Source organism: Oerskovia sp. USHLN155 (assembly GCF_037145535.1).
GTDB classification, from domain to species: domain Bacteria; phylum Actinomycetota; class Actinomycetes; order Actinomycetales; family Cellulomonadaceae; genus Oerskovia; species Oerskovia rustica.
This window is the reverse complement of the sequence record NZ_JBBCXG010000013.1, coordinates 1-57,671: the sequence shown is the minus strand read 5'-3', so window position 1 is coordinate 57,671 and position 57,671 is coordinate 1. Positions and strand designations below refer to the sequence as shown.

At 72.2% G+C, this 57,671-nt stretch carries 44 protein-coding genes and 2 pseudogenes (1 of these 46 running past the window's edge); 29 read left to right on the top strand and 17 right to left on the bottom strand.

What is annotated here, in order from left to right; all coding sequences use genetic code 11:
- The 5 genes from WFH32_RS17505 to WFH32_RS17485 all read left to right on the top strand — a co-directional run.
- Positions 1 to 782: the 3' end of a multicopper oxidase domain-containing protein gene (locus WFH32_RS17505; RefSeq protein ID WP_336708589.1), read on the top strand. Its footprint begins 2,038 nt before the window's first position; the window shows 782 of its 2,820 coding nt (coding positions 2,039–2,820); its start codon lies beyond the left edge, outside the window; the stop codon is at positions 780 to 782.
- Between the two features lie 123 nt (positions 783 to 905).
- Positions 906 to 1,433, top strand: a complete 528-nt coding sequence (locus WFH32_RS17500; protein ID WP_191795869.1) for a hypothetical protein — start codon at positions 906 to 908, stop codon at positions 1,431 to 1,433.
- A gap of 49 nt (positions 1,434 to 1,482) precedes the next feature.
- A complete protein-coding gene (locus WFH32_RS17495; RefSeq protein WP_336708588.1) occupies positions 1,483 to 2,622 on the top strand; it encodes a 5'-nucleotidase in 1,140 nt (379 codons plus the stop codon).
- Positions 2,623 to 2,632: 10 nt separating this feature from the next.
- Complete coding sequence (locus tag WFH32_RS17490; protein WP_336708587.1) at positions 2,633 to 3,523, top strand: DUF1353 domain-containing protein; 891 nt, start codon at positions 2,633 to 2,635, stop codon at positions 3,521 to 3,523.
- 30 nt (positions 3,524 to 3,553) lie between these two features.
- Positions 3,554 to 5,014: a glycerophosphodiester phosphodiesterase family protein gene (locus tag WFH32_RS17485; RefSeq protein WP_336708586.1), complete on the top strand. Its 1,461-nt coding sequence runs from the start codon at positions 3,554 to 3,556 to the stop codon at positions 5,012 to 5,014.
- A gap of 108 nt (positions 5,015 to 5,122) precedes the next feature.
- Here the strand turns inward: WFH32_RS17485 and aceB are convergent, their stop codons facing one another.
- Complete coding sequence (gene aceB, locus WFH32_RS17480) at positions 5,123 to 6,889, bottom strand: malate synthase A (RefSeq protein WP_336708585.1); 1,767 nt, start codon at positions 6,887 to 6,889, stop codon at positions 5,123 to 5,125.
- A gap of 108 nt (positions 6,890 to 6,997) precedes the next feature.
- Positions 6,998 to 8,422 carry an isocitrate lyase gene (gene aceA / locus WFH32_RS17475; protein ID WP_336708583.1) on the bottom strand — a complete coding sequence of 475 codons (1,425 nt, stop codon included), beginning with the start codon at positions 8,420 to 8,422 and terminating at the stop codon, positions 6,998 to 7,000.
- 177 nt (positions 8,423 to 8,599) lie between these two features.
- Here aceA and WFH32_RS17470 point away from each other — a divergent pair, with 177 nt between their 5' ends.
- Positions 8,600 to 10,120 carry a helix-turn-helix domain-containing protein gene (locus WFH32_RS17470; RefSeq protein ID WP_336708581.1) on the top strand — a complete coding sequence of 507 codons (1,521 nt, stop codon included), beginning with the start codon at positions 8,600 to 8,602 and terminating at the stop codon, positions 10,118 to 10,120.
- Between the two features lie 3 nt (positions 10,121 to 10,123).
- On the opposite strand, the gene WFH32_RS17465 is transcribed toward WFH32_RS17470, so the two are convergent.
- Together WFH32_RS17465 and WFH32_RS17460 are read right to left on the bottom strand one after the other, a co-directional pair.
- The gene (locus tag WFH32_RS17465) at positions 10,124 to 11,710 is read right to left on the bottom strand and encodes a methionine--tRNA ligase (RefSeq protein ID WP_336708580.1); all 1,587 of its coding nucleotides are present in this window, start codon (positions 11,708 to 11,710) and stop codon (positions 10,124 to 10,126) included.
- A 221-nt stretch (positions 11,711 to 11,931) separates the two neighbouring features.
- Positions 11,932 to 12,540, bottom strand: a complete 609-nt coding sequence (locus WFH32_RS17460) for a TetR/AcrR family transcriptional regulator (RefSeq protein ID WP_191798179.1) — start codon at positions 12,538 to 12,540, stop codon at positions 11,932 to 11,934.
- Positions 12,541 to 12,604: 64 nt separating this feature from the next.
- Between WFH32_RS17460 and WFH32_RS17455 the strand changes: the two are divergent.
- Positions 12,605 to 12,973, top strand: a pseudogene (locus tag WFH32_RS17455) (saccharopine dehydrogenase NADP-binding domain-containing protein); the annotation flags it as partial.
- 752 nt (positions 12,974 to 13,725) lie between these two features.
- Here the strand turns inward: WFH32_RS17455 and WFH32_RS17450 are convergent.
- Positions 13,726 to 14,445, bottom strand: coding sequence for a TetR/AcrR family transcriptional regulator (locus WFH32_RS17450; RefSeq protein WP_336708579.1), 720 nt, complete (start codon positions 14,443 to 14,445; stop codon positions 13,726 to 13,728).
- 103 nt (positions 14,446 to 14,548) lie between these two features.
- Here WFH32_RS17450 and WFH32_RS17445 point away from each other — a divergent pair, with 103 nt between their 5' ends.
- Complete coding sequence (locus WFH32_RS17445) at positions 14,549 to 16,018, top strand: MFS transporter (protein WP_336708577.1); 1,470 nt, start codon at positions 14,549 to 14,551, stop codon at positions 16,016 to 16,018.
- Positions 16,019 to 16,100: 82 nt separating this feature from the next.
- Here the strand turns inward: WFH32_RS17445 and WFH32_RS17440 are convergent, their stop codons facing one another.
- The 3 genes from WFH32_RS17440 to nhaA all read right to left on the bottom strand — a co-directional run bounded on the left by WFH32_RS17440 (position 16,101) and on the right by nhaA (position 20,648).
- Positions 16,101 to 17,969: an alpha/beta hydrolase gene (locus tag WFH32_RS17440; protein WP_336708575.1), complete on the bottom strand. Its 1,869-nt coding sequence runs from the start codon at positions 17,967 to 17,969 to the stop codon at positions 16,101 to 16,103.
- A 64-nt stretch (positions 17,970 to 18,033) separates the two neighbouring features.
- Positions 18,034 to 19,206, bottom strand: coding sequence for a hypothetical protein (locus WFH32_RS17435; protein ID WP_336708573.1), 1,173 nt, complete (start codon positions 19,204 to 19,206; stop codon positions 18,034 to 18,036).
- Positions 19,207 to 19,277: 71 nt separating this feature from the next.
- Positions 19,278 to 20,648 carry a Na+/H+ antiporter NhaA gene (gene nhaA, locus WFH32_RS17430; protein ID WP_318244273.1) on the bottom strand — a complete coding sequence of 457 codons (1,371 nt, stop codon included), beginning with the start codon at positions 20,646 to 20,648 and terminating at the stop codon, positions 19,278 to 19,280.
- Between the two features lie 198 nt (positions 20,649 to 20,846).
- Between nhaA and WFH32_RS17425 the strand changes: the two genes are divergently transcribed.
- Positions 20,847 to 21,620, top strand: a complete 774-nt coding sequence (locus WFH32_RS17425; RefSeq protein ID WP_336708572.1) for a YqeB family protein — start codon at positions 20,847 to 20,849, stop codon at positions 21,618 to 21,620.
- 8 nt (positions 21,621 to 21,628) lie between these two features.
- On the opposite strand, the gene WFH32_RS17420 is transcribed toward WFH32_RS17425, so the two are convergent.
- Both WFH32_RS17420 and WFH32_RS17415 read right to left on the bottom strand, forming a co-directional pair.
- Positions 21,629 to 22,189, bottom strand: a complete 561-nt coding sequence (locus tag WFH32_RS17420) for a DUF1697 domain-containing protein (protein ID WP_336708571.1) — start codon at positions 22,187 to 22,189, stop codon at positions 21,629 to 21,631.
- 3 nt (positions 22,190 to 22,192) lie between these two features.
- Positions 22,193 to 23,251 (bottom strand): formylglycine-generating enzyme family protein, encoded by a 1,059-nt coding sequence (locus tag WFH32_RS17415; RefSeq protein ID WP_225228472.1) that lies wholly within the window; start codon positions 23,249 to 23,251, stop codon positions 22,193 to 22,195.
- 438 nt (positions 23,252 to 23,689) lie between these two features.
- Between WFH32_RS17415 and WFH32_RS17410 the strand changes: the two genes are divergently transcribed.
- The 3 genes from WFH32_RS17410 to WFH32_RS17400 all read left to right on the top strand — a co-directional run bounded on the left by WFH32_RS17410 (position 23,690) and on the right by WFH32_RS17400 (position 27,887).
- Positions 23,690 to 24,325: a PadR family transcriptional regulator gene (locus WFH32_RS17410; RefSeq protein WP_336708569.1), complete on the top strand. Its 636-nt coding sequence runs from the start codon at positions 23,690 to 23,692 to the stop codon at positions 24,323 to 24,325.
- 83 nt (positions 24,326 to 24,408) lie between these two features.
- On the top strand, positions 24,409 to 26,124 hold the full coding sequence (locus tag WFH32_RS17405; RefSeq protein ID WP_336708567.1) for a DHA2 family efflux MFS transporter permease subunit: 1,716 nt from the start codon (positions 24,409 to 24,411) through the stop codon (positions 26,122 to 26,124).
- Between the two features lie 503 nt (positions 26,125 to 26,627).
- Positions 26,628 to 27,887: a PhoH family protein gene (locus WFH32_RS17400; protein ID WP_442946356.1), complete on the top strand. Its 1,260-nt coding sequence runs from the start codon at positions 26,628 to 26,630 to the stop codon at positions 27,885 to 27,887.
- Positions 27,888 to 27,958: 71 nt separating this feature from the next.
- On the opposite strand, the gene WFH32_RS17395 is transcribed toward WFH32_RS17400, so the two are convergent.
- Positions 27,959 to 29,347: an FUSC family protein gene (locus WFH32_RS17395; protein WP_336708565.1), complete on the bottom strand. Its 1,389-nt coding sequence runs from the start codon at positions 29,345 to 29,347 to the stop codon at positions 27,959 to 27,961.
- Between the two features lie 73 nt (positions 29,348 to 29,420).
- Here WFH32_RS17395 and WFH32_RS17390 point away from each other — a divergent pair, with 73 nt between their 5' ends.
- Positions 29,421 to 29,909, top strand: a complete 489-nt coding sequence (locus WFH32_RS17390) for a MarR family winged helix-turn-helix transcriptional regulator (protein WP_191794433.1) — start codon at positions 29,421 to 29,423, stop codon at positions 29,907 to 29,909.
- 199 nt (positions 29,910 to 30,108) lie between these two features.
- Here the strand turns inward: WFH32_RS17390 and WFH32_RS17385 are convergent, their stop codons facing one another.
- Both WFH32_RS17385 and WFH32_RS17380 read right to left on the bottom strand, forming a co-directional pair.
- A complete protein-coding gene (locus tag WFH32_RS17385; protein ID WP_336708563.1) occupies positions 30,109 to 31,518 on the bottom strand; it encodes a class II fumarate hydratase in 1,410 nt (469 codons plus the stop codon).
- A gap of 103 nt (positions 31,519 to 31,621) precedes the next feature.
- A complete protein-coding gene (locus WFH32_RS17380; protein ID WP_138827280.1) occupies positions 31,622 to 32,254 on the bottom strand; it encodes a carbonic anhydrase in 633 nt (210 codons plus the stop codon).
- A gap of 254 nt (positions 32,255 to 32,508) precedes the next feature.
- Between WFH32_RS17380 and WFH32_RS17375 the strand changes: the two genes are divergently transcribed.
- The 4 genes from WFH32_RS17375 (at position 32,509) to WFH32_RS17360 (ending at position 37,061) form a co-directional block, all read left to right on the top strand.
- The gene (locus WFH32_RS17375; protein ID WP_318243945.1) at positions 32,509 to 33,804 is read left to right on the top strand and encodes an extracellular solute-binding protein; all 1,296 of its coding nucleotides are present in this window, start codon (positions 32,509 to 32,511) and stop codon (positions 33,802 to 33,804) included.
- Positions 33,805 to 33,869: 65 nt separating this feature from the next.
- A complete protein-coding gene (locus tag WFH32_RS17370; RefSeq protein ID WP_225226531.1) occupies positions 33,870 to 34,799 on the top strand; it encodes a carbohydrate ABC transporter permease in 930 nt (309 codons plus the stop codon).
- The gene (locus WFH32_RS17365; RefSeq protein WP_442946354.1) at positions 34,799 to 35,650 is read left to right on the top strand and encodes a carbohydrate ABC transporter permease; all 852 of its coding nucleotides are present in this window, start codon (positions 34,799 to 34,801) and stop codon (positions 35,648 to 35,650) included. Before WFH32_RS17370 ends, WFH32_RS17365 begins: the two co-directional genes overlap by 1 nt.
- A 142-nt stretch (positions 35,651 to 35,792) precedes the next feature.
- Entirely contained in the window at positions 35,793 to 37,061 is a 1,269-nt protein-coding gene (locus WFH32_RS17360) for an ABC transporter ATP-binding protein (protein ID WP_191794429.1), read from the top strand.
- Positions 37,062 to 37,072: 11 nt separating this feature from the next.
- On the opposite strand, the gene WFH32_RS17355 is transcribed toward WFH32_RS17360, so the two are convergent.
- Positions 37,073 to 37,342, bottom strand: coding sequence for an exodeoxyribonuclease VII small subunit (locus tag WFH32_RS17355; RefSeq protein WP_191794428.1), 270 nt, complete (start codon positions 37,340 to 37,342; stop codon positions 37,073 to 37,075).
- A gap of 89 nt (positions 37,343 to 37,431) precedes the next feature.
- On the bottom strand, positions 37,432 to 38,706 hold the full coding sequence (xseA, locus tag WFH32_RS17350) for an exodeoxyribonuclease VII large subunit (protein WP_191794427.1): 1,275 nt from the start codon (positions 38,704 to 38,706) through the stop codon (positions 37,432 to 37,434).
- A gap of 286 nt (positions 38,707 to 38,992) precedes the next feature.
- On the opposite strand from xseA, the gene WFH32_RS17345 reads away from it, so the two are divergent.
- The gene (locus WFH32_RS17345; RefSeq protein WP_191794426.1) at positions 38,993 to 40,012 is read left to right on the top strand and encodes a 4-hydroxy-3-methylbut-2-enyl diphosphate reductase; all 1,020 of its coding nucleotides are present in this window, start codon (positions 38,993 to 38,995) and stop codon (positions 40,010 to 40,012) included.
- A gap of 246 nt (positions 40,013 to 40,258) precedes the next feature.
- Here the strand turns inward: WFH32_RS17345 and rmuC are convergent, their stop codons facing one another.
- Positions 40,259 to 41,863, bottom strand: coding sequence for a DNA recombination protein RmuC (rmuC, locus tag WFH32_RS17340; protein WP_336708560.1), 1,605 nt, complete (start codon positions 41,861 to 41,863; stop codon positions 40,259 to 40,261).
- 164 nt (positions 41,864 to 42,027) lie between these two features.
- On the opposite strand from rmuC, the gene WFH32_RS17335 reads away from it, so the two are divergent.
- From WFH32_RS17335 to WFH32_RS17310, 6 genes are all read left to right on the top strand, one after another.
- Positions 42,028 to 42,912: an ABC transporter ATP-binding protein gene (locus WFH32_RS17335; RefSeq protein WP_191794425.1), complete on the top strand. Its 885-nt coding sequence runs from the start codon at positions 42,028 to 42,030 to the stop codon at positions 42,910 to 42,912.
- Entirely contained in the window at positions 42,894 to 44,480 is a 1,587-nt protein-coding gene (locus WFH32_RS17330) for a hypothetical protein (RefSeq protein ID WP_191794424.1), read from the top strand. The genes WFH32_RS17335 and WFH32_RS17330 overlap by 19 nt, the downstream gene beginning before the upstream one ends.
- A gap of 162 nt (positions 44,481 to 44,642) precedes the next feature.
- Positions 44,643 to 45,728: a redox-regulated ATPase YchF gene (gene ychF, locus WFH32_RS17325; RefSeq protein ID WP_191794423.1), complete on the top strand. Its 1,086-nt coding sequence runs from the start codon at positions 44,643 to 44,645 to the stop codon at positions 45,726 to 45,728.
- A 344-nt stretch (positions 45,729 to 46,072) separates the two neighbouring features.
- Entirely contained in the window at positions 46,073 to 47,920 is a 1,848-nt protein-coding gene (locus tag WFH32_RS17320; protein ID WP_336708558.1) for an ABC transporter family substrate-binding protein, read from the top strand.
- A 237-nt stretch (positions 47,921 to 48,157) separates the two neighbouring features.
- Positions 48,158 to 49,684, top strand: a complete 1,527-nt coding sequence (locus tag WFH32_RS17315; RefSeq protein WP_191794421.1) for an ABC transporter permease subunit — start codon at positions 48,158 to 48,160, stop codon at positions 49,682 to 49,684.
- Positions 49,681 to 50,769 (top strand): ABC transporter permease, encoded by a 1,089-nt coding sequence (locus tag WFH32_RS17310; protein ID WP_191794420.1) that lies wholly within the window; start codon positions 49,681 to 49,683, stop codon positions 50,767 to 50,769. Before WFH32_RS17315 ends, WFH32_RS17310 begins: the two co-directional genes overlap by 4 nt.
- A gap of 67 nt (positions 50,770 to 50,836) precedes the next feature.
- On the opposite strand, the gene WFH32_RS17305 is transcribed toward WFH32_RS17310, so the two are convergent.
- Positions 50,837 to 51,427, bottom strand: a complete 591-nt coding sequence (locus WFH32_RS17305; RefSeq protein ID WP_191794419.1) for a PH domain-containing protein — start codon at positions 51,425 to 51,427, stop codon at positions 50,837 to 50,839.
- Between the two features lie 86 nt (positions 51,428 to 51,513).
- Here WFH32_RS17305 and WFH32_RS17300 point away from each other — a divergent pair, with 86 nt between their 5' ends.
- From WFH32_RS17300 to WFH32_RS17280, 5 genes and pseudogenes are all read left to right on the top strand, one after another.
- The gene (locus WFH32_RS17300; RefSeq protein ID WP_191794418.1) at positions 51,514 to 53,319 is read left to right on the top strand and encodes an ABC transporter ATP-binding protein; all 1,806 of its coding nucleotides are present in this window, start codon (positions 51,514 to 51,516) and stop codon (positions 53,317 to 53,319) included.
- Between the two features lie 243 nt (positions 53,320 to 53,562).
- Positions 53,563 to 55,473: a translational GTPase TypA gene (typA, locus tag WFH32_RS17295; protein ID WP_138823809.1), complete on the top strand. Its 1,911-nt coding sequence runs from the start codon at positions 53,563 to 53,565 to the stop codon at positions 55,471 to 55,473.
- A gap of 99 nt (positions 55,474 to 55,572) precedes the next feature.
- Positions 55,573 to 56,667, top strand: coding sequence for a PIG-L family deacetylase (locus tag WFH32_RS17290; protein ID WP_336708555.1), 1,095 nt, complete (start codon positions 55,573 to 55,575; stop codon positions 56,665 to 56,667).
- Positions 56,664 to 57,125 carry a DUF6113 family protein gene (locus tag WFH32_RS17285; protein WP_336708554.1) on the top strand — a complete coding sequence of 154 codons (462 nt, stop codon included), beginning with the start codon at positions 56,664 to 56,666 and terminating at the stop codon, positions 57,123 to 57,125. The genes WFH32_RS17290 and WFH32_RS17285 overlap by 4 nt, the downstream gene beginning before the upstream one ends.
- Positions 57,126 to 57,410: 285 nt before the next feature.
- Positions 57,411 to 57,671: pseudogene (locus WFH32_RS17280) on the top strand (hypothetical protein); the annotation flags it as partial.

Here is a 57,671-nt window from a genome sequence, read left to right as displayed (position 1 = left end):
CGGTCTCCGAGGTCGTGACCGAGGTCGCGCCGGGCGTGATGCAGCGGCTCTGGACGTTCGGCGGCACGGCCCCCGGCCCGACGCTGCGGGGCAAGGTCGGGGACCGCTTCGAGATCACGCTGGTCAACGACGGCACGATCGGGCACTCGATCGACTTCCACGCGGGAGCCCTCGCCCCTGACGAGCCCATGCGCACGATCGCCCCGGGCGAGGAGCTGACCTACACGTTCACCGCGACCATGTCGGGTGTGTGGATGTACCACTGCTCGACCATGCCCATGTCGGCGCACATCGCGAACGGCATGTTCGGCGCGGTCGTGATCGACCCCCCCGATCTCGCGCCGGTCGACCGCGAGTACCTGCTGGTCCAGTCGGAGTACTACCTCGGTCCCCAGGGCGGCGAGGTCGACGTGGACCGGCTCGCGACGGGGGAACCCGACGTCGTCGCGTTCAACGGCTACGCCAACCAGTACGACGCGGCGCCGCTCCCGGCCCGCGTGGGCGAGCGCGTGCGCGTGTGGGTGCTGCCTGCGGGCCCCAACCAGGGGACGTCCTTCCACGTCGTGGGTGGCCAGTTCGACACGGTCTACAGCGAGGGTGCCTACCGGCTGCGGCCCGGCAACGCCGAGGCGGGCGGCTCGCAGGTCCTGGGCCTCGCGGTCGCGCAGGGCGGGTTCGTCGAGATGGCGTTCCCCGAGGCGGGCAGGTACCCGTTCGTGAGCCACGTGATGATCGACGCCGAGCGCGGCGCGCACGGGCTCTTCGCGGTCACGAGCCCGTAGCGGGCCGGCGCCGGAGCCAGAGCCGGTCCCGCGACCGCGGGCACGCCCGACGTAGGGTGTCCTCGGTCCCCTCGCAACCATCACCGGAGGCAGCATGCACGTCGACACCACGAGCCTGCCCGCATGAGCGAGGTCCGCATCGGCCGGTGCGAGCAGTGCGGCGGCGACGTGCAGTGGCTGCCGTGCTACGACGGGCGCCGTCGGGCCTTTGCGCTCGACGAGGTCAGCAGCGTGCACGCGGGGGACGAGGTGCGCTGGTTCCTGACGTCGAACCGCGGAGCCGTGCCGGGCACGCAGCTCGCGTACAAGGCGACCATGCCGTTCCGGGTCCGGCACGTGTGCCAGCGCCAGCCCCAGGGGTACGGCGCGGGAGGCGAGGACGGCATCGACAAGGCCAAGGCGCTGCGCTCGGCGCCGCAGGTCCGCGAGTTCCAGGTGCGTCCGCCCTACCGGTTCGGGTACCGCTGGGAGTCGGAGTGGGGGCACATCGTGCACCCGGACCGGGGTCTGTGCGGCGCCAAGGTGATCGGCGAGATGACGCCCCGCGAGGCCGCGCGCCTGCCGACCATGCCCATGTGCAAGGAGTGCGTCATGAGGTACCGTCGCCGCCACCCGCAGGACCAGGTCCGCCCCCCGGTCGAGCCGTCCTGAGGCGCCGAGCCGTTCTCGACGAACACGCCAGTCCCGACGAAGGAGCCCCGTGCCGCCCTACGACCTCGATCACCGGCTCGTCGTCGGTGTCTCCTCGAGCGCCCTGTTCGACCTGTCCGACTCGCAGCGCGTCTTCGACGAGCAGGGGATCGACGCGTACCGCGCGTACCAGGACGAGCACCTGGACCGGACGCTGCGCCCCGGGGTCGCGTTCGAGTTCGTCCAGCGTCTCCTGAGCCTCAACGACCTGTCGCCCAGCGCGCAGGACCCGCTCGTCGAGGTCTTCGTCCTGTCGAAGAACGACCCGACGACGGGCCTGCGCGTCATGAGCTCGGTCGCGGCGCACGGGTTGCCGATCAGCCGGTCGATCTTCACGCAGGGCCTCGCGCCGTACGCGTACATCCCGGCGCTCAACATCTCGCTCTTCCTCTCGGGGGACGCGCGCGACGTCCGGACGGCGACCCTGCTGGGACACCCGGCCGGGCAGGTCCTGGGGAGCGCCGCCGTCGGGCACCTCGCCGCAGCCGGCCCGACGGCGGAGCGCGCGCCCGGCGTTCCCCTCGCCGCAGCCGGGGCGCAGCCGGCGCCCGAGGACGCGGCCGACGCCGAGCTGCGCGTGGCCTTCGACTTCGACGGCGTGCTCGCCGACGACAGCGCCGAGCGCATCTTCCAGTCGGACGGGCTCGAGCAGTTCCACCGGTACGAGAGCGCGCGCAAGGTCACCGAGCACCACGCGGGGCCGATCCTGCCGTTCCTGCGGGCGCTGAGCACGATCCAGCGCCGCGAGGAGGAGCGGGCGGTCGAGGACCCGACGTACCGGCCCCGGGTACGCGTCTCGATCGTCACGGCGCGCAGCGCGCCCTCGCACGAGCGGGCGGTGAACACGCTGCGCTCGTGGGGCGTCACGGTCAACGACGCGTTCTTCATGGGCGGCGCCGACAAGGGGCGCGTGCTGCGCGTGCTGCGCCCGCACATCTTCTTCGACGACCAGCGCGGGCACCTCGACCCGGTCGCGCGCGAGGTCGCGAGCGTCCTGGTGCCGTACGGCGTGACGAACGAGGCGACGGTGGTCCCGGACGGACCGGCCGGACCGGCCGGGCTCGCCGAGCCGGACGAGCCTGCCGAACGGGCCGCAGCCGCCGCGCCGGACCCGACCGCGGACGCGTCCGTACCCGCCCGGGTCGGCTGAGGCGGTCGTCGTGCCGTTCGTCGCGCCGCTGCCGGGCGACCCGGACCGGTGGGGACCGGCCGCGACGGTCGACCTGCGCCAGCTGCCCGTCGCGGGGCGGTGGAAGGTCTGGTTCGAGGTCCTGACCCCGTTCGGGTACACCTCGCGTCCCGCCGACGAGCAGGACCCGTCCGGGCCGGTGTGGCACCGGGCGTCGGTCGAGCAGACCGTCCCGACGGGCCTCGTGACCGACCTCGCGTCGGTCCCCATGCCGCTGTGGGGAGTGGTCGCGAGCTACGGGCGCCAGACGCTCCCCGCGATCCTGCACGACGCGACGTCGAAGCTCGCGGACTCCGGTCGTCCGGCGAGCAGCAGGCGGGCCGCGCGACGTGACGCCGACCACCTCTTCCACGACACGCTGCGCGAGACCGGGACGGGTCCCGTCCGACGCGGGCTGATGTGGGCTGCGGTCCGGATCTTCGGGAGCCTGCCGGTCGCGGTCGCGTTCCTGCTCGCGGTGGTCGCCGGGGTCGTCACGCTCGGCCTGTGGGTCGCCGGCGCAGGTACGGACGGGGAGGGCGGCCCGTGGCTCGCGGGAGCCGTCGTCGTGGCTGCCGCCGCGCTCGGCGTGCTGCTGGCCCTGGCGGTCTGGGCCGGGTTCGAGTCGCGTCCGGCCGCCGACGGCAGCGAGCGCGTCCGCTGGGTGCCCGCCGCGTCGGGCAGCGTGCTCGGCGCGGTCGGCGCCGGTCTTCTCACACTGCCCCTCCTGCTCCCGCTGATCGTGCTCACGTTCGTGACCGAGCTTGTGGTCGGGCTGGGGGAGGGCGACCGCCCGGGTATCCGCGCGCAGGACGTCGCGATGGACGGTGACGTGCCGGAGGCCCTCCCGACCACCCGCATCACGTACCCGGCGGCCGGGTGACGTCCCGCCCTGCGCGCCCCTGGGGCCTCCGTGCCCACCGGCACCGCGCACCACGCCCGTAGGCTGCGCTCGTGCCCTCCGCCGCCCGACCCGCCTCGCGCGTTCCTCGCGGGAGTCCTGTTCCTCAACCTGCGCCTGGTGCTGACGCTCGCGATCCTGCTGACATCCGACGTGTCGGTCGCGGGGGCCATGGCTGCGAGCTGGCGCGCGACCCGGCGGTCGTGGCCGCGTCTCCTCGGTGTGTTCGCGGTCGTGGGCGTCGTGGTGCTCGTGGTCGCCGCGGGGATCGTGACGCTCGCGCTCGTCCCCACGCGGGTCGCGGACCTGCACGCTCCCGGCCTCGCGCCCCTCGTCGCGGGGGCGACGCTCACGGTCGTGGAGATGGTCGGGTTCGTGCTCGCGGGGTTCGTCACGGCGGTCCTGACGCAGGTCGTGGTCGCGGTCGCGGCGGAGCGCGGGGCGTCGCTGCCCGACGGCGCCGCTCGGGCCGGGACCGTTGTGCCCGCGACCGAGGTGGTCGTCCCGTCCGCCGGGGCAGGGCCAGGAGGGCCTGCGGGCGACTCCGCAGGGTCGGTGCACGGGTCGGCGAGCGTTCCGCCGGTCCTGCGCCGCGGCCTGGCGGGCCGACCGCGCGCGGTGCGTGCCGTCGTCGGGCTGGCTGCCGTGCTGGTGCTCCTCGCCGTCACGGCGGCCAACACCCGAGCCATGACCACGCTGGCGCGAGAGGAGCCCGGCGCGGTGATCGCGCACCGGGGCGACCCGGGCGGCGGCGTCGAGAACTCGATCGCCTCGCTCGAGTCGGCCGCGGCGCTCGGCGCGGACTACGTCGAGCTCGACGTGCTCCAGGCCGCGGACGGTGGGCTCGTCGTCTTCCACGACCTGACGCTGCGCCGGCTCGCGGGCTCCGACCGTGCCGTGCACACCATGACGCTCGACGAGCTGACCGCGACCACGATCCGCCAGGGCGGGTTCGAGGCGACGATCCCGTCGCTCGAGGAGTTCGTCGAGCGCGCCCGCGAGCTCGACGTGCCGCTCCTGGTCGAGCTCAAGGCGCACGGTCACGAGACGACGACGTTCGTCGCGGACGTCGTCGCGCTCCTGCGCGCGCAGGGCGTCGCCGACGAGTACCTGGTCCAGTCGATCTACCCCGAGCAGGCCGACGAGGTGCGGGCGCTCGGACCGGAGATCGCGGTCGGCCACGTCGTCCCGTTCCTGCGCGGGGCGCTGGGCGACCTGCCGGTCGACTTCGTGGCGATCGAGCAGTCGTCCGACTCCGCCCGCGTGCGCGCCGAGGCTCGGGCGGCCGGGATCGACGTCTACGTCTGGACCGTCAACGACCCTGCGGCGATGCGCGCCCAGCTGCGGGGCGGCGTCGACGGCATCATCACGAGCAGCCCGCGCCGCGCCGTGGCCGAGCGTGCCACGGTGCGCGACGACCTGGCCCTGTCCACGCGGCTCGAGGACGAGCTGCGCGACGCGCTCGCGTGGTGACGAGCACGAGGTTCCGGGCACACGAGGACGGGGTTGAGGTCGTCATCCCCTCGATGACGACCTCAACCCCGTTCTCGACCTCCGCCGGCAGCGGCCGGCGCTCAGGTGTCAGCCCTCGCGCGGCCCGTCCACGGGCGACCCGACCAGGAACTGCGAGTACGCCCCGATGGTCAGGAAGGTCGGGAAGTCCTCGGCGAGGGCGACGGCCCGGAACACGTGCGCGGCGTCGTCGACCCGGTTGCCCTCGCCGCGCGGCAGGTCGTCGACGACCTCGGCGAGCAGCGCCTCGACGCGGGCCCGGGTGATCGGCACGCCGTTGTCGGTGCGTGTCCCGGACGCGATCCACTGCCACACCTGCGAGCGGGAGATCTCGGCCGTCGCGGCGTCCTCCATGAGGTGGTCGATCGCTGCGGCTCCCACGCCCCGCAGCCACGACTCGATGTAGCGCACGCCCACCGAGACGTTGGACCGCAGCCCGGCCGCGGTCACGGTGGCGCCGGCTCGGCGCACCGACCCGATGTCGAGCAGCTCGTGCTGCCCCACGCTCACGTCGTCGCGCAGTCGCGCGACCTGGTGCGGCCGGTCTCCCAGCACGGCGTCGAACTCGGCGCGCGCCGCGGGGATGAGGTCGGGGTGCGCGACCCAGGTGCCGTCGAACCCGTCGCCGGCCTCGCGCCGCTTGTCCGCGCGGACCCGCTCGAACGCCTTCTCGGTCACGTCGGGTCGGCGGCGGTCGGGGATGAACGCGCTCATGCCGCCGATCGCGTGCGCCCCGCGCTTGTGGCACGTCGCGACGAGGAGCTCGGTGTAGGCCCGCATGAACGGGGCGGTCATGGGCACCTGCGAACGGTCGGGCAGGACGTACTGGTCGCCGCGCGTGCGGAACGACTTGATGACGGAGAACAGGTAGTCCCAGCGGCCCGCGTTGAGCCCGGCGCAGTGGTCGCGCAGCTCGTGCAGGATCTCCTCCATCTCGAACGCGGCGGGCAGGGTCTCGACGAGCACGGTCGCGCGGATCGTGCCCTGCTCGATGCCCAGGTACTCCTGCGCGAACACGAACACGTCGTTCCAGACGCGCGCCTCGCGGTAGCCCTCGAGCTTGGGCAGGTAGAAGTACGGTCCGCGGCCGCGCTCGACGAGCTCGCGCGCGTTGTGGAAGAAGTACAGCCCGAAGTCCACGAGCGACGCCGACGCCGAGACCGCCACACCCGCGCGGTCGACGTAGCGCAGGTGCTTCTCGATGAGGTGCCAGCCGCGGGGCCGGAACACGATGGTCGGCAGGTCGGTCAGCTCGGTCGAGCGCAGCGCGTACTCCTTGCCCTCGGGGGAGGTGAACGCGAGCGTGCCGCGGATCGCGTCGTGCAGCGCGAGCTGGCCCTCGACCACGTTGCGCCACGTGGGCGACGACGCGTCCTCCTGGTCGGCGAGCCACACCTTGGCGCCGGAGTTGAGGGCGTTGATCGCCATCTTGGGGTCGGTGGGGCCGGTGATCTCGACGCGGCGGTCCTCGAGCCCGGGGGCACCGTGCGAGCCGGCGACCTGCCACGACGGGTCGTCACGCACGGGCCGGGTCGCGGCGCGGAAGTCGGGGTCGATCCCGTCGGCCACGTCCTGGCGGCGCTGCTGGCGGTCCATGAGCAGCCCGTGGCGGGCGGCCAGGAAGCGGTCGTGCAGCGCGGTGAGGAAGTCGAGGGCGCCGGGGGTCAGGATCTCGCGGTAGCGCTCGCCGAGAGGCCCGGTGACGTCCAGGGTGCCCGACGGCGTCGCGCGTCGTGCGTCGTCGTCGCGCCCTCCGCGGGGGCCGGGGGTGGGACTGCCGGACGAGGTGCGTGACGTCGTCGGGCCGGAGGAGTGGGTCGTGAGGGTGATGGGCATGGGGTGCTCCGATGGTCTGTGCCGCGAGACGGAGGGTGTCGTCGAGGGAGAGGGCCGGAACCCTCTACCTCGACGCGGGACCTCCACCTCGGCGAGGCGGGGCGGGGCTTAGTGGAACTGGGCGGTCTCGGTGGAACCGGCGAGCGCGAGGGTGGCGCTGTCGGGGTTGAGAGCCGCGGCGACGCGGTCGAAGTAGCCGGTGCCGACCTCCCGCTGGTGGCGGGTGGCCGTGTAGCCGTCGGACTCGGAGGCGAACTCGGCTTCCTGGAGCTCGACGTAGGCGCTCATCGCGCGGTCGTTGTAGCCGCGGGCGAGCTCGAACATGGAGTGGGACACGGCGTGGAAGCCGGCCAGGGTGATGAACTGGAACGCGTAGCCCATCGCGGCGAGCTCCTTCTGGAAGCTCGCGATCTGGGCGTCGTCGAGGTGCTTCTTCCAGTTGAACGACGGCGAGCAGTTGTACGCGAGCTTCTTGTCGGGGTACTGCGCGTGGACGACCTCGGCGAACCGGCGGGCCAGCTCGAGGTCGGGCTCGCCCGTCTCGACCCAGATGAGGTCGGCGTACGGGGCGTACGCGAGGCCGCGCGAGATGACCGTGTCGATGCCGGGACGTGTCCGGTAGAAGCCCTCGGCGGTGCGCTCGCCCGTGAGGAACTCCTGGTCGCGCGGGTCGACGTCGGACGTGATGAGGTCCGCGGCGAGCGCGTCGGTGCGGGCGATGATGACGGTCGGGACGCCCGCGACGTCCGCGGCGAGGCGGGCCGCGTTGAGCGTGCGGATGTGCTGCGCGGTCGGGACGAGGACCTTGCCGCCCAGGTGGCCGCATTTCTTCTCGGACGCGAGCTGGTCCTCCCAGTGCACGCCCGCGGCGCCCGCCTCGATCATCGAGTGCATGAGCTCGTAGGCGTTGAGGGGCCCGCCGAAGCCCGCCTCGGCGTCGGCGACGACGGGCGCGATCCAGTCGCGCTCAGGCGTGCTGAGAGGTGATTCGGCGGTCTCGATCTGGTCGGCGCGCAACAGGGCGTTGTTGATGCGGCGCACGACGGCCGGCACCGAGTTCGCGGGGTACAGCGACTGGTCCGGGTAGGTCTGGCCGGACAGGTTGGCGTCGGCCGCGACCTGCCAGCCGGACAGGTAGATGGCCTTGAGGCCCGCGCGGACCTGCTGCACGGCCTGGTTGCCGGTCATGGCGCCGAGCGCGGCGACCCATTCCTCGGTGTGGATGAGGTCCCACAGCTTCTCGGCGCCGCGGCGGGCCAGGGTCCGCTCCTCGCGCACCGAGCCGCGCAGGGCGACGACGTCCTCAGCCGTGTAGTCGCGCTGCACGTCGGACCAGCGGGGGTCGGTCGCCCAGGACAGGGCGAGGTCGGCGGCGGTCTGTCGCTGGTCGCCGGGTCGTGAAGGCGTGTGCCCGGGGGTGTGGCCGGACGGTGCGACGGGGGCCGTGACGTCCTCGGTCCGGGAGGTCGCGGACGCGCGGGGCGTGGCGTACTCGTTCTCGGAGCGGCGGCTGATGATGGGCGGGGTGGTCACGGGGTGCCTCCAGAGCTTCGTTGCGTGCGGTGGTACTCGTTCCGGCGTGCCGCCCGGATGAGCGGTGGCCGTGGAACGACCTTCCTTCGCCGCGCAAGGGGTCCGCAAGGACTTCTTCGGCAGAAGAAATGCACTTCTTCTGTTGTGCGCAAGGAGTGGCGTGTGTCACCCTCAGTCATGGCATCTGACGCGCAGTCAGCACAGAAGTTCCTCGGACGGCAGGGCGGGGCGCCTCCAGGCGGCACGCTGCCCGTCGAGGACGAGGCCGACGCCCTCACGATCGGCCGTCGTGTCCGGCACCTGCGGACCGAGCGGGGCATGACGCTCGACGAGCTCGGGGCCGCGATCGGCCGGGCGCCCTCGCAGGTCTCGGTGATCGAGAACGGGCGCCGCGAGCCCAAGTTCTCCCAGCTCCAGGCCATCGCCCGCGCGCTCGGGGCCAGCGTCGAGGACCTGCTCTCGGCCGAGCCGCCCACGCGCCGCGCGGCCCTCGAGATCGAGCTCGAGCGTGCCCAGCGCGGCCCGCTGTTCGCCTCGCTCGGGCTCGGCGCGGTGCGGGTCGGCAAGTCGCTCCCGAGCGACGCTCTCGAGGCCATCGTGGGCCTCCAGCGAGAGCTCGAGCGCCTGCACACCGAGCGGGCCGCGACCCCCGAGGAGGCCCGCCGTGCGAACACCGAGCTCCGCGCGACCATGCGCGCCCAGGACAACCACTTCCCCGAGCTCGAGACGACCGCGCGTGAGCTGCTCGACGGCGTCGGGCACGCTCGCGGTCCCATGTCGCAGCGCGTGGCCGCGGACCTCGCGACGCACCTGGGCTTCTCGCTGCACTACGTGCACGACCTGCCGCACTCGACCCGCTCGGTGATCGACCTGCGGCACCACCGCGTGTACCTGCCGAGCACGGGAACGCGCGCGTCGAGCGACCCGCGCTCGGCCCTGCTCCAGGCGCTCGCGTCACACGTGCTGGGCCACCACGAACCGCGCGACTACGGCGAGTTCCTGCGCCAGCGCGTCGAGGCCAACTACCTGTCGGCCGCGCTCCTGCTCCCCGAGCGCGATGCCGTCAAGCTCCTCAAGGAGGCCAAGGACGCGCGCGAGATCTCGGTCGAGGACCTGCGTGACGCCTTCTCGGTGTCCTACGAGACCGCGGCTCACCGGTTCACGAACCTCGCCACGACGCACCTGGGCATCGGGGTGCACTTCATGAAGATCCACGAGTCGGGGATCATCCACAAGGCGTACGAGAACGACGGCGTACGCTTCCCCGCGGACCCCCTCGGGGCTGTCGAGGGGCAGTACGTGTGCCGCAACTGGACCGCGCGCACGGTCTTCGCGGTCGAGGACCGGCTGAGCCCGTTCAGCCAGTACACCGACACCCCGACCGGCACCTACTGGTGCACCTCGAGGGTCCAGGACTCCGACGACGGCCAGTTCTCGGTGAGCGTCGGCGTGCCGTTCGGGCACGTCAAGTGGTTCCGCGGGCGCGAGACGACCGAGCGCACGGTCTCGCGCTGCCCCGACGAGTCGTGCTGCCGTCGCCCGCCCGCGGCCCTGACCGAGCGCTGGGCGGACCGGTCGTGGCCGAGCGCCCGCCCGCACGCGAGCATGCTCGCCGCGATGCCGGCCGGGGCGTTCCCGGGCGTCGACCAGACCGAGGTGTTCCGGTTCCTGGAGTCGCACGCCCCGGCGCTGCGCTAGCGGTCAGCCCAGGCGTGGGAAGACCGGTGTCGGGGTGCCCACACGGTCGGGCCCGGCCGTCTGGGCGTCCTGCGGGGAGCCGAGCTGCTCGCGCAGGCGCGCGGCGCCGTCGGGCACGAACGGCGAGAGCTCGACCGCGACGACCCGGCACGCCTCGACGAGCCGTGCGAGGACGAGGTCGAGCAGCACGGCGGCGCCCTCCTCTCCGGCGCGCTCGCGGGCCGCGAGCTCCCACGGCTTCTCCGCGTCGACGTACCGGTTGGCCGCGTCGACGATGCGCCGGACGGCACCGGTCGCGGCGCGCAGGTCGGCGTCCGCGAGGGCCGCGTCCACGGCCCTCCCCACCTGCCCGACGGCGGCGCTCAGCTCGTCGGGGCCCGTCGCCCGGTCGTGGGGGAGCGCGGGCACGCGGCCGTCGCGGAACCGGTGCACGAGCGTGAGCGTGCGGTTGACCAGGTTCCCCACGCCGTGTGCGAGCTCGTCGTCGTGCCGGGCGACGAGGCGCTCGGTCGTGAACTCGGCGTCTCCCAGGAGCGGGACCTCGCGCGCGAACCACCACCGCAGGGCGTCGGTGCCGTACGCGTCCACGAGTCCGACGGGGTGCACCGCGGTGCCCGCCGACTTGGCGAGCTTGGCGCCCCCGGCCGTGACGTAGTCGTGCACGTGGATCGTGGTGGGCAGCGGCTCGCCCGCCGAGAGCAGGAGCGCGAGCCAGTAGACCGCGTGGAAGCGCGTGATGCCCTTGCCGATCACGTGCACGCGCTCGTCGCCGCCTGCCCACCAGGTGCGGTAGTCGTCCGCGGAGCCCGGGGCGGCGGGGTCTGCCCCGTAGCCCAGCGCCGTGACGTAGTTGGTCAGCGCGTCCCACCACACGTAGACGACCTGGGACGGGTCCCCGGGGACCGGGACGCCCCAGCCGTCCGAGCGGGACGCGGGGCGCGAGACGCTGAAGTCCTCGAGCCCGGCGTCGAGGAACGCGAGCACCTCGTTGCGCTTGGCGGCCGGGTTGATGCGCACGCTTCCTGAGACGATCGCGTCGCGGACCGCGTCGGCGTGGCGGGACAGCCGGAAGAACCAGTTCTCCTCGACCACCCGCTCGGGCAGCGGCAGGTGCTCGGGACAGCGCCCCGACGCGTCGAGCTCGTCGGGGGAGTAGAACTGCTCGCAGCCCGTGCAGTACAGGCCCTCGTAGGAGCGGCGGTAGAAGTCCCCGGCGTCGGCGCACCGTCGCCACAGCGCCTCGACGCCGGGGCGGTGCCGGGGGTCCGTCGACGTCGACAGGAAGTCGTCCGTGGACAGGGTCAGTGCCGGGCGCAGCGCACGGAAGTCCTCGACGTGCTCGGCGACGAACTCCCCGACCTCGCGGCCCGCTGCTCGGGCCGCCGTCACGTTCTTGAGCGCGTGGTCGTCGGTGCCCGTGAGGAAGCGGGTCGGGCGTTCGCGCAGGCGCGCGTGGCGGGCCAGGACGTCGGCCTGGACGAGCTCGAGCGCGTGGCCCAGGTGCGGGTCGCCGTTGACGTAGGGGATGGCGGTCGTGACGTAGAAGGTGGGCAGGGCGGGCGTGCCGGCGGGGGTGGTCTGCGCGGTCATGGTGGGAGTCCTCTCGGGGACGGCGGGCACCCTCGACGGGTGCTGTGGCGCCTCGACCGCACCGGGCCCGGACACACGAAAGGCCTCGCTACGGCGAGGCCTTGGGTGGTGGAGCGTGTCAGCGCATCACGAAGGGCCCCGGGTGGGGCGCATCATGACGGTCGACGAGCTGCTCATGCGTCGACCCTAGCAGCGGGGTGCCGTGCTCCCGCAACGTGGCGTCATGGCAGGAGCTGGCGCTGGAGCGCGTCGGTGGCCCAGTCCTGCCACGCGGGGGGCGTCCAGCCGCCGTCGAGCACGAGCGTCCCGTACGTGTCGGGGCCGAGCAGGGTGTACGTCACGTCGGCTGCGGTCGGGGTGCTCGTCCGCAGGCGCGCCTTGTCGGCGAGCGCGGCGGTGAGGGTCGCCGCGACCGTGCGGCGCTGCGACTGGTTCGCCGCCCACAGGACCCCGAGCTCGGGCACGGCGGGCGAGGCGTCGCGCAGGACCCTCAGGAGCGGGGCGACGCGGTCGAGCACGGCGCGTGCTCCGGCGACGTGCAGCGCGAGGTGGACGGTGGCGTCGGGCTCGGCGAGGACGGCGCGCGCCCAGGGGCGTTCGAGCGTGGCGACGTCGTCGTGGTCGCCCGCGACGCTCACGTCGAGGAGCTCCTTGAAGAGCGCGTGCTTGGTGCCGAACGTGTAGTAGATCGTCTGGGTCGCGACCCCCGCGGCGCGCGCGACGTCCTCGACCGAGGTGCGCGTCCAGCCGTTCTCGACGAACAGCCCGCTCGCCGCGTCGAGGATGCGGGTGCGGGTCGCGCGGGCCTTCTCGGCGCGGGTGGGGGACATGAGGCTCCTGCTGACGACCGTCGACGATTGACTGTAGTGAGACTACAGTGATATTCACTAGAGCATGACTCTAGTGAATTCTCCGGCTGTCCTCGTCGTGGGTGGCTACGGGGCGGTCGGCTCCGTCGTGTGCGAACGGCTCGCCGAGGCCGTGCCAGGACGCGTGGTCCCCGCCGGTCGCAACCTCGACGCAGCGCAGGCGCTCGCCCGGCGGATCGGCTCGGCGCGTGCCGAGCGGGTAGACCTCGCCGACCCCGCGACCCTCGACGCGGCCCTCGACGGCGTGGGCCTCGTGGTCCTGGCCGTCGAGCCCGGCGACGACCGCGTCGCCAGGGCCTGCCTCGGGCGCGGCGTCTCGCTCGTGGACGTCTCGGCGTCGCGGTCCCAGCTCGAGGCGACCGAGGCCCTCGACGAGGCCGCCCGGGACGCCGGCGCCGCAGCCGTGCTGAGCGTGGGCGTCGCGCCCGGGCTCACGAACCTGCTCGCGCGTCGAGCCCACGACCTCGTGGGCGGCGCCCAGGAGATCGACCTCGTCGTGCTGCTCGGAGGCGGCGAGGCGCACGGCGCGGACGCGATCCGCTGGACGGTCGACGGGCTGGTCGGCCCGCGCACGGGTGAACCGGACGCGCCGGGGGCCCCGGGTGGTCCGAGCCGGGAGGGCACGTCGCGCGGTGGCGCACGGGCGCCCGACGGCGGCGCGCGCCAGGTCCTGCTGCCCGGCTTCGGGAGGCGCACCGTCCACCCGTTCGACTTCTCCGACCAGCACGCCCTGCGCCGCACGCTCGACGTGCCGCGCGTGACGACGCGGTTCGCGCTCGACTCCCGGGCGCTCACCGCGGTGCTGTTCGGGGCGCGCCGCGCGCGGCTCCTGCGAGCGCTCCGCAGCGAGCGCGGACGCCGGCTGCTCGCGGCGGTGTTCGGGGCCGTGCACGTCGGGGGAGACCGGTTCGCCCTCGCCGCGACGGCCCGCGACGGGGAGCGCGAGGCGCAGGTGTCGCTCGTCGCGCACGGCCAGGGGCGGGTCACGGGACTGGTCGCGGCCGAGGTGGCGCTCGCGGTCCTCGCCGGGCAGGTGCCGCCGGGCGTCCGGCACGTCGAGCAGGTCGACTCGCTGGCCGATCTTCCGGAGAGGCTCGCGGCAGCCGGGGGAGAGGTGGGCCTCGAGCTGTTCGTCGACGGTGTCGCTCAGTCGCCCGCGGTGGTCCCGCTGTCGCGGGAGGTCCACAGCGCGAGCCAGTCCTCCCACGAGGGGCCGGGGGTCAGGTCGGCGGAGTCGGGGGCGGCGGCGTCCGCCGTCGAGGGCGCTGGCGCGGCGGCCTGCGCGAGCCCAGCGAGCACCACGCCGAGATAGCGCAGGTGGAGGGCGTCGGCCTGCTCGCGGGGCAGGGGGAGGGGTGGGCGCAGGTGGGTGATGAGCAGCATCAGGTCCGCCGGGGTCAGGGCGTCGGGCACGAGGCCGGCCGCGCGGTCCGTCGCGAGCACCTGCTCGAGCGCCTCGTGCAGCGCGGCGGACGCGGCGTCGACCTCAGGCGTCGCGGGCGGGTGCTCGCCCGAGGAGATGATGAGGGGGCCGAACGACTCGAGGATGTGCCGCCGCAGGAAGGTCTCGACGGCGCCGGACGTTGCGCTCTCCCCGGCGTCGATGCCCTCGGCGCACTCGCGCGCGATCTGCGCGAGCTCGTCGATCGCCGCGACGTGCAGGGCGCGGACCAGGGCGCTCTTGGTGCTGTAGCGGCGGTAGATGCTGCCGACGCCCACTCCTGCCCGCTCGGCCACCTGGGCGACCGTCGCCTCGGGACCGTGGAGGGAGAAGACCTCGCGCGCCGCGACCAGCACGTTGCGGTCGTTGGCGAGGGCTTCGCGCTTGCGACCGGCGAGCGGCGGCGAGGTCGGGTCCTGGGGCATGTCTTCACGGTAGCCGTCGTGGATGCTACTTTGGAACGGAACGAAGATTCCGTTCCGATCCATTGCCCGCCGGTTCGCCGGCCACCGACCGAGAGCCGTGCCCGTGACCCGTCCTGCCCCCACGTCCACCGACACCCTTCACAGCACGGCGCCGTCGGCCCCGCACGACGAGAGCGACTCGGGAACGCCGGCCCGGCCGGCTCTCATGATCCTGGCCCTGTCGACCGCGGTCCTGGCCTTCTCGCTCATGCAGACGCTCCTGGTGCCGGCCCTCCCGACGCTCGGGGAGGCCCTCGGGTCGGGCCCCCAGGGGACGGGGTGGATCCTCACGGCCTTCCTCGTCGCGGGCGCCGTGCTCGCCCCGGTCGTCGGCTCGCTCGGCGACCGCTACGGGCACCGTCGGGTCCTGGTCGTCACGCTCGTCGTCTTCGCCGCGGCGACCGTGGCCGCGGCTCTCGCACCCAGCCTGGGCGTCCTGCTCGCAGCACGCGTGGTCCAGGGCGTGAGCACCGCGACCTTCCCGCTGGCCCTCGCGATCTCGCGTCGGTCGCTCGACGGTCGGCACCTGGTCACAGCCCTCGGGTGGCTGTCCGGGATGGTCGGGGTCGGGGCGGGCGTGGCGCTCGTCCTGGGCGGCCTGATCGTCGAGTCGCTCTCGTGGCACTGGCTGTTCTGGTCGACCGCGGCCCTGGTCCTCGTCGCGCTCGGCATGGTCCTCGCCTGGGTCCCGGCGGTGCGTGTCCGGCCCGAGGGACGTGCGACACGCACCGACTGGGCGGGGACGCTCCTGCTCGCGGGAGGTCTCGCCGGGCTGCTGCTCGCCGTCTCCCAGGGCCGGTCGTGGGGGTGGGCGTCGCCGCTGACCTGGGGCGTCGGGCTCGCCGCGGTCTGCGCCCTGGTCGTGCTCGTCCTGGTCGAGCTGCGGTCGGCCGCGCCCCTGGTCGACGTGCGCACCTTCCGCAACCGGTCGCTCGTGATCACGAGCGTCCTGACCCTCGCCCTCGGGTTCGTGCCCTACGTGTTCTACGTGAGCCTGCCGCTGATCCTCCAGGCGCGGCCCGACGCCGGGTCGGGGCTCACGGTCACGCAGACCGGTCTGGTGCTGCTCCCCAGCGCGGTCCTGGTGTTCGTGGGCGGACGTGTCGCCCCGGCGCTGAGCATCCGCTTCGGTGCCAAGTCGCTGGCGATCACGGCCGTGCTGGTCATGGTCGTCGCGGGGGTGGGGCTCGCGGTCTGGCCTGGCCAGATGTGGGCCGTCCTGGTGTTCTTCACGATCCTCGGGCTTGGCAACGGGATCGGGTTCGCGGTGTGCGCACAGCTCGTCACGATGCTCTCGCCGGCCGACGAGGTCGCGGCGGCCACAGGGCTCAACGCGGTGCTGCGCACGGTCGGGTCGGCCGTCGCGGCACCGGTCACGACCGCGCTCCTGGCAGGCGCCGTGGCCCAGGGCGGGACGGTCTCCTCGACGACACCGTTCTCGGCGGCCTTCGGGCTCGCTGCCGCCGCGGGTCTCGTCGCGCTGGTCGTCGCCACGGCGCTGCCGTCGGCGCGAGGGGCCGCCGCTCGCCCCTGACCGGCGTGCTCACCCACGACAGCCGACGGCGGCCCGCACCCCGAGAAGGTGCGCGCCGCCGTCGGGCAGGAGAGCGGCTGCCTCAGCCCGTCGAGCTCGACGCCGCCGGCTGCTTGGTCAGCATCTGCTCCTTGAGCCGCGCGGTGTCCGCGTCCGTCCAGCCGGCGGGGGCGTTGAGCGCCGACCAGCCGTCGGCGTACTCGAGGTAGTACACGTGCCCGTGACCTGCGGGGATGTCGGAGGCGGCCGCGACGAAGAGGTCGCCCGTGAGCTGCCAGAACGTGACGAAGGGTCGCCACTGCACGGCGTCGAGCACGTCGGGGCCGCGCGGCTCGCGCATCCAGTCGGGTTCGGACCACAGGGTCGTGGGGGACCACCAGGTGACGCCGTCGGACGCGTGCTGGACGTAGACGACGCGCGGGGTCTCCCACGTGCCGGGCACGGACCAGACGTTCGCGGCGCTCGAGACCTCGGTGCCCCAGCGGATCTGGCGTCCTTCCTCGTAGACGGGCGAGTACTCGGGCGATCCCGGGTCGCGGTTCGTGGTGAAGTACGTCCAGTTGGGCGTGAAGTTGGGCGTGCCCACGAACATGGCGCCCTCGGTGCGGGTCGTCATGTCCTGCAGGCCGCTGAAGGCACCCTGCGCGCCGAACGAGCCGAGCGAGATCCCGAAGGCCATGAGCTTCGGCCGGGAGTCCTCGGGCTGCTGCGCCCAGGCCTCGTACACGGCCTCGTAGAGGGCCTTGCCCGCGTTCGGCGGGGTGCTGCGGTCACCCACGAAGCTGATCCAGCTCGGCAGGTACGAGTACTGCATCGAGGCGATCGCGGTGTCGCCGCCGTGCATGAGCTCGAGCGAGTTGCTCATGCCGGGGTCGACCCAGCCGGTGCCCGTGGTGGTGGCCACGACCAGGACCGACCGGTCCCACGCGTTCGTCCGGTCGAGCTCGTCGACGACGCGCTGCGCGGTCGCGTCGAGGTCGCCCGCAGGGTCGAGGCCCGCGTAGACGCGGATCGGGACCTGGACGTCCGCCGGGTCGACCACGTCGCCGCCTGCTGCGAACTCGGCGAGCTCGGCCTGGGTCGGGCCGAGCGTCACGAAGCGTCGCCCCTCGGCGCCGAGCGACTCCCACGACGAGCCGGACTCCGGGGAGCCGGACCGCTCGGGTGAGGTCGGTGGGGAGAGCTTCGGGTCGATCTGCTCGTTGGCGCTCGCGTAGACGTTGTTGAGCAGGTGCAGCACGCCGGCCCAGATCACGCCGTTGAAGAGCAGCACGACCACGACCGCGACGATGACCCCGCTCAGGAAGCGGGCGATCGGCTTGGGCATGATGTTGTCGACGACCAGGCTCACCCACTGCGCGACGCGACGCAGAGCTCGGCCCAGCTGCAGGACGCCGATCGCGATGAGAAGGGCCACGAACACGGTCGCGACGTCGTTGGCGGGCGCCTGCTCGGGCATGCCGAACAGGGCGCGCAGCTCGTGCTGCCAGCGCGCGCCCAGGACGAGGAACAGGGGGACGAGCACGAGGGTCGCGGCGCCGAGCACCCACCACGCGATGCGGCTCACGCGCGGGCTCCAGCGGATCCGCAGCCCGACCTTGAGGGCGAACCACTCGACGAACGCCCCGATCCCGTAGCCGCCGACCATGCTCATGCCCGTGATGAGCGCCTGGTAGTACCAGGCGCGGGGGATGAGCGAGGGGGTCAGGGAGTAGCAGAAGAAGAGCAGGGCCAGGACGAGCCCGGTCGTGGAGAAGCGCCGTGCGTAGTGCTGGAGCCACGCCCATGCCCGACGGCGCAGCGGGGGTCGGGCGGGCCGCTCACCTCTCGGGGACGCGTCAGGTCGGGCCGACGTTCCCGGGGTGGCTCCGGGCCCGGCGACGTCCTCCGCAGCCGTCGCGATCCTGGTGCTCGGGGCGGTCTCCGACTGGCGCGGGGCGTCTGGCGTCACGGGTGCGATCGTACGGGGCTGGCAGGATCGCGCCACCGAGAGCGTCGCGGGCGGGTCGTGGGGCTCAGGGCAGGTAGCCACCGATGAGCGCGTCGACCCACGCCTGCTTGTCCCCGCCCGAGCAGTCGCTCGTGTAGTTCACCCAGGAGGCGCCGAAGCGGATCGCGACACAGTCCGCGACCTTCTCGCTCGCGTTGGAGCCGAAGGCACCCGCGAGGAGACCGTCGATCTGCGACCACGACATGCCGTGCGCCGCCATGAGCCGGCCCTGGTAGATGTGCGCCATCTCGTGCCGGATGACGTCCTTGGTCTTCGACGGCTGGCCGGCGAGCCGTGACGCGTTGACGAGGATCGTCGAGGTGTTCCCCTTCCATACACCGCCGAGGTGGCCGGAGAGGCCAGGGTCGTCCCACGAGAGCGAGACGCCGCCGTTGCCCGGAAGGCTGCGCAGGGTCGCTTCGCCGATCTCCTGGATCGACTGCGAGGGGGCTGCGGGCGCCGGCGAGGAGGTGGCCCCCTGCGGGGCCGCGGTCACCGTGTCCCTCGCCGCCTTCGCCGCTGCCGCCCTGTCGGCGGCGGCCTGTTCGGCGGCAGCCTGCTCGGCCGCAGCTTGTTCTGCCGCGGCCTGCGCGGCGGCTTGCTCTGCGGCCGCCTGCTCGGCCGCGGCCTGCTCTGCTGCCGCCTGTTCGGCGGCAGCCTGCTCCGCCGCTGCCTTCTCGGCCGCGGCCACCCGGGACCGTTCGTACTCGAAGCTCGAGATCGCCAGGCGCACCTGGGCGTCGAGGCCCTCTGCGTGCTCGACGGCGTCGCGGAGACGTGTGAGCCCTCGGGCGAGGAGGGGGCTGGGCGTGCGTGCCGTGCTCGCGGCCTGCACGTCGACCTCGTCGACCGCGCGGCGGAGGGCGTCACGAAGGCCTTCGTCGACCTTCCCGGCGGCCCGTTCGACGGTGCGGGTCGCGCGTTCGACGAACCTGATCGCCTTCTCCTGGGCGTTCGCGCGCTCTGTGTCGCCGGTCGCGGCGGCCGAGGCGCCGGTCGCGGTCGCCGCCGGGTCGCGGGGGATCGCGGCGGTCCCGCTCGCGAGCGCCATGACGAGCGCCACTCCGAGGAGCCGCGCCCCGAGCGTCCGACGTCGTCGGGCCCGCTCGGCGCCCGGTGACGCCCCGCACCGGCACCGGTTCTCGTCGCACCCGGCAACGCACGTGCGGTCGGCGGTCGGGGTCAGAGAGTCGCGCATGCTCTCTCAATGCAGTTGCCTCGGGCGTCAGCAGGTCTCCGTCGGACGGTCGCTGACGGAGACCTGCCGGGTCAGCGCTCGTCGTCCGCGGCGTCGCCGATGTACGTCGAGATGTCGTCGGGCAGCCCGTCCTCGTTCATGTCGTCGGAGCGCTTGCGCCGGGCGTCCCAGCGCAGCGCGGCGGCGGCGAGCAGCGCCGAGGCGACCGAGGCGAGGAGCACCGCAGCCTTGGCCGACTCGGTGTGCCCGGAGTCGGGGAAGGACAGCTCGGCGATGAGCAGGGAGACCGTGAAGCCGATGCCGGCGAGCAGGCCCACGGGCAGCAGGTCGCGGACACCGATGCCGGGAGCGAGGCGCAGCGGCGTGAGCTTCGTGACGAGCGCCGTGACGCCGAGCACGCCGATCCCCTTGCCGACCACGAGGCCGACGATGATGCCGATGGCGACCGGCTGACCGATCATCTCCCCGACCCCGCCGCCGTCGACCAGCGAGACGCCCGCGGCGAAGAACGCGAAGATCGGCAGAGCGATCCCCGCGGAGATCGGCTTGACGCGGTGCTCGTACTGGTGGGTCCGGGAGGTCTTCTCGCCGTGGATCGCGAGCGCGGGGACCATGAAGCCGAGCAGGACGCCCGCGACGGTCGCGTGGATTCCGGACGCGTGGACCAGCGCCCACACGACGAGGGCGAGCGGCAGCAGGAGCCACCAGTGCGTGCGGCGGCGGCGCACGAGGAACGCGAACAGTGCGACGCCCACGAGGGCGAGGCCCAGCGGCGCCCAGTGCAGGGTCTCGGTGTAGAAGACGGCGATGACGATGATCGCGAGCAGGTCGTCGACCACGGCGAGCGTGAGCAGGAAGGTGCGGATCGCCGTCGGGAGACCGCGGCCGAACACCGCGAGGACCGCGAGCGCGAACGCGATGTCGGTCGCGGTCGGGATCGCCCAGCCGTGCACGGCGTCCGCGCCGCCGCCCCACAGGGCGACCGTGACGTAGAGGATCGCGGGCACGACCATGCCGCCCACGGCCGCGAGCATGGGCACGCCCGCCTCGCGAGGGTTGCGCAGCGACCCGGCGACGAACTCCTGCTTGAGCTCGACGCCCACGACGAAGAAGAAGATCGCGAGCAGGCCGTCGGCGGCCCACGTCGACAGCGACAGGTCCAGGTGCAGCGACGCGGGGCCGACCGTGAAGGCGGCGAGGTCGAAGTACGCCGCGCGCCAGGGCGAGTTGGCCCACAGCAGCGCGAGGATCGCGGCCCCGATGAGGAGCGCGCCGCCCGTGGTCTCCCGGGTGACCCAGCGCTTCCAGCGCCGCCCGGCGCTCGGCCGCTCGGCCGTCGCGAGGGGCAGAGCACCCGACGGCGTCGCTCCCGTGGAGGGCGCCGGCTCGCCCGTGCGGGGAGACTCGTCGGGGGTGGGGGTGTGCTGCTCGTGCGTGCTCACAGGTCTCCTGTGGTTGAGGGGTCGTCGACGTCACGCCGACCAGACTTCCCGGCACACCAGCCTCCCATCCTACCGGGCGGCCGGCCCGGCCGGTGGAGCCGTGGCGCGCGTCAGCACTCCGGAAGGAGGACCTCGCCGGACCGGAAGTCCGCCGAAAGGGGGATGTCTCGGGCATGCGAACCACGGGAGGCTGACCGTGTGCACGAGAAGATCCATGAATCCTTGACCACGGACGCCGTCTCCCACGACCCCACGGAGACGGTCGTCGGGGCCGTCTCTGGTGAGACCCGCTTCCTCCGGGTCGTCCTGCCGATCCTCGGCGCGGCGGCAGGCGTCGGGCTGCGCTGGCTCGCCGCCTGGATGGCGAGCCTGCCCTGGATCCCGTGGCAGGGGCTGGCTCGTTCCGTCGACGCCCTGGCCGACGTGTGGGGCACGTGGGCCCTCGTGGGGCTCGGTGCCCTCGGTGCCGTCGTCGGGGCGTGCTTCGCGCAGCACCTCGTGGAGAACATGGGCCGGATCGCGGTCACGGGCACGGGAGCGGGGTTCAAGGACAAGGACACGCTCGAGACGGTCGGGCGCGCCGAGGTGACCGACGTGTTCGTCGAGGGCACCGAGATCGTGCTCCTGCGCGGCGGCCGGGAGCTCCACCGGTGGCCCGCGGACCTGCCGACCCGGGAGGTCGCGGCGGCGTTCACGGGTCACGGCTGGCCGTGGCGCGACGGCGGGGACCCCTTCCGTGCTGCGTACCGCCGCTGGGCCGTCGGCGACGACACGCTGCCCGCCGGCGCCGACGCGCTGCTCCGTGCACGGTCGGGTCTCCTCGAGGCGGGCAAGGAGGCGCACGTCCGGGACGTGCGGGACGACCTCGCGGCTCTCGGGGTCGTCGTGCGCGACGAGGGCACGGTCCAGCACTGGCGCCTGGTGACCGACGGCGCCGGGGCCGGGGCGATCGGCGTCGAGCGCCGCGCCTGATTCCCGCGTCAGCCCACGTCGTCCACGAGCGCGGCCAGCCTGGTCACGGTGTTCCAGTTCCTCGCCGTGCCCCACACGCCGAGCGCCCTGAGCAGGACGGCCGGCGTGAGCTTCGAGGGACCGACCCCGCCCTGGAACCACGTGTAGCTCACGGGCCCCGACCACGCCATGTGCGTGATGCCGTAGCGAGCGGGGTCGAAGGCCTCGACCCGGTCGGGAGCGGGCGGGTGCGGGTGGAACGTCAGGAGCAGGTGGGACGGGTCCTCGCGTGCGGCCTCGTCGAACGGGTTCGCCGCGATCGCGGCCGCCAGGTCCGCACCGGTCAGCGTGAGCACGTCGACGTCGAGACCCAGGCGGTCGGCGAGGCCGGTCCGCACGAGGTGCGTGACGTCGTCGGGTCCCGTCGCTCCCGACGTGCCCGGGGCCACCACCAGGTTCCCGCTCGCGAGGAGCGTGCGTGCCCCCGCGAACCCGGCGTCCTGCGCGATCGCGCGCAGGTCCGCCGACGGGACCTTGCGACCGCCACCCACGTTGACGCCCCGCAGCAGCACCGCGAACCCCGACGTCACGCCTCAGCCCAGCAGGTTGCGCGCGGAGGCGGGCATCGTCGGAGAGGTCGACGCGACGGGCACCGGGGGACGCACCACGCAGCGGAAGCCGATGTGGCTCGTCGCCGTGTCGACCGCCTGCGGCGAGCGGGCCGCAGGCCGGTAGCGCAGGCAGTACTCCGGCGCGCACAGGTGCGAGCCGCCCTTGAGGGCCTTGCGGGGGATCGTCGACCCGGGCTCGGCGCTCGCGGCGGCGCGCGGGTCGACGTCGGTCGCCCCGGACCCGACGGCCGCGCCGTGCGCGCTCCGGGCCTGCCCGGCGCTCGGCGAGCAGCACGCGGGCATCTCCACCGTGAGCGCGGACCGGGCCGCCTCGACCTCGGCCGCGGACCGGGCGTCGGCCGCATGGTTCGGGGTGTAGAACGACGTGGTCCACTCCCACACGTTGCCGATCATGTCGACCAGCCCGAAGCCGTTCGCCGGGAACGTCCCGACGGGGCTCGTCCCGACCCACCCTGCCGCTCCCGTGTTGCGGTAGGGGAACGAACCCTGCCAGTGGTTGGCGAGGAGCTCGCCGTCGGGCCGGTACTCGTCGCCCCAGGCGAAGCGTGCGCCGTCGAGCCCTCCCCGGGCCGCGTACTCCCACTCGACCTCGGTGGGCAGCGACCGGCCCGCCCATGCGGCGTACGCCTGCGCATCCTCGAACGAGACCTGCACGACCGGGTGGTCCTCGCGACCCTCGATCGAGCTCCCCGGACCGTGGGGGGCGCTCCACCGGGCGCCCGGCTGCCAGCGCCACCACTGCCGCCAGTCCGAGAGGTCGACCGGACCCGTGGTCGGGGTGAACACGAGCGCGCCCGGCACGAGGTCCTCGGTCGCGACGCCGGGGTAGTCGGCGGGGTCGAGCGGGCGCTCGGCCACCGTCAGGTAGCCCGTCGCGGCGACGAACGCGGCGAACTGCGCGTTGGTCACGGGGTGCTGCTCGATCTCGAAGGGCGCCACCGCGGCCTCGTGGACGGGCCCCTCGTCGGGGTAGAACTCGCTCGAGCCGCGGTGGAACGATCCAGCGGGCAGCGCGACCAGGGGCGAGAGAGCTGCGCTGTCGCCCCCGCGGCCGCGAGGCGTCTCACGTGCTGGTCCTTCTGCCGAGAGGGCTGCCGGTGACGTGCCCGCGGTCGTGTCCATGCGTCTCCTCGTGTCGAGCTCGTTCTCGATGCTGCCCGGTGCCGTCGGTGGGCGGGCCCCCGGTGCTCGCGGGGCGATCGGTCGCACGGCCCGACGGGCACGCTGACCTGCGGCGACGCTCGGCCGGCCGGGACCGGACCTGCTTCCCCCCGACCCTAGCGCCGGGGACCACCCTCCGTCTGCCCCGCGGTGCGGCCAGGTCGGGTCGTCGGACGGGCTCCGGGCGTGGTGCGTGACGCCGCTCACGACCAGCCGGCACCCCTCGACCTGATCGTTGCCCGAGGCGTATATTCCAGCCGGAGTATTCCACCAGGAACGACCACGAGGAGGCGACACATGGCACGCAAGGAGCTCTCTGCCGCAGCGCTGCTCCTCCTCGGGCTGCTCCACGAGCGACCCATGCACCCGTACCAGGTCCACCAGACCCTCAAGCAGCGCGGGGACGACCGGCTCGCGAGCATCACGCCGGGTTCGGTCTATCACTCCATGGACCGCCTCGCGTCGGACGGCCTCGTCGAGGCCGTCGGTACCGACCGTGACGGGAACCGCCCCCAGCGGACCACCTACCGGCTGACCGACACCGGACGCGAGGCCTTCGCGGCGCGCACGGCCCTGCTGCTCGGCGAACCCCGGCAGGAGCACCCCGGCTTCCCGCTCGCGCTGTCGCAGGCCCACGCGATCGACCGCTCGGGCGCGGTCGCCGCGCTGCGGGCACGGCGTGCCGCGATGGCCGAGGAGCTCACCGCCTGGTCCCGCAGGTACGACGTCGTGCGGAGCCACGGCCTGCCCCGTCGCCTCCTGCTCGACGTCGAGTACGACCTCCACCGGATCGAGTCCGAGCTCGCGTGGCTCGACGGCCTGCTCGCCGAACTCGACTCCGGCGCCCTGGACTGGGACGAGCCCGTCCCGCAGTCCTTCCGCGACTTCGTCGCCGCCCGTTCGCGGGCGCAGGCCACGGACCACGTGCCCTGACCTGCCGCCGGGATCGCGCCCGGCAGCGGCTGCTCGCGCAGCCTCCTGAACACCACTGCCCTTCTTCGACCTCAGAGGACCCCATGACCCCGACCCCTCCTTCAGGGAGCCTGCCCGCGACCGGTACCACTGCCTCCGCAGAGCCGTCGGACCCTGCCACGCGGTCCGCCACGGCCACCGCGCCCGCTGGGCCGCCTGCCGGCTCGCCGGCCGGCCCCCCGCTCGTCGACCTCGGCGGGCGCAGCCCGTGGAGCATCCTCCCGGCCCTGTGCCTGGGCTTCTTCATGATCATGGTCGACACCACGATCGTGAACATCGCCGTCCCCACGCTGGTCGACACGTTCGACACGACCCTGACCGCGGTCGGCTGGGTCAACAGCGCCTACCTGCTCACGTACGCGGTGCTGCTCCTGCTCGCCGGTCGCCTGGGCGACCGCTTCGGCCCCAAGCCCGTGTTCGTGCTCGGCCTGGTGGTCTTCACGCTGGCCTCGCTGTGGTGCGGGCTCTCCGGCTCGGTCGAGATGCTCATCGTGGCGCGCGCGGTCCAGGGTGTGGGCGCCGCGCTCATGACCCCGCAGACCATGTCGATGATCACGCGCGTCTTCCCGCCGCGTCAGCGCGGTGCCGCGATGGGGCTATGGGGAGCCGTCGCGGGCGTCGCGACCATCGCGGGCCCGCTGCTCGGCGGCGTGTTCGTCGAGACGTGGGGCTGGGAGTGGATCTTCTTCGTCAACATCCCCGTGGGCGTCGTGGCCCTCGTCCTGGCGCTGCGGAGCCTGCCGTCGCTGCCGACCAACAAGCGCAGCTTCGACATGGTCGGCGTCGCGCTCTCGATCGTGGGTCTGTTCCTGTTCGTGTTCGGCCTGCAGGAGGGCGAGACCTACCACTGGGGCACGGTCGTGGGACCGCTGAACATCTGGACGATCATCGGCCTGGGCGTGCTGGTCCTGGCGGCCTTCGTGCTGTGGCAGCGCCACCTCGGTGAGCGCGCGCTCCTGCCGCTCACGCTGTTCCACTCGCGCAACTTCTCGCTCGCGAACGTGTCGGGCATGGCCGTGTCGTTCGGCATGATCGGGATCTTTTTCCCGCTGACGATCTTCCTCCAGTCGATCCTGGGGCTCTCGCCCCTGGAGGCCGCGCTCATCAACCTGCCCGGTTCTCTCGTGTCGGGGGTCGTGGCGCCGTTCGCAGGCCGGCTCTCCGACCGGGTCCCGGGCAAGTGGGTCGTCGCGACCGGCTTCGCGCTGCTCACGGCCTCGGTCGTGTGGCTGAGCGCCGCGGCCACGCCCGACGCGAGCGCCTGGTCCATCGTCGCGCCCATGACGCTGTTCGGGATCGGGACGGGCGCGCTCTTCTCGCCGCTCGCGAACCTCGCGACGTCGGGGCTCGACCACCGCACGGCCGGCGCGGGCGCGGGCGCGTTCAACACGTTCCGCCAGGTGGGCGGCGTGATCGGCTCGGCCGCGATCGTCGCGACGCTCACGAGCCGGCTCTCGGCGACCCTGCCGGCCGCCGCGCGCGACGCGTCGGCGGGGCTGCCCGCGGAGTTCCGTCAGCAGTTCGTCGACGGCTTCGCCGCGGCGGGCGGCGCGTTCACCGGGGGAGCGCAGCACATGGAGCTCCCCGCAGGCATCCCGCCCGAGGCGGCCGCTCAGGTCCGCGAGGCCGCGACCACGGCCCTGCACCAGGGGTTCTCGCTCGCGGTCGGTCAGACGCTGCTCGTCACGGCAGGCGTCCTGCTGATCGGGCTCGTCGCGGCGCTCGCCATGCGCGCGACGCACGTCGCGCACGCGGACTGAGGCCCAGGTCCGAGCGCACCTCTGAGCCGACCCACCACGGACCCGGCCCGACGACGGCACGCGAGCGCCGCCGTCGGGCCGGCCGGGTGGGTCTCACGTCCCGCCCACCCCGTCCCAGGGGGTGGGCGGGACGTCCTCGTGTGAACGGCAGGTGACATCTCGGACGCGCGGCGTGTTGCCTCGACACCGGAGAACCACACGGGCGTAGTTTCGAACGTGACGGACGACACACGTCGTCCTCCGGGAGGCCATCCGATGGAGTTCTTGCTCCGCGCAGGAGGGCCGGCACCGGCCCTCGTCGGCCGGTCGCCTGCCCCACCAGCACGAACGGCGCCGTGCGCCGGAGGGAGCCTGCTGTGGTCCGAACCGCTTCTGCTTCTGGAGCTGCACCCGACGTCAGGGACGCGTCCCGTGACACGACGAGCCCCGACACCCCCGCGGCCTCTGCGGGGCGTCGCACCTTCGTCATCGACACGTCCGTGCTCCTGTCCGACCCGCGAGCGATGCTGCGCTTCGCCGAGCACGACGTCGTCCTCCCCGTCGTCGTCATCACCGAGCTCGAGGCCAAGCGCCACCACGCCGAGCTCGGGTACTTCGCCCGCAGCGCGCTGCGCATGCTCGACGACCTGCGGGTCAAGCACGGTCGCCTCGACGCCCCGCTGCCCGTGGGGGCCGTCGGCGGGACGCTGCGCGTCGAGCTCAACCACACGGACCCGGGCGTGCTCCCCGCCGGCTTCCGCCTGGGCGACAACGACACGCGCATCCTGTCGGTCGCGGCCAACCTCGCGGACGAGGGCTGCGACGTGACCGTGGTGTCCAAGGACCTGCCCATGCGCGTCAAGGCCTCCGCGGTGGGGCTGCGCGCGGAGGAGTACCGGGCCGAGCTCGCGATCGACTCGGGCTGGACCGGCATGGGCGAGATCGACATGAGCGACGAGCAGATGGCCGACCTGTGGGAGCACGAGTCGGTCGAGCTCTCGGCGCTCGACGCCGCCACGGTCGCGGCCGCCGAGCCGCTCCTGGTCCACTCGGGGCTCGTGATCCACTCGCCGCGCGGCTCGGCGCTCGGCCGGGTCACGGCCGACAAGCACGTGCAGCTCGTCCGGGGGGACCAGGACGTGTTCGGCGTGCACGGGCGCTCGGCCGAGCAGCGCATCGCGATCGACCTGCTGCTCGACGAGGAGATCGGGATCGTGTCGCTCGGCGGCCGTGCCGGGACGGGCAAGTCGGCGCTCGCGCTCTGCGCGGGCCTCGAGGCGGTGCTGGAGAAGAGGCAGCACCGCAAGATCATGGTCTTCCGCCCCCTGTACGCCGTGGGCGGGCAGGAGCTCGGCTACCTGCCGGGGTCCGAGGCCGAGAAGATGAACCCGTGGGCGCAGGCGGTCTTCGACACCCTGGGGGCGCTCGTGTCCAAGGAGGTCATGGACGAGGTCGTGGACCGCGACGTCCTGGAGGTCCTGCCCCTGACCCACATCCGCGGTCGCTCGCTCCACGACGCGTTCGTCATCGTCGACGAGGCCCAGTCCCTCGAGCGCAACGTCCTGCTCACGGTGCTCTCACGGATCGGGCAGTCCTCCCGGGTCGTCCTCACGCACGACGTCGCGCAGCGCGACAACCTGCGCGTCGGGCGGCACGACGGCGTCGCGGCCGTGATCGAGGCGCTCAAGGGGCACCCGCTGTTCGCGCACGTGACCCTGACGCGGTCCGAGCGCTCGCCCGTCGCGGCGCTCGTGACCGAGATGCTGGAGAGCATCGAGGTCTGAGTCCTGGCGCACCGGCCCGTGTCGTGGCTCCGGTCCGCGGGGACCGGGCCACGACTGCGCCTCCCTGCCGCTCAGGCCACGGCCCGCCGGGTGCTCCGTGGGGTCGGGCGGTGTCGCGCGTGGACCAGCACCACGGCGAGCACGCCGACGACCGCGCCCACCGCCGTGTCGAGGGCGCGGTCGAGCGCGATGCCCTCGACCGACCCGCCGAGCGACGTCATGAGCAGGGCCATGGGCGTGATGGTCAGCATCGCGAGGCCGTAGTGGCGCATGACGACGATCTCCGTGACGACCTGCAGCACGACGACGAGGGCCGCGGTCGCCCAGAAGCCGAGGTGCAGGTCGAGCAGCGGCCACGCGATCAGGGCGCCCGCGACGGTGCCGAGCGCCCGCTGGAGCGCGCGGACCACGGCGTGCTGCGTCGTCGTGCCCTGGAGCGTCGCCGTGGCGCCCATCGCCGCCCAGGCCGGGTGCCCGAACCCTGCGACGTGCGCGGCCGCCGCCGCGGCGGCGGCCGCGAGGGTGACCCGCACCGAGCGCAGCCGCCAGCCCGCTCCCGCGAGGGACTCGCGTGCGGTCGCGCGCAGGGTCAGGCGAGGTGGCAGGTCGGCAGGCGTCCCGGCGGCCCCCGAGAGCTCGTCGGCAAGGCTCAGGGCGGTCGCGCGCGTGCGGCGGTGCGACGCGTCGTCGGCGAGGACGGTCCGCGCGAGGGCCACGGCGTCGCGCGCCCGCCCGACGGCGCCACGGTCGTCGGGAGCGAGGGCTGCGGCCTCGGCGGCGAGGGTCGCGCGCCGCACGGCGAGCCGCGCCGGACCGCTCGGCCGGAACAGGAACCCCGCGACGCACACGGCCCAGGCGACCGCGACGCCCAGGAGCCCGGCGAGCCCCCGGGGTGCGAGGTCGGCGAACGTGGGCGCCCCCGCGAGCCCGGCGCCGGCGGCGAAGACGACGATCGTCGCGCCAGGAGGGCCCGTGCGCAGGAGGTGGCACCACGCGGTCATGCCGCCCGCCAGGAGCGCGACGACCGCGAGCGCGACCCAGGGCGGGGCGCCGGCCGCGGTGACCGCCGTCGTGAGCAGGATCGAGGCGACCATGATCGCGCCGACCACCGCGAGCAGCGCCGCCCGGCGCCGGTACGGGTCGAAGCGCCCGTAGAGCGAGGTCAGGGCCCCGAGGGCCGCGAAGCCCGCGAGGTCCTGGTGGCCGGTCGTCGCCGCGATCACGAGCGTGATCGCGACGCTCGCCCCGCACAGCAGGGCCGCGACGAGCGTGGCGTCGACCGAGGTGAGCCGCAGGGCGGCGCGCAGGTGCGCGGGGTCGAGGACCTCGCGCGCGGCGACGCGGACGGGTGAGCGGCGGCCGGCCGGTGCGGGCGGGGTCGCGGGCGCTCGCCGGGGCGCTGTCGCGGCGGTGGGCGTGGGTGTGGACGGGGGAGCGAGGGGCGTGGAGGAGGGTGGCATCCCGTCCAGGATACGCCTCGTTCGTAGATGTTTCACATGTGAACTATCGAGGCGCAGGCCATAGGCTGGTCCCGTGGACTACGTGGAGCGCCTGCGGGCGCAGTGGGGCGAACGGCTGCCCGACGTCGACTTCTCGCCCGTCGACTCGATCGGCAGGATCACCAGGATCGCGGCGCTCCTGGCCGAGTCGAGCGACGCGGCCCTCGCGCAACGCTCGCTGACCCGGCCCGAGTTCGAGGTCCTCGCCGCGCTCCGCCGCGCGGGGCGCCCCCTGCGAGCGCGCGAGGTCACGACCATCACGCGCGCGCCCGGCGCCTCGATCACCAAGCGGCTCGACCACCTCCAGCGCGAGGGGCTGGTCGAGCGGACCGTCGTCGAGCGCGACCGGCGCGGGGTGCTGCTCTCGCTCACCGAGGAGGGCGAACGGCTCGTCGACGAGCTCTTCCCCGCCCAGCTCGACCGTGAACGTGCCGCGCTCGACGGGCTCACAGACGACCAGCGGGAACGGCTCGGCGAGCTGCTCGCGATCGTGCTGCGACGCGTGGACCCGGTCGAGTACTGACGTCGTCCCGGGTCGTGCGCACCCAGGACGTCCCTCCGGTCACGACCGACCGCGGGACCCTCGTCACGACCGACCGCGGCACGACGGACCGGACGACGGGAGGGGGGGGGGGGGGGGGGGGGCCCCCCCCCCCCGCCCACGCCGTTCGTCGAGGTTCGCGCCGAGACCCGCCCTCCCGGGCAGGAGCCTCGGCGAGCGGTCACGCCTGCGGCGGGCGCGTCATCGACAGGACGTCGAGCGCCGTGTCGAGCTGCTCCTCGGTGACCTCGCCGCGCTCGACGAAGCCCAGGTCGATCACGGCCTCGCGGACCGTGAGGCCCTGCTTGACCGAGTGCTTGGCGACCTTGGCCGCCGCCTCGTAGCCGATCACGCGGTTGAGCGGCGTGACGATCGAGGGCGAGGACTCCGCGAGGGCGCGCGCACGCTCGACGTTGGCCGTGATGCCCACGACCGTCTTGTCCGCGAGGACGACCGACGCGTTCGAGAGCAGACGGATCGACTCGAGCACACCGAGCGCGATGACGGGGATCTGCACGTTGAGCTCGAACGAGCCGCTCGCACCGGCCCAGGCCACGGTCGCGTCGTTGCCGATCACGCGCGCGGCGATCATGAGGACGGCCTCGGGCACGACGGGGTTGACCTTGCCCGGCATGATCGACGAACCGGGCTGCAGGTCGGGGATGAAGATCTCGCCCAGACCCGTGTTGGGGCCCGAGCCCATCCAGCGCAGGTCGTTGCAGATCTTCGTGATCGAGACCGCGATGGTGCGCAGCGCACCCGAGAGCTCGACCAGCCCGTCGCGCGAGCTCTGCGCCTCGAAGTGGTCGCGCGCCTCGGTCAGCGGCAGTCCCGTGTCCTCGACGAGCAGCGCGATGACGCGCTGCGGGAAGCCTGCCGGTGTGTTGATGCCCGTGCCGACGGCCGTGCCGCCCAGGGGGACCTCGGCCGCGCGGGGCAGCGCGGACTGCAGGCGCTCGATCCCGTAGCGCACGGCCGCGGCGTACCCGCCGAACTCCTGGCCGAGCGTGACCGGGGTCGCGTCCATGAGGTGCGTGCGGCCCGACTTGACGACCGTCGCGAACTCGGCCGACTTGGCCTCGAGCGCCTCCGCGAGGTGCGTGAGGGCGGGGACCAGGTCGTGCACGACGCCCGCGGTCGCGGCCAGGTGCACCGACGTCGGAAAGACGTCGTTCGACGACTGCGACGCGTTGACGTGGTCGTTGGGGTGGACCTCGCGGCCCAGCGAGCGCGTCGCGAGCGTCGCGAGGACCTCGTTGGTGTTCATGTTCGACGACGTGCCGGAGCCCGTCTGGAAGATGTCGATCGGGAAGTGGGCGTCGTGGACGCCCGAGGCGACCTCGTCGGCGGCGGCCACGATGGCGGCCGCGACGTCCTCGTCGAGCACCCCCAGCTCGGCGTTGGCGCGCGCGGCGGCCTTCTTGACGCGAGCGAGGGCCTCGATGTGGCTGCGCTCGAGAGGAGTGCCCGACAGCGGGAAGTTCTCCACGGCGCGCTGCGTCTGCGCGCGGTAGAGGGCGGCCGCGGGGACGCGGACCTCACCCATGGTGTCGTGCTCGATGCGGTAGTCGGAAGCTTCGGCAGAAGTCATGGGCCTAATGGTGCCGCACCGGGACGGGTGTTCTCGAACCGGTCCGGGCACGACCCGCGCGCGGTGCGCCGGGCAGGTCCCGCCCGCAGGCGGGACCCGGGCCTCACACGTCCGGGGTGTCGTCGACGTCGCCCACGACCTCGACGAGCCGGGCGCGGCCGTCCGCGAGCGTGTACTCGACGCCGACGATCGCCAGGCGTCCCTCGGCGACCGCGTCGGCGAGCGCCGCGGAGTAGCCGTGCAGCATGTCCACGGTGTGACGCACGTGCTCGCGGCGCAGCGTGTCGGGGTCGACGGCGGACACGCCACCCTTGCTGCTCGTGATGTTGACGATCGAGGGGATGACCCGGTCGACGACCGCGCGGACGAACCCGTCGGCCTGCTCGCCCGTCGCGAGCGTGTGGGCGGCCGCGGCGATCGCACCGCAGCTGTCGTGGCCGAGCACGACCACGAGCGGCGTCCCGAGGATGTTGACCCCGTACTCGATCGACCCGATCACCGTGGTGTCCAGGACGTGACCCGCGGTCCGCACGACGAACACGTCACCGAGCCCCTGGTCGAAGATGATCTCGGCCGCGACGCGCGAGTCCGCGCAGCCGAAGATCACGGTGTGGGGGTGCTGGGCCACGCTCACCTCGGCGCGGCGCGCGGCGCCCTGCGAGGGGTGCTCCATCTCGTCGCGCACGAAGCGCCCGTTGCCGTCGCGGAGCTGGGCCCAGGCCTCGGCGGGGGTCATGGAGGTGGTCTCGGGGGTGCTGCTCGTCGTCGTCACAACCTCCATGTTCGCTCACCGCGGGCCGTGCCGTGCGCGGCGTTCACGATCTGACCAGACCCCTGGACACCGCGACGTCCGCACCGGGGCGAGCGGCGCCGTCGGGCCTGGTGGAAATGTCCCTCGCGTGGCGAGTCGTCCCCGGACCGGGTACCTCTAGGAGGAGGAACCAACCGAGAACGGGCACAGCGATGCGCCCGTTGGACGAAGGGGAGACCGTGCACCGAAGCACCCGGGCACTCGCCGCGGCACTGGCCGTCGCGACGATCGTGCCGCTCGCCGCGTGCAGCACCGGGGAGGGCTCAGGCCCACCCGTGCTCACCTGGTACATCAACCCGGACAACGGGGGACAGGCCGCGATCGCGGCGTCCTGCAGCGACGCCTCGGGCGGCGCGTACAGCATCGAGACCTCGCTGCTGCCGCGAGACGCCGCGGCCCAGCGCGAACAGCTCGCGCGCCGCCTCGCGGCCAAGGACTCGTCGATCGACCTCATGAGCCTCGACCCGCCGTTCATCCCCGAGCTCGCCGAGGCGGGCTTCCTCGCCCCCGTGCCCGACGACGTCGCGACCGCGACGACCCAGGACGTCGTGCAGGGCGCGATCGACGGCTCGACGTGGAAGGACGAGCTGGTCGCGATCCCGTTCTGGGCCAACACCCAGCTCCTCTGGTACCGCAAGTCCGTCGCCCAGGCCGCGGGGCTCGACCTGACGCAGCCCGTGACGTGGGACCAGATCATGACCGCGGCGCAGGACCAGGACAAGTACCTCGCGGTGCAGGGCGCCAAGGCCGAGTCGCTGACCGTGTGGATCAACGCGCTCGTCGAGTCCGCGGGCGGTCAGATCCTCGAGAACCCCGAGGCGCCGGCCGACGAGCTCACGCTCGGCCTCGAGACCGACGCGGGCCGCGCCGCCGCACGGATCGTCGGCGAGATCGGGAGCTCGGGCCTCGGCGGGCCCGGTCTGCCGAGCGAGGACGAGGCCGCGTCGCTGACCCTCTTCCAGGGGGACAAGGGCTCGTTCATGGTCAACTGGCCGTTCGTCTGGTCCTCGACGCTGAGCGGCGTCGACGCGGGGTCGCTCGACCAGACGCTGCTCGACGACATCGGCTGGACGACGTACCCCCAGGTGGTCGAGGGGCAGGACACGCGCCCGCCCTACGGTGGCATCAGCCTCGGCGTCGGGGCGTTCAGCAGGCACACCGACCTGTCCTACGAGGCCGCGCAGTGCATCGTGAGCGCCGAGAACCAGGCCGCGTACTTCGTGTCCGACGGCAACCCCGCGGCGAACACCGCGGCCTACGACGACCCCGCCGTGCAGAAGGCCTACCCCATGTACGACGTGATCCGGCAGTCGCTCGAGCAGGCCGCGCCCCGGCCGCAGACGCCGTTCTACAACGAGGTCTCCACCGGTCTCCAGCAGACCTGGTACCCGCCCGCGAGCGTGACCGAGGACGGCACGCCCGTGACGTCGACCGACTTCATCACCGCCGTCCTGCGAGGGGAGCGACTGCTGTGAGCACCGACACCCGGGGCGCGCACCCGGCCCAGCCGTCCAGGCCCGAGCCGGACCCCGCGCCCGACCTGACTCCCGACAAGAAGGCCAAGGCCGCGCGCAGCGACCGGGCCCGGGCCGAGGCCCGTCTCGGCTGGTACCTCGCCGGGCCCGCGTTCGTCGTCATGCTGGCCGTGACCCTCTACCCGATCCTCCAGGCCGTCTACGACTCGCTGTTCAACTACAAGCTCACGGCCCCCGACGACCGCTCGTTCGTGGGCCTCGGCAACTACGTCGTGATCCTCACCGACCCCGTCTGGTGGCGAGACTTCGCGGTGACGTTCTTCATCATGGTCGTGTCCGTGGTCGTCGAGCTCGTCCTGGGCTTCGCGCTCGCGCTCGTCATGCACCGCGCGATCAAGCGCCTGCGCGGTCTCCTGCGCACCGCGATCCTCGTGCCGTACGGCATCATCACCGTGGTCTCGGCCTTCGCGTGGTTCTACGCGTTCGACATCACGTCCGGCTACGTCAACAGCTGGTTCGACTGGGTGCCCGGGATCGGGCCGGACCTCAACTGGTTCGCCCACCAGGGCACGAGCCTGTTCGTCATCATCGCGTCCGAGGTGTGGAAGACGACGCCGTTCATCTCGCTCCTGCTGCTCGCGGGCCTCGCTCAGGTCCCGGGCGAGCTCGAGGAGGCCGCGAAGGTCGACGGCGCCACCGCCTGGCAGCGCTTCTCGCGCGTGATCGTGCCCAACATGAAGGCCGCGATCATGGTCGCCGTCCTGTTCCGCGCGCTCGACGCGTTCCGCATCTTCGACAACGTCTTCATCATGACCAACGGCGCGAACAACACGGAGGTGCTGTCCTTGCTGGCCTACCGGACCTCGATCGGGCAGCTCCAGATCGGCATGGGCTCGGCCATCTCGGTCCTGCTGTTCCTGTGCGTGATCGGGATCTGCTTCGTCGCGATCAAGCTGTTCAAGGTGGATCTGGCCGGCGCGAGAGGGGAGCGATGATGGGTAGCGTCCTGAGCACCCGGGCCCGCGTGTGGTGGGCCGTCATCACGGTCGTCGTCCTCGTGGGCGCGCTGTTCCCGGTCGTCTCGATCCTCATGACGAGCTTCAAGGGACCGAGCGACCTCAACTCCGGCACGTTCCTGCCACCGCAGTGGAGCACCGACAACTACGAGCAGATCCTGTCCTCGGGCGGCTCGGCGCAGGAGCTGTTCCTGTCGGCGCTGCGCAACTCGGTCGGCATCTCGCTCATCGCGACCGTGATCGCGGTCGTCCTCGCGACGCTCGCCGCGTACGCGATCGCGCGCCTGAACTTCCCGGGCAAGCGTCTGATCCTCACGACCGCGCTGGGAGTCTCGATCTTCCCCGTGGTCTCGATCGTCACGCCGCTGTTCAACCTGTGGCGCAACATCGGCCTCTACGACACGTGGCTCGGCCTGATCATCCCGTACCTGTCGCTCACGCTCCCGATCTCCATCTGGACCCTCGCGGCGTTCTTCCGCCAGATCCCGTGGGAGCTCGAGCAGGCCGCGCAGGTCGACGGCGCCACGCCGTGGCAGGCGTTCCGCAAGGTCATCGTGCCGCTCGCCGCACCCGGCGTCTTCACGACGGCGCTCATCGCGTTCTTCATCGCGTGGAACGACTTCGTGTACGGCATCTCGCTCACGTCCACGAGCGCCGCCCGGCCCGTGCCGGCCGCCCTCGCGTTCTTCACGGGCGCGTCCTACTTCGAGGAGCCGACGGGCGCGATCTCCGCCGCGGCCGTGGTCGTGACCATCCCCGTGGTGATCCTCGTGGTGCTGTTCCAGCGGCAGATCGTCTCGGGCCTGACGCAGGGGGCGGTCAAGGGATGAGCGCCACGACCTGCCCGACGGCGCCGCCCACCCCGCGTGAGCGCGTCGCCCGTGCGTACGGGCCCGGGTCCGCTCCCGGGCCTGTGCCACGGCCCCGCACCCGTACCCTTCGCCGCCCGTCCCCCGACCGAGGAGAGAGCTGATGGCCTCCATCACCCTCAAGAACATCGTCAAGAAGTACGGCGACGGGTTCCCCGCCGTCCGAGGAGTCAGCATCGACATCTCCGACGGCGAGTTCGTGATCCTCGTCGGCCCCTCGGGCTGCGGGAAGTCGACGCTGCTGCGCATGATCGTCGGCCTCGAGGACATCACCTCGGGCGACCTCCTGATCGACGGCGACCGCGTCAACGAGAAGGCACCGCGCGACCGCGACCTCGCGATGGTCTTCCAGAACTACGCGCTCTACCCGCACCTGACCGTCGCGGAGAACATCGCGTTCCCGCTGCGCCTGACCAAGGGGAAGTTCAGCGACGCCGAGATCCGCGAGAAGGTCGAGCACGCCGCCGACCTCCTCGACCTGCGCGAGCACCTCGACCGCAAGCCCGCCAACCTGTCCGGCGGGCAGCGCCAGCGCGTCGCGATGGGCCGCGCGATCGTGCGCGACGCCAAGGCGTTCCTGTTCGACGAGCCGCTGTCCAACCTCGACGCCAAGCTGCGCGGCCAGATGCGCACCGAGATCGCGCGGCTCCAGCGACGCCTCGCGACCACGACCGTCTACGTGACCCACGACCAGACCGAGGCCATGACGCTCGGCGACCGCGTCGCCGTCCTGCGCAAGGGCGAGCTCCAGCAGATCGCGAGCCCGCGCGCGCTCTACGAGCAGCCCGTCAACCTGTTCGTCGCGGGGTTCATCGGGTCACCGCCCATGAACTTCCTGCCCGGCGAGGTCTCCGGGAGCAGCATGGAGCTGCCGTTCGGCACGTTCGAGCTGCCCGAGCGGATCGTCTCGGCGATCGGGGAGCGTGAGCTCGTGATCGTGGGCCTGCGCCCCGAGCACTTCGAGGACGCGCGCCTCGTCGACCCGTCCAAGAAGGACCGGGGGCGGACCTTCGACGCGCAGATCGACGTGACCGAGTGGCTCGGCGCCGAGCTCTACGCCTACGTGCCGTTCGAGATGCACGCCTCGGTCGCGGCCCAGCTCGAGGAGCTCGACCGCGAGCTCGACGGCGAGGGACTGCGCACCCAGTTCGTGGTCGCGCTCAACTCGGCGTCCCGCGTGCGCGACGGCGACTCGACCGAGCTCTGGTTCGATCCCGACAAGATGATGGTCTTCGACCCCGAGACGGGCGAGAACCTCACGCACGACCAGGACGAGGTGGACCGGCTCGACAAGGAGAACGAGGAGGACCGGCGCGCCTCGCTCGAGCGGGCCCAGGCGCAGTCCGAGGGGCAGGCGCGCAAGAGCGCCTGACCCGGTGCCGGTCAGTCGTCCTCGGTGCCGGCATCCTGAGCGTCGACCGGGGCGGACGGTGCGCCGTCCGCCGCGCGAGCGGACGCGAGGCGCTCGCGCGCTCCGTCGAGCCATTGCTGGCAGCGGGCTGCGAGGGCCTCGCCGCGCTCCCACAGGGCGAGCGAGGCCTCGAGCGGTTCGCCGCCGGCCTCGAGGCGGGACACGACCTGAACCAGCTCGTCGCGCGCCTGCTCGTACGTGAGCGTCGCGACGTCGGCGGGGGGCGGGGTGGTGCTGCTCATGGTGGAGGGCCTTCCTGGTGCTGAGGGTCTGTGGTCGTCGGTGCGTGGAGGGCTGGGCGGGCTGGGCTCGGGCCGGCCGGGGGGCTCGGTCAGCGCACGGTCGCGTCGATCGCGCCGCTCGCGAGCCGCACGTGCAGGGCGTCGCCCGGGCTCACGTCGTCGGGGGAGCGGACGATCCCGCCGTCGGGCCCGTGCACCACGGCGTAGCCGCGCTCGAGCGTCGACGCGGGGGACAGGGCGCGCACCTGGGCCGCGAGGCGGTCCACCTCGCCGTGAGCGCGCAGCAGGATCGCGTCGAGCGAGCGCCTGGCCCGGTCCCGGGCCGCGAGCACCTGCTGCTCGCGCGTGGAGATCATGGTCTCGGGGGCGGCGAGCACGGGTCGCGAGCGCGCGCTGTCGAGCCGGGACTGCTCGCGCTGCAGCTGGTGCGTGATCGCGGCCCGGATCCGAGACCGCGCCTGCAGGACGCGTGCCCGCTCCTCGCCCACGTCGGGCACGATGCGCTTGGCGGCGTCCGTCGGGGTCGAGGCGCGGTAGTCCGCGACCAGGTCGAGGAGCGGGGTGTCGGTCTCGTGGCCGATCGCGCTGACCAAGGGCGTGCGGCACGCGGCCGCGGCGCGGACGAGCGCCTCGTTGCTGAACGGCAGGAGGTCCTCTACCGCGCCACCGCCGCGCGCGACCACGATCACGTCGACGTCGGGGCGCGCGTCGAGCTCGGCGATCGCGGCGCTCACCTGCGAGACCGCGCTCGCGCCCTGCACCGCGACCTCGCGGATCTCGAAGCGCACCTGGGGCCAGCGCGCGCGGGCGTTGACCACGACGTCGTGCTCGGCCTTGGACTCGCGCCCGCACACGAGCCCCACGACCGCGGGCAGGAACGGGAGGGGGACCTTGCGGTCGGCGTCGAAGAGGCCCTCGGCCGCCAGGATGCGCTTGAGGTGCTCGATCCGGGCCAGGAGCTCACCGATCCCGACCGTGCGGACCTCGCTCGCCTGGAGCTGGAACGACCCGCGCTTGGGCCAGAACACGGGCTTGGCGTGGACGACGACGTGCGCCCCCTCGGTCAGGGGAGTGCTCGCGGACTCGAAGACCTTGGCGAGCGCGGCGACCGGGAGCGACATGTCGGCGTCCGTGTCGCGGAGCGTGAGGAAGGCCATCGAGGCGCCGGGACGACGGTTGAGCTGCACGACCTGCCCCTCGACCCAGACGGGGGACATCCGGTCGATGTACGCCGTGATCTTGCTCGACAGGAGCCGGACGGGCCACGGGTGCTCGGCGCTCGTGTCGAGGGCCCGGACGGGGAGGGCGGTCGGCTGTGCGGGGGAGGCCGGGGGGCTGGTGGGGTCGGCGGGTCGGTCGGTCACGGGGTCAAGCCTGCCTCATGGGTGTGACAGCCGCCGAGGGCGACGTGCAAGACCCCCGAGGGTGACGCCCGCGCCCGCCGAGGGCGACGCGCGCGTCACCCTCGAGCGCTCACTCGGTCGCCGTCGGCAGTCCGCCCGGTCGCCGTCGGCAGCCGGCACGGTCACGCTCGGCGCGGCGGCCCGGTCCGTGAGGATCCTGTGGAGTTGCTGCCAGGACATGGCCCGGACCGCGCCCGGACCCACCCGCCGGGCCCGCCACCGAAAGCCCGTCGCCTAGACTCGTGACGTGACTTCCCCGACTGGTAAGCGTGTCCTCCTCGCCGCCCCCCGCGGCTACTGCGCGGGCGTCGACCGTGCCGTGATCGCGGTCGAGAAGGCGCTCGAGCACTACGGCGCCCCCGTGTACGTCCGCAAGGAGATCGTGCACAACAAGTACGTCGTCGAGTCGCTGAGCGACAAGGGCGCGGTCTTCGTCGAGGAGACCGACGAGGTGCCCGAGGGTGCGCGCGTCGTGTTCTCGGCCCACGGCGTCTCGCCTGCGGTCCACGAGGCGGCTGCCCAGCGCAACCTCCAGACGATCGACGCGACCTGCCCCCTGGTCACCAAGGTGCACAAGGAGGCCGTGCGTTTCGCGGCGGACGACTACGACATCCTGCTGATCGGCCACGAGGGCCACGAGGAGGTCGAGGGCACCGCGGGCGAGGCGCCGGACCACGTCCAGATCGTCAACTCGCCCGACGACGCCGCGAACGTCACGGTCCGCGACCCGGAGAAGGTGGTCTGGATCTCGCAGACGACCCTGTCGGTCGACGAGACCATGGAGACGGTCGACCGTCTGCGTGAGCGTTTCCCGACGCTGCAGAACCCGCCGTCGGACGACATCTGCTACGCGACGCAGAACCGTCAGGTCGCGGTGAAGAAGCTTGCGCCCGAGTGCGAGCTCGTGATCGTGGTCGGTTCGGCGAACTCGTCGAACTCGGTCCGTCTCGTCGAGGTGGCACTGGGGGCCGGCGCGGACGCGTCGTACCGGATCGACCGCGCGCAGGAGATGGACGAGTCGTGGCTCGACGGTGTCACGACGGTCGGTGTGACCTCGGGCGCCTCGGTACCGGAGATCCTCGTCAACGACGTGCTCGCGTACCTGGCCGAGCGTGGCTACGGCGAGGTCCAGGAGGTCCGCACGGCGACCGAGGACCTCATGTTCTCGCTCCCCAAGGAGCTGCGCGCCGACCTCAAGGCCGCGGGCAACGCGCCGGCACGCCCGCGCCGTGAGAACCGCACGTCGCTCTCGGTCGAGCCCGTCTGAGCCGTTCGCACGTCGAGGCCCGTACCGGATGTTCCGGGACGGGCCTCGTCCGTCCCCGGGGCGTCGCAGCGACGGACCTGCCGCCCCGTGTGGGGTCGGGCCCGTCACCGTCGGTGGCCCAGCCCGTCACCGTCGGCGACGGGGCACGTCACCGTCGGCGGCTTGGCGCGCCATCGTGCAGGTATCGGCCCGACGGCGCCGCTCACCGGGCGCGTGCGTCACCCCACGGCGACGCTCACCCGGGCGTCAGGAAGCGTCTGCTCCCCGGTCGCGCTCGTGCCGCCCGGGGGCGTTGATGGTCCCGAGCATCCCGGCGTCGAGCGGGTCCTGCTCGGCGGCCTCCGCCGGATCGGTGCCCGCGCGCGATCCCGTGGCGATCTCGTCGATCGCGACGAAGTTCTCGTGGACGGACGCGAGGAGCTCGGGGGCGCTCACGGCGCTGAGCTGGGGGTTGGCCACGGCGGGGCTCTCGAGGTCCTCGTCGACGACGTTGAGGTCGGCGAAGCGGCGCGCGCTCACGAGGACCCGTGTCTCGAGCGAGGCGACGGTGCGGTTGTAGGACTCGGCGGCGCCCTGGATGGATCGGCCGAGCTTGGCGAGGTGGCTGCCCATGACGGCGAGGCGGCCGTGGAGCTCCTTGCCGAGCGTGAGCACCTGCTGGGCGTTCGCGGCGAGCGCGTCCTGCCGCCAGGCGTACGCGACGGTCCGCAGCAGGGCGATCATCGTCATGGGCGCCGCGATGATGACGTTCTTCGCGACCGCGTACTCCAGGATCGACGGGTCCTGCTCGATCGCGGCGGACAGGAACGACTCGGCCGGGACGAACATGACGACGAACTCGGGGGCCGGGCTGAACTGGTCCCAGTACCGCTTTCCCGCGAGGTCGTCGATGTGCTTGCGGAAGTGGCGGGCGTGCGCGGCGAGGCGTTCGGCGCGCACGCGGGGGTCGGTCGTCTGCTGGGCGTCGAGGTAGCCGAGGAAGGCGACCTTGGCGTCGACGACGACGTTCTTGCCGCCCGCGAGCCGGATGACCATGTCGGGGCGCAGCGCGCCGTCGTCGGTCGTGACCTGGTCCTGCTCCATGAAGTCGACGTGGGGGATCATGCCTGCGGCCTCGACGACGCGGCGCAGCTGGAGCTCGCCCCATGCCCCGCGGACCTGCGAGGAGCGCAGGGCGGTGACGAGCTGGGACGTCTCGGCGCGCAGCGCCTCGGAGTCGTGGCGCATGCCGCGGACCTGCTCGGCGAGCGTGCCGTGGGCCTCGCGGCGAGCCTGCTCGGCGGCGGAGACCTCGGCCTTGACCTGGTCGAGGGCCTTGCTGAGCGGTTCGACGAGCTGCTGCACGGCCTGCTCGCGCTTGGCGAGCTCGGCCTCCCCGACCTGCTGGCTGCGCTTGAAGCGCTCCTCGGCCTGCGTGAGGAACTGCTCGGAGCTGGTCGCGAGCGCCTTGCGGGCGAGGGCCTCGAACTGGGCCTCGAGCCGGGCCTGGTCGCCACGGATCTCGGCCAGGCGCTTCTCGGAGCCGGCGCGCAGGTCCTCGATCGACCGTTCGTGGTTGGCGCGCTCGATGTCGAGGCGCTCGTCCGCGGCGCGCTCGGTGCTCGCGAGCTGGCGTCCGAACGCCTCGCGCTCGGTGCGGAGCTGGCGCTCGAACCCTTCGCGCTCGGCCGCGAGCCGCTCGGCGAGGCCCGCTCCGCGTGCGGCCTCCTGCTGGGCCTGGGTCAGCAGCCCGGTGAGCCGACCGATCTCGGCGCGCCCGGAGTCGGGGGAGGTGCGGCGTGCGAGCCAACCCAGGAGGGCCCCCACGAGGAGTCCGACGACGAGCATGAGCCACGGCAGGGCGTTGTCCATGCCCGCACTCTGCCAGGTGCCACCCACAGGGTGCGGGGAGCTGCGCCGTCGGGCGCGTCGCCGGGCCTGCGCGACCCGCGTGCACGGGTGAATCCGGCTCCCACCTGGAAAGACATGACATATCTCCTGGGGGGACACCGCCCGGCTCCACTAGGTTTGTCCGTATGGCCCACGAACCTGAGCCCCGCGACCAGCTCCCACCCCTTGCCGACGCAGCGCCCGCGTACCCCGCAGCGCCTGCCGCGCCCGTCCTCGCTCCCGCGACGCCCACGCCCCCGACCCACGCGGCGGGCACCGCCCCCGCGCTGTCGGTGCGCGGGCTGTGGAAGAAGTTCGGCGAGAAGATCGCCGTGGCGGGTATCGACCTCGACGTCCCGGCGGGCTCGTTCTACGGGCTCGTCGGCCCCAACGGCGCGGGCAAGACGACCGCGCTGTCGATGGCCACGGGTCTGCTGCGCCCGGACTTCGGCTCGGTCCACGTGCACGGCCTGGACCTGTGGGCGAACCCGCTCGAGGGCAAGCGCCTGCTCGGCATCCTCCCGGACGGCGTGCGCCTGTTCGACCGGCTCACGGGCGCCCAGCTCATCACGTACGCGGGCCTGCTGCGCGGCATGGACCGCGAGACGGTCGCCGAGCGCACCGCGGACCTGCTCGAGGCCCTGGGCCTGGCGGCCGACGCGAACACGTTCGTGGTCGACTACTCGGCGGGCATGACCAAGAAGATCGCGCTGGCCTCGGCGCTGATCCACGCCCCGAACCTGCTCGTCCTCGACGAGCCGTTCGAGGCCGTCGACCCGGTCTCCGCGGCCAACATCCGCGAGATCCTCAACGGCTACGTCGCGAGCGGCGGCACCGTGATCGTGTCCTCGCACGTCATGGACCTGGTCCAGCGCATGTGCGACCACGTCGCGGTCATCGCGGGCGGGCACGTGCTCGCGGCCGGGACCGTGGACGAGGTCCGCGCGGGCCAGAGCCTGGAGGACCGCTTCGTCGACCTGGTCGGCGGGCGTCAGACCACGGAGGGGCTGTCGTGGTTGCGCACCTCGTAAGGCTCAAGCTCACCCTCCTGCGCAACACGCTCAAGAAGAGCGTGTGGCAGACGGTGGGGCTCGTCCTCGGCATCCTCTACGGGCTGGGCGTCATCTCGATGGCCCTGATCGGCCTGACGGTCCTGGGCACCACGGCCCCCGAGATGGCGGGCCAGATCATCACGATCGTCGGGTCGGTCGTCGTGCTCGCGTGGTGGATCGTGCCGCTCTTCGCGTTCGGCGTGGACGCGACGCTCGACCCGCAGCGCTTCGTGACGTTCGCGGTGCCGCAGCGCCAGCTCCTCGCGGGGCTCGCGGTCGCGGGTCTCGTGGGCATCCCGGGGATCGTGACGCTCGTCGCCTCGGCCGGCACGGCGCTCGCGTGGTGGCGTTCGCCGCTCGCGGCCCTGGCCGCGCTCGTGGGCGCGCTGCTCGCGGTCGCGCTGTGCGTCGTCGGGTCCCGTGCGACGACGACCGCGCTCGCGCCGCTGCTCGACTCGCGGCGCTACCGCGAGGTCCTGTCGATCGCGGCGTTCGTGCCGCTCATGCTCGCAGGGCCGATCATCGGCTGGGCGACGTCGGCGATCGCGCGCGGGCAGGAGGTGCTGCCGGTCATCGCGGACGTCCTGGGGTGGACGCCGTTCGGGGCGCCGTGGGCGGTTGCGTCCGCGGTGTCCGACGGCGCCTGGGGCCTCGCGCTCGCGCGGCTCGCCATCGCGGTGGTCGTCCTGGTCGCGGCGTGGGTCGTGTGGGACCGCGCGCTCGCCAAGGCGCTGGTCGCGCCGCACGGCGGCGCCTCGGCCGGCAAGTCCAAGGGGCTCGGCTGGTTCGACCGGTTCCCGGCGACCCCCGTGGGCGCCGTGGCGGCGCGCTGCCTGACGTACTGGTTCCGCGACCCGCGCTACTCCGGGTCGATCGCCGTGGTCCCGCTGCTCCCCGTCCTGCTGTGGTTCGTCGGGTCGAGCATGGGGATCGACGGCGGGGACGGGTTCAAGGAGCTCATGCTCGTGCTGGGCCCTGTCACGGCCTTCACGTTCGGGTTCGCGATCTCGGCGGACGTCGCGTACGACCACACCGCGTTCTGGACGCAGGTGTCGTCGGGCGTGAGCGGGTTCGCGGACCGCGCGGGCCGTGTGCTCGCGGCCGCGGTCATCGGGGTGCCGGTCGTGCTCGTGTTCGCGGTGGCCTCGGTCGCGTTCACGGGCCGGTGGGACCTCCTGGTCGCCACGATCGGCCTGAGCCTGGGCGTGCTGGGTGCGGGGCTGGGGGTGTCGAGCGTGGTCTCGGCGCGCCTGCTCTACCCGGTGCCGAAGCCGGGGGACAGCCCGTTCAAGTCGCCGCAGGGCGCTGCGATGGCGACGCTCGTGGCGCAGATGATCACCATGCTGGTCCTCGCGGCCCTGTGCCTGCCGGCGGCGGGGCTCGCGCTCACGAACGTCCTGACGGGGGCGGCGGTCTGGGGCTGGCTCACGCTCGTCGTGGGCGTCGGTCTCGGGGTCGTGTTCCTCGTGATGGGCATGCGCTGGGGCGGCCGCCTGGTCGACCAGCGGGGCCCGGAGCTCCTCCAGCAGGTCATGAGCTACAAGTAGGCGTCTCCCGCAGCGGCCCGACGGCGCCGCTCGCCCACGGTGCGCCCGTGCAGCAGTGCACGTGGCCGCCCGGGGCGGGCGGCGCCGTCGGGCCGTCTGCCTGCCGACCGCCTGCTCCGGTGCGAGCGGCGCGCGCGGTCGCTCGGCGTAGACTCAGGCCCCGTGGCTCTAACAATCGGCATCGTCGGCCTGCCCAACGTCGGCAAGTCCACCCTCTTCAACGCCCTGACGCGCAACCAGGTCCTCGCCGCGAACTACCCGTTCGCGACGATCGAGCCGAACATCGGCGTCGTGTCCCTCCCGGACCCACGGCTGAACAAGCTCGCGGAGATCTTCGGCAGCGAGCGCATCCTGCCCGCGACCGTGTCCTTCGTGGACATCGCGGGCATCGTCAAGGGTGCGAGCGAGGGGGAGGGGCTCGGCAACAAGTTCCTCGCGAACATCCGTGAGGCGGACGCGATCTGCCAGGTGACCCGCGCGTTCGACGACCCCGACGTGATCCGCGTCGAGGGCTCGACGGACTCGGCGGACGACATCGAGACCATCAGCACCGAGCTGATCCTCGCGGACCTCCAGACCCTCGAGAAGGCGCTGCCGCGTCTCGAGAAGGAGGTCAAGATCAAGAAGGGCGACCCCGTCCTGCTCGCCGCGGCCCAGAAGGCGCAGACGCTGCTCGAGCAGGGGATCACCCTGTTCCAGGGCGCGAAGTCCGCCGGGCTGGACCTGGCCGAGATCGCGAGCCTGCAGCTCATGACGGCCAAGCCGTTCATCTACGTCTTCAACACCGACGACGCGGGCCTCGTGGACGAGGACCGCAAGGCCGAGCTGCGGGCTCTCGTCGCGCCGGCGCAGGCGATCTTCCTGGACGCCAAGTTCGAGTCCGAGCTCGTCGAGCTCGAGCCCGAGGAGGCAGCCGAGATGCTCGCCGAGACGGGCCAGGAGGAGTCGGGCCTCGACCAGCTCGCGCGCGTCGGCTTCGACACGCTCGGCCTGCAGACCTACCTCACGGCCGGGCCCAAGGAGTCGCGCGCCTGGACGATCCGCAAGGGCTGGACCGCTCCGCAGGCGGCCGGGGTCATCCACACCGACTTCGAGCGCGGCTTCATCAAGGCCGAGGTCATCTCGTTCGACGACCTCGTCGAGACCGGCTCGGTGGCGGCGGCCCGTGCGGCGGGCAAGGCCCGCATCGAGGGCAAGGACTACGTCATGGTCGACGGGGACGTCGTGGAGTTCCGCTTCAACGTCTGAGCCCTTCGGCCGGGCCCCGCGGGCCGCTATGAGGTCTGCCACATTCGCCGGATATGGGACGGGCGCCACCGCATCGTGAGACGCGGGCGGCGCTCGTTCCATGTTTCCGGTCCGTTACGTACCGGTTTCTCCGGGTATCGAATGGGAAACAGCACCGTACCGGCCAGTATCAACTCGGTAACGATCGACCGCTCGAAAGGTGCAACCGGGTGAAGTCGCCCATCTTGGTCGGTACCGTTGCCCCAAACCAATGGTGGGTCTCCCGCGAGTGTCGCCGAGCTCCGCGCGCAGTGCTGCTGCGGAGCACGTCGACGGGGAACCCACCATCCCCTTGAGGAGGAACATTGAAGATCTCACGGAAGTCTGCGGCTGTCGCAGCCGTGGCGGCGAGCGCACTGGCGCTCTCCGCGTGCGCCGGTGGGTCCGGCGACGGCAACAGCGACGACGGCGCGGGCATCAACGACAGCGAGAGCGTCAACATCGCGTGGAACCAGCCGTTCTACTCGTACAACGGCAACTCCATGACCGGTAACGCCACGGCGAACAACGTCGTGCTGTACCTCATGCGTGCCGGCTTCAACTACTACGACGAGGACCTGAACCTGGTTCAGGACGAGTCGTACGGCACGTACGAGAAGGTCTCCGACGACCCGCTGACGATCAAGTACACCTACGCGGACACCGCCGGCTGGTCCGACGACGTCGCGGCCGGCCCCGCCGACCTCCTCCTCGAGTGGGTCGCCCAGACCGGTAAGTACAACAACATCGAGCCGGTGTACGACGAGGAGACCGGAGAGGTCACCAACCAGGCCGAGGTCGACGCCGGTGTCTACTTCGACGCCTCGTCCCCGGGCATCTCGCTCGTGACCGACGTGCCCGTCATCGAGGACAACTCGATCACGTTCACGTACTCCAAGCCCTTCGCCGACTGGGAGACCGCGATCTCCCCGAACCTCCCGGCCCACGTGGTCGGGCAGCGTGCGCTCGGCATCGAGGACGCGACCGAGGCGAGCGACGCCGTCGTCAAGGCCATCCAGGACGGCGACGTGGCGAGCCTGCAGAAGATCGCGAACGTCTGGAACAAGGACTTCAACTACGCCGAGCTCCCCGACGACGAGAACCTCTACCTCTCGAGCGGCGCGTACGTCATGACGGACTTCGTCAAGGACCAGTACGTCACGCTGAAGGCCAACGAGAAGTACAAGGGCGAGCACAAGGCCGGCATCGACCAGGTCACCATCCGCTACAACGGCGACCCGATGGGCCAGGTCCAGGCGCTGCAGAACGGTGAGGTCGACCTCATCAACCCGCAGTCCACGGCCGACATCCTCTCGGCGGTCAGCGCTCTCGACGGCGTCAAGGTCGAGTCCGCGACCGAGGGCACGTACGAGCACGTCGACCTGCAGTTCTCCAACGGTGGGCCGTTCGACCCGATCAACTACGGTGGCGACGCCGAGAAGGCCAAGAAGGTCCGCCAGGCGTTCCTCAAGACCATCCCGCGTCAGCAGATCATCGACAACCTGATCAAGCCGCTGAACCCGGACGCTGAGATCCGCAACTCGTACACCACGGTCCCCGGCTCGCCCGCGTACGACGACATCGTCGCCGCGAACGGCCAGTCCCAGTACGACGAGGTCGACATCGAGGGCGCCAAGGCGCTCCTGGCCGAGGCCGGCGTCACCTCGCCCGTCTCCGTCCGCCTGCTGTTCGACCCCAACAACACGCGTCGTGTCAACCAGGCGCAGCTCATCACCGAGTCGGCCGCCCTCGCGGGCTTCACGGTCGCCCCGTACCAGGTCCAGACTGACTGGGGCACCGACCTGAGCAACGCCAAGTCGTTCTACGACGCGGCGCTCTTCGGCTGGCAGTCGACCTCGACCGCCGTGACCGAGTCGGACGCGAACTACCGCACCGACGCGACGAACAACCACTACGGGTACTCCAACCCCGAGGTCGACGAGCTGTTCAACCAGCTCCAGACCGAGACGGACCCGGCCGAGCAGACCCGTCTCCTCGGCGAGGTCGAGAAGCACCTCGTCGACGACGCGTTCGGCGTGACCATCTTCCAGTTCCCGGGCGTCACCGCCTGGAACGAGTCCAAGATCTCGGGCGTCAAGCCGCTCACGATCGCCCCGGGCATCTTCTACGGGTTCTGGGACTGGAAGACCGGCAACGCCGAGGCCAGCAAGTAGTACCGACTCCGTCAGGTGAGACGAGTCGCTCGCGGGGAGGGTGCGATCCCCTCCCCGCGAGCGCGTAAGATCTCCTCGGTCGGAGACGACGAGAGGGCGCCGGAGCACCCATCCGGCGCCCTCGCGCGTGCCTGCACACGCCGGCCAGCAGTATCCGCCGTGCATCGACTGCCGGGCCGCGGAATAGAATGACTCGCTGATCGCGAGTCCTCAGTCGTCTGCGAGGTTTACCCCAACGTGTTGACGTTCATTACGCGCCGCCTTCTGGCCGGCATAGCCACGCTGTTCGTGGCCATCTTCATGATGTACCTCCTGGTCGATCTGGCGATCGACCCCTTGGCCGACCTCCAGGAGTACCGCGGAGCGGACAAGGCCGCGAAGATCGCGGCGCGCGAGGACATGCTCAACCTCGACACCAACGTCGTTGTGCGCTTCTTCCAGTGGCTCGGCCACGTCTTCCAGGGAGACTTCGGCGTCGCCTGGCGTTCGGGCCAGGACGTCGGCACGCTCGTGTCGCACGCGATCGGCTCGACGCTGCAGCTCGTGACTGCCGCCACGGTCCTGTCGCTGATCCTCGGTGTCTCGGTCGGTATCGTCAGCGCCCTGCGCCAGTACGCGACGTTCGACTACCTGATCATCTTCCTGTCCTTCCTGCTCTACTCGCTGCCCTCGTTCTGGGTCGCCGTCCTCCTCAAGCAGTGGGGGGCCATCGGGTTCAACGACTTCCTCGCGGACCCCAACCTCTCCATACCGGTCCTGATCGTCGTCGCGGCGCTCATGGGCCTGCTGTGGGTGCTCGCGATCGGCGGGTCGGTCACGCGCAGGCTGCAGACCTTCGGTCTCGCCTTCGCGGCCACGCTCGGCGTCATGCTCTACGTGCAGCTCACGGACTGGTGGGCCGATCCGCAGCTCGGCCCGGTGCTGATCGCCATCACCGGGGTCGGCTTCGCGTTCGCCCTGACGGCGGTCTCTGCCGGCCTGCGCAACCGCCGTGCCCTGTACACGGCCCTCGCGACCGTGGCCATCGGCGTCGCCCTCTACTACCCGCTCCAGGGCTTCTTCGACTCGGTCGCCCCGAGCCACCTCATGATGTTCGGGCTCGCCATCGTCGCGATCGGCGTGGGCGTCCTGGTCGGCTTCCTCTTCCGCGGACCCGACTGGGGTGTCTCCGCGAGGACCGGTGGCATCACGGCGTTCGTGATCGCGGCGATGATCTACATCGACCGCGTCATGCAGGTCTGGCCCGCGTACGTGAACTCGAACGCGATCGGTGGGCGTCCCATCGCGACGTTCGGTGACCGGACGCCGAACCTCGGCGGCAACTACTGGGTGCAGGTCCTCGACCAGTACACGCACCTGCTGCTGCCGACCCTGACGCTGATCCTGGTCGCCTTCGCGGGCTACACGCGTTACTCGCGCTCGAGCATGCTCGAGGTCATGAGCCAGGACTACATCCGCACGGCTCGGGCCAAGGGACTGAGCGAGCGAACCGTCATCATGCGCCACGGCTTCCGCAACTCGTTGATCCCGCTCGCGACGATCGTCCCGATCGACGTCATCACGCTCATCGGTGGCGCGGTCGTCACGGAGCGGATCTTCAACCGGCCGGGCATGGGTGCGCTCTTCCTCAACTCGCTCCAGGAAGCCGAGATCGAGCCGGTCATGGCCTACCTCCTGATCACCGCTGCGCTCGCGATCATCGCCAACATCGTGGCGGACCTGATCTACGCTGCCCTCGACCCACGAATTCGGGTGAACGCATGAGTACCCCTCTGAACCCCCAGAACGGCGAACCGGACTCGGTCACCATCGAGAACGCGATCGAGCTCAAGGACGTGGAAGGCCTGTCGCAGGGCCAGATCGTCCGCAGCCGGTTCTTCCGGCACAAGGGCGCCATGGTCGGCCTCGCGGTCCTGATCTTCGTCGTGCTGCTCGCCTTCACCTCGGTGGGCTTCGGCCCGGTCCCGGGATGGTGGCCGCAGGGCGGCGGGTCGGGCAAGGTCATCAACCCCGGAGGGGCGCCCACGATGAGCCTGCCCACCTGGCTGGGAGGGAGCGGCTTCGCCATCGGCGAGCACCCCTTCGGTCAGGACGAGAACGGGCACGACATGTTCTACTACGTCATGAAGGGCACCCAGACGTCGCTCGGCGTCATGTTCACCATCGGCGGTATCGCCTGCGTGCTCGGTGTCCTGATCGGCTCGCTGTCGGGCTTCTTCCGTGGTCGCACGGACGGCATGCTCATGCGTTTCACGGACCTCGTCATCACGGTCCCGACCATCGTCATCGGTGCTGTCATCGGCAAGATGGCCGGATCCTTGAGCGCGGCGATCTTCGGTGCCGCCCTCGGCCTGATCCTGTGGCCGAGCCTGGCCCGACTGGTGCGCGGTGAGTTCCTGAGCCTGCGCGAGCGGGAGTTCGTCGACGCCGCCCGTGTGGCCGGCGCCTCGAACACCCGGATCATCTTCAAGCACATCCTGCCGAACGCGATCGGTGTCATCATCGTCGCGACGACGCTGCTCATGAGCTCGGCGATCCTGCTCGAGACCGCGCTGAGCTACCTGGGCTTCGGCATCCAGTCGCCCGACATCTCGCTCGGCCAGCTCATCAACCAGTACCAGTCGTCGTTCGCGACGCGGCCCTGGCTGTTCTGGTGGCCCGGTCTGTTCATCGTCGTGATCGCGCTGTGCATCAACTTCATCGGCGACGGTCTGCGCGACGCGTTCGACCCGCGCCAGAAGCGGATCCCCTCCCAGAAGAAGATGGACCGCGCTGCCGCCGGCTCGCACGAGACCACCATCCCGATGCAGGCCCAGGGTGGCCACGTCGGCCTGGGCGGCGGGAGCTGACATGACCGGCCTCACGTCACCGGTACCGACGACCCCCCTCGGGGCGCCGTCGGTACCGGTGGCGTGCTCAGCCGAGCTGCGGCGCGAGCACCCCGAGGGTCGTGAGCACCACGAGGCCGGCGACGGTCGCGACGTGCCACGTCGTGCGGGGCGTGAGCCCGTGGTCGTCACCGTCGAGGTGCCCCGCGGAACGCAGCGCCTCGTAGCGTTCTCCGATCACGAGCGCCACCGCGTCGGCGTTGGCCCCGCTGACCAGCCGGTCACCGACCATGCCCTTGCTGGGGTCCACCGTGCGGGGGTTTCGCAGCCTCGCCACGGAGCCGCTGCTGGCGGGTGCGGCCCACGCCGTGAAGGTGCCGCTCGTCGTGGTCACCTTGAGCGCGAGGTGCGAGTCCACGCTCCGGAAGGTGGGCCACGGGACGTGCACGGTGCGCAGCACGTTGCGCAGCACGATCTCGCCGTCGCTCACCTGGACCTCGGGGTACCAGAAGAGCGCCCAGACGACCAGCACCGCGAGCAGCGGCCACGCGCCGTAGCGCAGTACTTCTTCGACGCCCCCCGACGTCGCGAGGCTGACCAGGGTGACGAGCGCGACCAGCGCTGCGGCACCGGTCAGTATCCGGCCGTACGTCGACCTGAAAACGTGTGTGGGTCCCATGGGCCCATACTCCCAGAGATGCAGACATCGACCGGAGCGCTGACCAGCGCCGACGTCCGTCGCATACAGGAAGGATCCTGATACCTGTGGCAATCGAGACAGCACCCCAGGCGGCATCGGCGCCCACCGGCGAACCCGTGCTGACCGTCCGTGATCTCGGCGTCGACTTCTACGTCGACGGCGAGTGGTTCCCCGCCGCGTCCGGCGTCAGCTACGACGTGCACCCGGGCGAGGTGCTCGCGATCGTGGGCGAGTCCGGTTCGGGCAAGACGCAGTCGTCGATGTCCCTCATCGGGCTGCTCCCGCCGAACGGTCGAGCGACCGGCAGCGCGAAGCTGGGCGACCGCGAGCTCATCGGGATGTCCACGAGCAAGCTCCGCCACATCCGTGGCAAGGAGATCTCGGTGATCTTCCAGGAGCCCATGACGGCGCTCAACCCGGTGTACACCGTCGGGTTCCAGATCGTCGAGACGCTGCGCACGCACTTCGACATGGGTCCCAAGGACGCCAAGAAGCGCGCGATCGAGCTGCTCACGCTCGTGGAGATCCCCGAGCCGGCGCGCCGGTTCGACTCCTACCCGCACCAGCTCTCGGGCGGTCAGCGTCAGCGCGCGATGATCGCGCAGGCCCTGGCGTGCGACCCGCGCCTGCTCATCGCCGACGAGCCGACCACGGCCCTCGACGTCACGGTGCAGGCCGAGATCCTCAAGCTCATGCGTGACCTGCGTCACCGCATCGACTCGGGCATCATCCTCATCACCCACGACATGGGCGTCGTCGCCGACATGGCGGACCGCATCCTCGTCATGAAGAACGGCCTGGTCGTGGAGGAGGGGACGGCGGCGCAGATCTTCTCCGCGCCCCAGCACCCTTACACGCAGCGTCTGCTGGACGCGGTCCCGCACCTGGGCACCGCACGTGCCGAGGTCGTCGAGCCCGCGCAGCAGGTCGTCGACGAGCGCCCGGTCGTGCTCGAGGCCAAGAACATGGTCATCGAGTACCCGGGTCGTGGCCGCGCTCCGGGCTTCCGCGCCGTCGACGAGGTCAACCTGACCATCCGTCAGGGTGAGGTCGTCGGTCTGGTGGGCGAGTCCGGGTCGGGCAAGACGACGATCGGCCGCGCGGTGGTCGGGCTCCTGCCCGTCACGGGTGGCGAGCTGACGATCGTCGGCCAGAACATGGTCGGCGCGCGTTCGCGCGACCTGCGCCCGCTGCGCAACCAGGTCGGGATCGTCTTCCAGGACCCGGGCTCGTCGCTCAACCCGCGTCTGCCGATCGGTGAGTCCATCGGCGAGCCCCTCATGCTCCACAAGGGCATCAAGGGCAAGGCGTTGAGCAACGAGGTCGAGCGTCTCCTCGACCAGGTCGAGCTGCCGCGGGCGATGCGCAACCGCTACCCGCACGAGCTCTCGGGTGGCCAGCGTCAGCGCGTGGGCATCGCCCGTGCGCTCTCGCTCGAGCCCAAGCTCCTGGTCGCGGACGAGCCCACGTCGGCGCTCGACGTGTCGGTCCAGGCGAAGGTGCTCGACCTGTTCCAGGACCTGCAGCGCGAGCACGGCTTCGCGTGCCTGTTCATCTCGCACGACCTCGCGGTCGTCGAGATCCTGTCCGACCGGATCGCGGTGATGCACCACGGCAAGCTGGTCGAGGTCGGGGACACGGCGCAGGTCGTCAACTCCCCGCGGGACGACTACACGCGCCGCCTGCTGGCCGCGGTGCCCGTCCCGGACCCCGAGCAGCAGCGCGTGCGCCGAGAGGCCCGCGACCTCCTGCTCGTCAACGAGGCCAAGGACATCGCCCAGGACGAGTCGAGCGAGGTCGACGCGCTCCTGCGTTCACAGGTCGACCGCCGCGAGAACATCGAGGGCGACCGCATCCCGCAGCAGCCCTGACCTCGCACAGCACGGGTGAGATGCCCGACGACGGCACGCGCCGTCGTCGGGCATCTCGCGTTGTGGCGGGGCGAGGGACGGGTGTGACGGAGCACCCTCTCCACCCACTGGCTCGCACCCGGTAAGATAGCCGTGCCCGGACGACGGCGCGCGCGTGCTCTGCGCGGGCGGCGCCCGTCCGCCGGCCACCAGCTCCGGGGCGGAATCCTCCGTCGCTCGCTCCTCTCCCGAAATGAGTTCTGTATGTCTGTGCGCTCTGACCTGCGCAACGTGGCGATCGTCGCCCACGTCGACCACGGCAAGACGACCCTCGTCGACGCGATGCTGCACCAGTCCGGCGCCTTCGGCGCTCACGCGCACGTCGACGAGCGGGCCATGGACTCCGGTGACCTGGAGCGCGAGAAGGGCATCACGATCCTCGCGAAGAACACCGCCGTGCACTACGCCGGTCCGGCGGCCGTCGAGGCGGGGCACCCGGAGGGCATCACGATCAACGTGATCGACACCCCGGGCCACGCCGACTTCGGGGGTGAGGTCGAGCGCGGCCTGTCCATGGTCGACGGTGTCGTGCTCCTCGTCGACGCCTCGGAGGGCCCGCTGCCCCAGACGCGCTTCGTGCTGCGCAAGGCGCTCGTCGCCAAGCTGCCCGTGATTCTCGTGGTCAACAAGACCGACCGCCCCGACTCGCGCATCGAGGAGGTCGTCGCCGAGGCGACCGACCTCCTGCTGGGTCTCGCGAGCGACCTCGCCGACGAGGTCCCCGACCTCGACCTCGACGCGATCCTCGACATGCCCGTCGTGTACGCCGCGGCCAAGGTCGGGCGCGCCTCGACGGAGCAGCCCGCCGACGGCTCGGTCCCCGACAGCGAGAACCTCGAGCCCCTGTTCAAGGTCATCCTCGACAAGATCCCGGCCCCCACGTACGAGGAGGGCGCGCCGCTCCAGGCTCACGTCACGAACCTCGACGCGTCGCCGTTCCTCGGCCGCCTCGCGCTGCTGCGCATCTTCAACGGCACGATCCACAAGGGTCAGACCGTGGCCTGGGCCCGTGCCGACGGCACGATGCAGAACGTCAAGATCACCGAGCTGCTCGAGACCAAGGCGCTCACCCGCGTTCCCACCGACTCGGCGGGCCCGGGCGAGATCGTCGCGGTCGCCGGCATCGAGGACATCACCATCGGTGAGACCCTCACGGACCCCGACGACCCGCGTCCGCTGCCGCTCATCACGGTCGACGACCCGGCGATCTCGATGACGATCGGTATCAACACCTCCCCGCTCGCGGGCAAGGGCGGCAAGGGCCACAAGGTCACGGCCCGCCAGGTCAAGGACCGCCTCGACAAGGAGCTCATCGGCAACGTGTCGCTGCGTGTCCTGCCGACCGAGCGCCCCGACGCCTGGGAGGTCCAGGGCCGTGGTGAGCTCGCGCTGGCCATCCTCGTCGAGCAGATGCGTCGCGAGGGCTTCGAGCTGACCGTGGGCAAGCCGCAGGTCGTCACCAAGCAGGTCGACGGCAAGCGTCACGAGCCCATGGAGCGCATGACGATCGACGTGCCCGAGGAGTACCTGGGCAACGTCACGCAGCTCCTCGCGCAGCGCAAGGGCCGCATGGAGACCATGTCGAACCACGGCACGGGCTGGGTCCGCATGGAGTTCGTCGTCCCGGCGCGTGGCCTCATCGGCTTCCGCACCCGCTTCCTCACGGACACGCGCGGCACGGGCATCGCGTCCTCGATCGCCGAGGGCTACGAGCCGTGGGCCGGCCCCATCGAGACCCGCGTCAACGGCTCGCTCGTCGCGGACCGTGCCGGTGTCGTGACGCCGTTCGCGATGATCAACCTGCAGGAGCGCGGCTCGTTCTTCGTCGACCCCACGCAGGAGGTCTACGAGGGCATGATCGTCGGCGAGAACTCGCGCAACGAGGACATGGACGTCAACATCACGAAGGAGAAGAAGCTCACGAACATGCGTGCAGCCTCTTCCGACACCTTCGAGAACCTCACGCCCCCGAAGCACCTGACGCTCGAGGAGTCGCTCGAGTTCGCCCGCGAGGACGAGTGCGTCGAGGTCACCCCCGAGGTCGTGCGCATCCGCAAGGTCATCCTCGACCAGACCGAGCGCGCCCGCGCGTTCTCCCGCGCGAAGAAGTCCTGATCACCTCAGGACGGCACCACCGCTGAGCGTGCAGCCCGTGCCGCCGGTCCTCGTGACCGGCGGTGCGGGCTCCGCATTACCCGCCCCCTTGGAGGACGTATGAGGTCCGAGCCGGTCCGGCCCCGCGGCGGGCTGCTCGCGGTGCACGCCCATCCTGACGACGAGACCCTCGCGACCGGCGCGCTGCTGGCGACGTGGGCGGCGTCGGGCGAGCCGGTGACGCTCGTGACGTGCACGCGGGGCGAGCAGGGCGAGGTGATCGGCACGGAGCTCGCGCACCTCGAGGGTGACGGACCTGCCCTCGCGGCACACCGCGAGGGAGAGCTCGCCGAGGCTCTGGCGAGCCTGGGGGTGTCCGACCACGTGTTCCTCGACCAGGTCGAGCCCGACGAGAGCGCCGAGGTCGCGGGCACTCGCGCACCCGTCGCCTTCCGCGACTCGGGCATGGCGTGGGCCGCGCCCGGCATCGCGCGGGCGGCGGCGGAGGCCGACCTCCCGGACGGCGCGCTCGTCGGCGTCCCGCTCGACGACGCGGCGCACCGCCTGGCGCGCGTCCTGCGTGAGCGGCGGCCCCGGGTCGTCGTGACGTACGAGCCGTCGGGTGGGTACGGGCACCCGGACCACGTCCGGGCGCACGAGATCACGGTCCGAGCCATCGCGCTCGCCCGCGGCGGCGAGCACGGCACGCCCGACGGCGTCGCACCGGTCGGCGTACGGGTGCCCGAGGGCGACACGGGGGAGCCGGGCCCGGAGCTGTGGCAGTCCGTCGTGCCGACCGCGGTGGCGCGAGCCGCTCGTCGCGAGCTGGCCGGCCTGCCGGGCATCCGTGCACTGCTCGCCGAGCATCCCGACCTCACCCTGCCGGACCCGCAGGAGGACCTGCCTCCCGTGGCGAAGGACGACCTCGAGGAGGTCGCGGTCGTCGAGGTGGCGCCCGTGCTCGACGCGGTGGTCGGCGCGCTGCGCGCGCACGCGACCCAGGTCCAGCACGTCGGGACCGTGCCGGTGGCAGCACGGAGCGATGCGGCACCGTCCGAGGCGCCCGACGGCGTGCTCGGGTGGTACGCCTTGAGCAACGACGTCCTCGCCGCCCTTCCTTCACGTGAGTTCTACACCGTGCCCCCGGAGTCTGCGGGACCTCCCCGCAGGTTCACGGGAAATGATCAGACAGGACCAGTAGCGTGGACACAGTGAAGAACACCGGGGCCCGCACGATCGGGCGCGCGCTGCTGTGCGTCGTGCTCGGCCTCGTGGTGGGAGCCGTCGGCACCGTGATGCACCGTGTCGTGGTGACGGACCACCTGCTGCCCGTCGGGATCGTCGTGGCGCTGCTCGCGGTCCTCGCCGGGGGAGTCCTTGCACGGGCGTGGACCGGCTGGGCGGGAGTCGCCGGCTACGCGATCGGCTGGGTCGTGGCGGTGCAGGTCCTCGCGTCCAAGGGACCGGGCGGTGACCTGCTGGTCCCGAACCAGACCGTCGGGCTCGTGTGGGTCTACGGCGGGATGGCCGTCGTCGCGATCGTCGCCTTCCTGCCGTGGTCGTGGTTCAGCGACCGGCCGCTGCGGGCCGGCGCCGCAAGCCACCCGGCGGCACAGATCGTCACCGGATCTTCACGCCAGACACCGACCGGACAGATCGGTACGGACGCATAGAATTGCCCCCCGCGGGCAGTCCGCACCACCCTCCTTCGTCGCGGCCTTCGCCGCGCGCCAGAACCGTCACGGAGACAGTCGATGGGCCACCCGACCGAGCGTGAGAACGCGCAGGAACCGAGCACGAACGACGAGGTGTCGATCCCGGAGCAGCCGACGGACGGCACGCCTCCCGAGAGCACCGAGCCGGGTGCTCCGGCGGAGTCCGTCTCGGCAGCGCCGCCCGAGGCCGGCGAGGACCGTGCCGACGCCACCGGCAGCACGGGTACGGGGAGCGAGTCTGCGGTGAGTGACGCTGCGGTGATCGACCCGGCGCCGGGGCCGGTCGAGGAGTCGGCACCGGCGGTCACGACCCACGTCCCGAGCGCTGCGACGCCGGAGACCCCGGCGGCTCCGGTCGAGCCGGTCGCGCCGAGCGCTGCGTCGCCGGTCGCCCCGAATGCTGCGTCGCCGGTCGAGCCGGTCGCGCCGAATGCTGCGTCGCCGGTCGAGCCGGTCGCGCCGAATGCTGCGTCGCCGGTCGAGCCGGTCGCGCCGAATGCTGCG

What these genes read in the sequence shown, in the direction of transcription:
- WFH32_RS17500 (WP_191795869.1), top strand. Translation starts at nt 906, where the DNA reads ATGAGCGAGGTCCGCATCGGCCGGTGCGAGCAGTGCGGCGGCGACGTG.
- aceB (WP_336708585.1), bottom strand. Translation starts at nt 6,889, where the DNA reads ATGCCCATCACCCTCACGACCCACTCCTCCGGCCCGACGACGTCACGC.
- WFH32_RS17470 (WP_336708581.1), top strand. Translation starts at nt 8,600, where the DNA reads ATGGCATCTGACGCGCAGTCAGCACAGAAGTTCCTCGGACGGCAGGGC.
- WFH32_RS17465 (WP_336708580.1), bottom strand. Translation starts at nt 11,710, where the DNA reads ATGACCGCGCAGACCACCCCCGCCGGCACGCCCGCCCTGCCCACCTTC.
- WFH32_RS17460 (WP_191798179.1), bottom strand. Translation starts at nt 12,540, where the DNA reads ATGTCCCCCACCCGCGCCGAGAAGGCCCGCGCGACCCGCACCCGCATC.
- WFH32_RS17450 (WP_336708579.1), bottom strand. Translation starts at nt 14,445, where the DNA reads ATGCCCCAGGACCCGACCTCGCCGCCGCTCGCCGGTCGCAAGCGCGAA.
- WFH32_RS17435 (WP_336708573.1), bottom strand. Translation starts at nt 19,206, where the DNA reads ATGCGCGACTCTCTGACCCCGACCGCCGACCGCACGTGCGTTGCCGGG.
- WFH32_RS17410 (WP_336708569.1), top strand. Translation starts at nt 23,690, where the DNA reads ATGGCACGCAAGGAGCTCTCTGCCGCAGCGCTGCTCCTCCTCGGGCTG.
- WFH32_RS17405 (WP_336708567.1), top strand. Translation starts at nt 24,409, where the DNA reads ATGACCCCGACCCCTCCTTCAGGGAGCCTGCCCGCGACCGGTACCACT.
- WFH32_RS17400 (WP_442946356.1), top strand. Translation starts at nt 26,628, where the DNA reads ATGCTGCGCTTCGCCGAGCACGACGTCGTCCTCCCCGTCGTCGTCATC.
- WFH32_RS17395 (WP_336708565.1), bottom strand. Translation starts at nt 29,347, where the DNA reads ATGCCACCCTCCTCCACGCCCCTCGCTCCCCCGTCCACACCCACGCCC.
- WFH32_RS17385 (WP_336708563.1), bottom strand. Translation starts at nt 31,518, where the DNA reads ATGACTTCTGCCGAAGCTTCCGACTACCGCATCGAGCACGACACCATG.
- WFH32_RS17380 (WP_138827280.1), bottom strand. Translation starts at nt 32,254, where the DNA reads ATGACCCCCGCCGAGGCCTGGGCCCAGCTCCGCGACGGCAACGGGCGC.
- WFH32_RS17365 (WP_442946354.1), top strand. Translation starts at nt 34,799, where the DNA reads ATGGGTAGCGTCCTGAGCACCCGGGCCCGCGTGTGGTGGGCCGTCATC.
- WFH32_RS17360 (WP_191794429.1), top strand. Translation starts at nt 35,793, where the DNA reads ATGGCCTCCATCACCCTCAAGAACATCGTCAAGAAGTACGGCGACGGG.
- WFH32_RS17355 (WP_191794428.1), bottom strand. Translation starts at nt 37,342, where the DNA reads ATGAGCAGCACCACCCCGCCCCCCGCCGACGTCGCGACGCTCACGTAC.
- rmuC (WP_336708560.1), bottom strand. Translation starts at nt 41,863, where the DNA reads ATGGACAACGCCCTGCCGTGGCTCATGCTCGTCGTCGGACTCCTCGTG.
- WFH32_RS17335 (WP_191794425.1), top strand. Translation starts at nt 42,028, where the DNA reads ATGGCCCACGAACCTGAGCCCCGCGACCAGCTCCCACCCCTTGCCGAC.
- WFH32_RS17310 (WP_191794420.1), top strand. Translation starts at nt 49,681, where the DNA reads ATGAGTACCCCTCTGAACCCCCAGAACGGCGAACCGGACTCGGTCACC.
- WFH32_RS17305 (WP_191794419.1), bottom strand. Translation starts at nt 51,427, where the DNA reads ATGGGACCCACACACGTTTTCAGGTCGACGTACGGCCGGATACTGACC.
- typA (WP_138823809.1), top strand. Translation starts at nt 53,563, where the DNA reads ATGTCTGTGCGCTCTGACCTGCGCAACGTGGCGATCGTCGCCCACGTC.
- WFH32_RS17290 (WP_336708555.1), top strand. Translation starts at nt 55,573, where the DNA reads ATGAGGTCCGAGCCGGTCCGGCCCCGCGGCGGGCTGCTCGCGGTGCAC.